At 69.6% G+C, this 54,929-nt stretch carries 60 protein-coding genes (1 of these 60 running past the window's edge); 36 read left to right on the top strand and 24 right to left on the bottom strand.

Translation table 11 applies throughout. The features are described 5' to 3' along the window. On the bottom strand, positions 1-47 hold the start of the coding sequence (locus HCX50_RS00295) for a FadR/GntR family transcriptional regulator (RefSeq protein WP_167632608.1). Its footprint begins 631 nt before the window's first position; the window shows 47 of its 678 coding nt (coding positions 1-47); its start codon is at positions 45-47; the stop codon falls past the left edge of the window. Positions 48-93: 46 nt separating this feature from the next. Between HCX50_RS00295 and HCX50_RS00290 the strand changes: the two genes are divergently transcribed. Beyond that, the gene (locus HCX50_RS00290; protein ID WP_029263906.1) at positions 94-1,068 is read left to right on the top strand and encodes an amidohydrolase family protein; all 975 of its coding nucleotides are present in this window, start codon (positions 94-96) and stop codon (positions 1,066-1,068) included. Positions 1,069-1,081: 13 nt separating this feature from the next. Here the strand turns inward: HCX50_RS00290 and HCX50_RS00285 are convergent, their stop codons facing one another. After that, on the bottom strand, positions 1,082-1,846 hold the full coding sequence (locus HCX50_RS00285; protein ID WP_091031491.1) for an SDR family NAD(P)-dependent oxidoreductase: 765 nt from the start codon (positions 1,844-1,846) through the stop codon (positions 1,082-1,084). Beyond that, entirely contained in the window at positions 1,828-2,688 is an 861-nt protein-coding gene (locus HCX50_RS00280; RefSeq protein ID WP_167632607.1) for a fumarylacetoacetate hydrolase family protein, read from the bottom strand. The genes HCX50_RS00285 and HCX50_RS00280 overlap by 19 nt, the downstream gene beginning before the upstream one ends. A 124-nt stretch (positions 2,689-2,812) precedes the next feature. Between HCX50_RS00280 and HCX50_RS00275 the strand changes: the two genes are divergently transcribed. Continuing rightward, entirely contained in the window at positions 2,813-4,108 is a 1,296-nt protein-coding gene (locus HCX50_RS00275; RefSeq protein WP_091031484.1) for an L-fuconate dehydratase, read from the top strand. Positions 4,109-4,117: 9 nt separating this feature from the next. On the opposite strand, the gene HCX50_RS00270 is transcribed toward HCX50_RS00275, so the two are convergent. Beyond that, positions 4,118-4,654, bottom strand: a complete 537-nt coding sequence (locus tag HCX50_RS00270; RefSeq protein WP_091031481.1) for a CGNR zinc finger domain-containing protein — start codon at positions 4,652-4,654, stop codon at positions 4,118-4,120. A 48-nt stretch (positions 4,655-4,702) separates the two neighbouring features. Between HCX50_RS00270 and HCX50_RS00265 the strand changes: the two genes are divergently transcribed. From HCX50_RS00265 to HCX50_RS00245, 5 genes are read left to right on the top strand one after another with little or no spacing between them, the layout of a single operon-like run. Continuing rightward, the gene (locus HCX50_RS00265) at positions 4,703-5,695 is read left to right on the top strand and encodes an EamA family transporter (RefSeq protein WP_432206337.1); all 993 of its coding nucleotides are present in this window, start codon (positions 4,703-4,705) and stop codon (positions 5,693-5,695) included. Between the two features lie 43 nt (positions 5,696-5,738). Beyond that, complete coding sequence (locus HCX50_RS00260; RefSeq protein WP_091031472.1) at positions 5,739-6,404, top strand: GntR family transcriptional regulator; 666 nt, start codon at positions 5,739-5,741, stop codon at positions 6,402-6,404. 3 nt (positions 6,405-6,407) lie between these two features. Beyond that, the gene (locus HCX50_RS00255) at positions 6,408-7,934 is read left to right on the top strand and encodes an MmgE/PrpD family protein (RefSeq protein ID WP_091031468.1); all 1,527 of its coding nucleotides are present in this window, start codon (positions 6,408-6,410) and stop codon (positions 7,932-7,934) included. Beyond that, on the top strand, positions 7,934-8,836 hold the full coding sequence (gene prpB, locus HCX50_RS00250) for a methylisocitrate lyase (RefSeq protein ID WP_091031465.1): 903 nt from the start codon (positions 7,934-7,936) through the stop codon (positions 8,834-8,836). Before HCX50_RS00255 ends, prpB begins: the two co-directional genes overlap by 1 nt. A 2-nt stretch (positions 8,837-8,838) precedes the next feature. Further along, positions 8,839-9,972: a bifunctional 2-methylcitrate synthase/citrate synthase gene (locus tag HCX50_RS00245; protein WP_167632606.1), complete on the top strand. Its 1,134-nt coding sequence runs from the start codon at positions 8,839-8,841 to the stop codon at positions 9,970-9,972. Positions 9,973-10,036: 64 nt separating this feature from the next. On the opposite strand, the gene HCX50_RS00240 is transcribed toward HCX50_RS00245, so the two are convergent. The 3 genes from HCX50_RS00240 to HCX50_RS00230 form a co-directional block, all read right to left on the bottom strand. Next, entirely contained in the window at positions 10,037-10,288 is a 252-nt protein-coding gene (locus HCX50_RS00240; RefSeq protein ID WP_091031458.1) for a hypothetical protein, read from the bottom strand. Positions 10,289-10,488: 200 nt separating this feature from the next. After that, positions 10,489-10,992, bottom strand: a complete 504-nt coding sequence (locus HCX50_RS00235) for a ClbS/DfsB family four-helix bundle protein (protein WP_167632605.1) — start codon at positions 10,990-10,992, stop codon at positions 10,489-10,491. Beyond that, complete coding sequence (locus HCX50_RS00230) at positions 10,992-11,576, bottom strand: antibiotic biosynthesis monooxygenase (RefSeq protein WP_167632604.1); 585 nt, start codon at positions 11,574-11,576, stop codon at positions 10,992-10,994. The genes HCX50_RS00235 and HCX50_RS00230 overlap by 1 nt, the downstream gene beginning before the upstream one ends. A 417-nt stretch (positions 11,577-11,993) precedes the next feature. On the opposite strand from HCX50_RS00230, the gene HCX50_RS00225 reads away from it, so the two are divergent. Genes HCX50_RS00225 through HCX50_RS00210 form a run of 4 tightly spaced genes read left to right on the top strand, consistent with a single transcriptional unit; the run spans position 11,994 to position 16,447 of the window. Beyond that, positions 11,994-13,496 carry a CoA-acylating methylmalonate-semialdehyde dehydrogenase gene (locus tag HCX50_RS00225; RefSeq protein WP_167632603.1) on the top strand — a complete coding sequence of 501 codons (1,503 nt, stop codon included), beginning with the start codon at positions 11,994-11,996 and terminating at the stop codon, positions 13,494-13,496. A gap of 38 nt (positions 13,497-13,534) precedes the next feature. Further along, a complete protein-coding gene (locus HCX50_RS00220) occupies positions 13,535-14,740 on the top strand; it encodes an acyl-CoA dehydrogenase family protein (RefSeq protein ID WP_167632602.1) in 1,206 nt (401 codons plus the stop codon). Beyond that, entirely contained in the window at positions 14,737-15,642 is a 906-nt protein-coding gene (mmsB, locus tag HCX50_RS00215) for a 3-hydroxyisobutyrate dehydrogenase (protein ID WP_167632601.1), read from the top strand. Before HCX50_RS00220 ends, mmsB begins: the two co-directional genes overlap by 4 nt. 28 nt (positions 15,643-15,670) lie before the next feature. Continuing rightward, positions 15,671-16,447 carry an enoyl-CoA hydratase-related protein gene (locus tag HCX50_RS00210; protein WP_167632600.1) on the top strand — a complete coding sequence of 259 codons (777 nt, stop codon included), beginning with the start codon at positions 15,671-15,673 and terminating at the stop codon, positions 16,445-16,447. A 36-nt stretch (positions 16,448-16,483) separates the two neighbouring features. Here HCX50_RS00210 and HCX50_RS00205 read toward each other — a convergent pair whose 3' ends face one another. From HCX50_RS00205 to HCX50_RS00195, 3 genes are read right to left on the bottom strand one after another with little or no spacing between them, the layout of a single operon-like run. Continuing rightward, complete coding sequence (locus HCX50_RS00205; RefSeq protein ID WP_091031436.1) at positions 16,484-16,927, bottom strand: YdeI/OmpD-associated family protein; 444 nt, start codon at positions 16,925-16,927, stop codon at positions 16,484-16,486. Further along, complete coding sequence (locus HCX50_RS00200; protein ID WP_036304261.1) at positions 16,924-17,394, bottom strand: SRPBCC family protein; 471 nt, start codon at positions 17,392-17,394, stop codon at positions 16,924-16,926. The genes HCX50_RS00205 and HCX50_RS00200 overlap by 4 nt, the downstream gene beginning before the upstream one ends. 1 nt (position 17,395) lies before the next feature. After that, a complete protein-coding gene (locus HCX50_RS00195; protein ID WP_091031433.1) occupies positions 17,396-17,932 on the bottom strand; it encodes a MarR family winged helix-turn-helix transcriptional regulator in 537 nt (178 codons plus the stop codon). 140 nt (positions 17,933-18,072) lie between these two features. Between HCX50_RS00195 and HCX50_RS00190 the strand changes: the two genes are divergently transcribed. Genes HCX50_RS00190 through HCX50_RS00175 form a run of 4 tightly spaced genes read left to right on the top strand, consistent with a single transcriptional unit; the run spans position 18,073 to position 22,021 of the window. Beyond that, a complete protein-coding gene (locus tag HCX50_RS00190; protein WP_167632599.1) occupies positions 18,073-18,849 on the top strand; it encodes an electron transfer flavoprotein subunit beta/FixA family protein in 777 nt (258 codons plus the stop codon). A 1-nt stretch (position 18,850) separates the two neighbouring features. Beyond that, a complete protein-coding gene (locus HCX50_RS00185; protein ID WP_167632598.1) occupies positions 18,851-19,822 on the top strand; it encodes an electron transfer flavoprotein subunit alpha/FixB family protein in 972 nt (323 codons plus the stop codon). Positions 19,823-19,824: 2 nt separating this feature from the next. Beyond that, positions 19,825-21,525, top strand: a complete 1,701-nt coding sequence (locus HCX50_RS00180; protein WP_167632597.1) for a cytochrome b/b6 domain-containing protein — start codon at positions 19,825-19,827, stop codon at positions 21,523-21,525. 1 nt (position 21,526) lies between these two features. After that, a complete protein-coding gene (locus tag HCX50_RS00175) occupies positions 21,527-22,021 on the top strand; it encodes an ASCH domain-containing protein (protein WP_167632596.1) in 495 nt (164 codons plus the stop codon). On the opposite strand, the gene HCX50_RS00170 is transcribed toward HCX50_RS00175, so the two are convergent. Continuing rightward, entirely contained in the window at positions 21,996-22,430 is a 435-nt protein-coding gene (locus HCX50_RS00170; protein ID WP_167632595.1) for a hypothetical protein, read from the bottom strand. The genes HCX50_RS00175 and HCX50_RS00170 overlap by 26 nt on opposite strands. A 130-nt stretch (positions 22,431-22,560) precedes the next feature. Between HCX50_RS00170 and HCX50_RS00165 the strand changes: the two genes are divergently transcribed. Then, the gene (locus HCX50_RS00165) at positions 22,561-23,712 is read left to right on the top strand and encodes an acetyl-CoA C-acetyltransferase (protein WP_167632594.1); all 1,152 of its coding nucleotides are present in this window, start codon (positions 22,561-22,563) and stop codon (positions 23,710-23,712) included. A 72-nt stretch (positions 23,713-23,784) separates the two neighbouring features. Here the strand turns inward: HCX50_RS00165 and HCX50_RS00160 are convergent, their stop codons facing one another. Further along, the gene (locus HCX50_RS00160) at positions 23,785-24,294 is read right to left on the bottom strand and encodes a GNAT family N-acetyltransferase (protein WP_091032251.1); all 510 of its coding nucleotides are present in this window, start codon (positions 24,292-24,294) and stop codon (positions 23,785-23,787) included. A gap of 131 nt (positions 24,295-24,425) precedes the next feature. Here HCX50_RS00160 and HCX50_RS00155 point away from each other — a divergent pair, with 131 nt between their 5' ends. Beyond that, positions 24,426-24,986 (top strand): acyl-CoA thioesterase, encoded by a 561-nt coding sequence (locus HCX50_RS00155; RefSeq protein WP_029262119.1) that lies wholly within the window; start codon positions 24,426-24,428, stop codon positions 24,984-24,986. Between the two features lie 43 nt (positions 24,987-25,029). Continuing rightward, on the top strand, positions 25,030-26,430 hold the full coding sequence (locus HCX50_RS00150) for a hypothetical protein (RefSeq protein ID WP_167632593.1): 1,401 nt from the start codon (positions 25,030-25,032) through the stop codon (positions 26,428-26,430). Here HCX50_RS00150 and HCX50_RS00145 read toward each other — a convergent pair. From HCX50_RS00145 to HCX50_RS00135, 3 genes are read right to left on the bottom strand one after another with little or no spacing between them, the layout of a single operon-like run. Continuing rightward, positions 26,385-26,984 carry a hypothetical protein gene (locus HCX50_RS00145; RefSeq protein WP_167632592.1) on the bottom strand — a complete coding sequence of 200 codons (600 nt, stop codon included), beginning with the start codon at positions 26,982-26,984 and terminating at the stop codon, positions 26,385-26,387. The two genes, HCX50_RS00150 and HCX50_RS00145, sit on opposite strands and share 46 nt — an antisense overlap. Beyond that, complete coding sequence (locus tag HCX50_RS00140; RefSeq protein ID WP_167632591.1) at positions 26,981-27,541, bottom strand: DUF4352 domain-containing protein; 561 nt, start codon at positions 27,539-27,541, stop codon at positions 26,981-26,983. The genes HCX50_RS00145 and HCX50_RS00140 overlap by 4 nt, the downstream gene beginning before the upstream one ends. After that, positions 27,538-28,242: a DUF4352 domain-containing protein gene (locus HCX50_RS00135; RefSeq protein ID WP_167632590.1), complete on the bottom strand. Its 705-nt coding sequence runs from the start codon at positions 28,240-28,242 to the stop codon at positions 27,538-27,540. The genes HCX50_RS00140 and HCX50_RS00135 overlap by 4 nt, the downstream gene beginning before the upstream one ends. 187 nt (positions 28,243-28,429) lie before the next feature. Here HCX50_RS00135 and HCX50_RS00130 point away from each other — a divergent pair, with 187 nt between their 5' ends. The 5 genes from HCX50_RS00130 to HCX50_RS00115 all read left to right on the top strand — a co-directional run bounded on the left by HCX50_RS00130 (position 28,430) and on the right by HCX50_RS00115 (position 35,527). After that, positions 28,430-29,983, top strand: a complete 1,554-nt coding sequence (locus HCX50_RS00130) for a Re/Si-specific NAD(P)(+) transhydrogenase subunit alpha (protein ID WP_167632589.1) — start codon at positions 28,430-28,432, stop codon at positions 29,981-29,983. After that, on the top strand, positions 29,980-31,377 hold the full coding sequence (gene pntB, locus HCX50_RS00125) for a Re/Si-specific NAD(P)(+) transhydrogenase subunit beta (RefSeq protein ID WP_167632588.1): 1,398 nt from the start codon (positions 29,980-29,982) through the stop codon (positions 31,375-31,377). The genes HCX50_RS00130 and pntB overlap by 4 nt, the downstream gene beginning before the upstream one ends. A gap of 59 nt (positions 31,378-31,436) precedes the next feature. Next, positions 31,437-34,697, top strand: a complete 3,261-nt coding sequence (locus HCX50_RS00120) for a proline dehydrogenase family protein (protein WP_237682258.1) — start codon at positions 31,437-31,439, stop codon at positions 34,695-34,697. Further along, complete coding sequence (locus HCX50_RS19770) at positions 34,637-35,095, top strand: hypothetical protein (protein ID WP_237682257.1); 459 nt, start codon at positions 34,637-34,639, stop codon at positions 35,093-35,095. Before HCX50_RS00120 ends, HCX50_RS19770 begins: the two co-directional genes overlap by 61 nt. A 177-nt stretch (positions 35,096-35,272) precedes the next feature. Beyond that, on the top strand, positions 35,273-35,527 hold the full coding sequence (locus HCX50_RS00115; protein ID WP_091031386.1) for a hypothetical protein: 255 nt from the start codon (positions 35,273-35,275) through the stop codon (positions 35,525-35,527). 38 nt (positions 35,528-35,565) lie between these two features. Here HCX50_RS00115 and HCX50_RS00110 read toward each other — a convergent pair whose 3' ends face one another. After that, positions 35,566-36,180, bottom strand: coding sequence for a hypothetical protein (locus tag HCX50_RS00110; RefSeq protein ID WP_140403312.1), 615 nt, complete (start codon positions 36,178-36,180; stop codon positions 35,566-35,568). A gap of 196 nt (positions 36,181-36,376) precedes the next feature. Next, positions 36,377-36,697, bottom strand: coding sequence for a hypothetical protein (locus tag HCX50_RS00105; protein WP_091031380.1), 321 nt, complete (start codon positions 36,695-36,697; stop codon positions 36,377-36,379). A gap of 120 nt (positions 36,698-36,817) precedes the next feature. On the opposite strand from HCX50_RS00105, the gene HCX50_RS00100 reads away from it, so the two are divergent. The 5 genes from HCX50_RS00100 to rocD all read left to right on the top strand — a co-directional run bounded on the left by HCX50_RS00100 (position 36,818) and on the right by rocD (position 40,756). Then, positions 36,818-37,252: a hypothetical protein gene (locus HCX50_RS00100; RefSeq protein WP_091031377.1), complete on the top strand. Its 435-nt coding sequence runs from the start codon at positions 36,818-36,820 to the stop codon at positions 37,250-37,252. Further along, a complete protein-coding gene (locus HCX50_RS00095) occupies positions 37,252-37,491 on the top strand; it encodes a helix-turn-helix transcriptional regulator (RefSeq protein WP_091031373.1) in 240 nt (79 codons plus the stop codon). The genes HCX50_RS00100 and HCX50_RS00095 overlap by 1 nt, the downstream gene beginning before the upstream one ends. After that, entirely contained in the window at positions 37,488-38,489 is a 1,002-nt protein-coding gene (locus tag HCX50_RS00090; RefSeq protein ID WP_167632587.1) for an NAD(P)-dependent alcohol dehydrogenase, read from the top strand. Before HCX50_RS00095 ends, HCX50_RS00090 begins: the two co-directional genes overlap by 4 nt. Before the next feature lie 171 nt (positions 38,490-38,660). Next, positions 38,661-39,539 carry a dimethylargininase gene (gene ddaH / locus HCX50_RS00085; RefSeq protein WP_167632586.1) on the top strand — a complete coding sequence of 293 codons (879 nt, stop codon included), beginning with the start codon at positions 38,661-38,663 and terminating at the stop codon, positions 39,537-39,539. Further along, positions 39,536-40,756 (top strand): ornithine--oxo-acid transaminase, encoded by a 1,221-nt coding sequence (rocD, locus tag HCX50_RS00080; protein WP_337748836.1) that lies wholly within the window; start codon positions 39,536-39,538, stop codon positions 40,754-40,756. The genes ddaH and rocD overlap by 4 nt, the downstream gene beginning before the upstream one ends. A 96-nt stretch (positions 40,757-40,852) precedes the next feature. On the opposite strand, the gene HCX50_RS00075 is transcribed toward rocD, so the two are convergent. From HCX50_RS00075 to HCX50_RS00065, 3 genes are all read right to left on the bottom strand, one after another. Beyond that, complete coding sequence (locus tag HCX50_RS00075) at positions 40,853-41,140, bottom strand: hypothetical protein (RefSeq protein WP_029262133.1); 288 nt, start codon at positions 41,138-41,140, stop codon at positions 40,853-40,855. A 63-nt stretch (positions 41,141-41,203) separates the two neighbouring features. Continuing rightward, the gene (locus HCX50_RS00070; RefSeq protein ID WP_167632772.1) at positions 41,204-42,541 is read right to left on the bottom strand and encodes an MFS transporter; all 1,338 of its coding nucleotides are present in this window, start codon (positions 42,539-42,541) and stop codon (positions 41,204-41,206) included. 5 nt (positions 42,542-42,546) lie between these two features. Then, positions 42,547-42,987 (bottom strand): MarR family winged helix-turn-helix transcriptional regulator, encoded by a 441-nt coding sequence (locus HCX50_RS00065; protein ID WP_167632585.1) that lies wholly within the window; start codon positions 42,985-42,987, stop codon positions 42,547-42,549. Positions 42,988-43,046: 59 nt separating this feature from the next. Here HCX50_RS00065 and HCX50_RS00060 point away from each other — a divergent pair, with 59 nt between their 5' ends. The 6 genes from HCX50_RS00060 to HCX50_RS00035 all read left to right on the top strand — a co-directional run bounded on the left by HCX50_RS00060 (position 43,047) and on the right by HCX50_RS00035 (position 49,240). Beyond that, the gene (locus tag HCX50_RS00060) at positions 43,047-43,784 is read left to right on the top strand and encodes a copper homeostasis protein CutC (RefSeq protein ID WP_167632584.1); all 738 of its coding nucleotides are present in this window, start codon (positions 43,047-43,049) and stop codon (positions 43,782-43,784) included. Between the two features lie 33 nt (positions 43,785-43,817). Beyond that, on the top strand, positions 43,818-44,675 hold the full coding sequence (locus HCX50_RS00055; RefSeq protein WP_167632583.1) for an alpha/beta fold hydrolase: 858 nt from the start codon (positions 43,818-43,820) through the stop codon (positions 44,673-44,675). Positions 44,676-44,851: 176 nt separating this feature from the next. Then, complete coding sequence (locus HCX50_RS00050) at positions 44,852-45,589, top strand: DUF1684 domain-containing protein (protein ID WP_091031350.1); 738 nt, start codon at positions 44,852-44,854, stop codon at positions 45,587-45,589. Positions 45,590-45,657: 68 nt separating this feature from the next. Beyond that, on the top strand, positions 45,658-46,707 hold the full coding sequence (locus tag HCX50_RS00045) for a lipoate--protein ligase family protein (RefSeq protein WP_091031347.1): 1,050 nt from the start codon (positions 45,658-45,660) through the stop codon (positions 46,705-46,707). Next, entirely contained in the window at positions 46,686-47,678 is a 993-nt protein-coding gene (locus tag HCX50_RS00040) for a DNA methyltransferase (protein WP_167632582.1), read from the top strand. Before HCX50_RS00045 ends, HCX50_RS00040 begins: the two co-directional genes overlap by 22 nt. Before the next feature lie 50 nt (positions 47,679-47,728). Beyond that, on the top strand, positions 47,729-49,240 hold the full coding sequence (locus HCX50_RS00035) for a carboxylesterase/lipase family protein (RefSeq protein ID WP_091031345.1): 1,512 nt from the start codon (positions 47,729-47,731) through the stop codon (positions 49,238-49,240). Positions 49,241-49,260: 20 nt separating this feature from the next. Here HCX50_RS00035 and HCX50_RS00030 read toward each other — a convergent pair whose 3' ends face one another. The 3 genes from HCX50_RS00030 to HCX50_RS00020 are packed head-to-tail and all read right to left on the bottom strand — an operon-like array spanning position 49,261 to position 51,504. After that, positions 49,261-49,608 (bottom strand): cupin domain-containing protein, encoded by a 348-nt coding sequence (locus tag HCX50_RS00030; protein WP_091031342.1) that lies wholly within the window; start codon positions 49,606-49,608, stop codon positions 49,261-49,263. After that, a complete protein-coding gene (locus HCX50_RS00025) occupies positions 49,605-51,008 on the bottom strand; it encodes an NAD(P)/FAD-dependent oxidoreductase (RefSeq protein WP_167632581.1) in 1,404 nt (467 codons plus the stop codon). Before HCX50_RS00025 ends, HCX50_RS00030 begins: the two co-directional genes overlap by 4 nt. A gap of 28 nt (positions 51,009-51,036) precedes the next feature. Then, positions 51,037-51,504, bottom strand: a complete 468-nt coding sequence (locus HCX50_RS00020; protein WP_029262144.1) for an Lrp/AsnC family transcriptional regulator — start codon at positions 51,502-51,504, stop codon at positions 51,037-51,039. A 100-nt stretch (positions 51,505-51,604) separates the two neighbouring features. Here HCX50_RS00020 and HCX50_RS00015 point away from each other — a divergent pair, with 100 nt between their 5' ends. Next, complete coding sequence (locus tag HCX50_RS00015) at positions 51,605-53,056, top strand: gamma-aminobutyraldehyde dehydrogenase (RefSeq protein WP_167632580.1); 1,452 nt, start codon at positions 51,605-51,607, stop codon at positions 53,054-53,056. Positions 53,057-53,087: 31 nt separating this feature from the next. Here HCX50_RS00015 and HCX50_RS00010 read toward each other — a convergent pair whose 3' ends face one another. After that, positions 53,088-53,780, bottom strand: a complete 693-nt coding sequence (locus HCX50_RS00010) for a M23 family metallopeptidase (protein ID WP_237682256.1) — start codon at positions 53,778-53,780, stop codon at positions 53,088-53,090. An 867-nt stretch (positions 53,781-54,647) separates the two neighbouring features. On the opposite strand from HCX50_RS00010, the gene HCX50_RS00005 reads away from it, so the two are divergent. Further along, positions 54,648-54,929: hypothetical protein (locus tag HCX50_RS00005; RefSeq protein ID WP_167632579.1), on the top strand; the 282-nt coding region annotated here is incomplete at its 3' end.

Here is a 54,929-nt window from a genome sequence, read left to right as displayed (position 1 = left end):
ACGATCATCGCCTTGATCTTCGCGATCGCGTCATCCGTCACAGCCATGGCGTCATCCTAGCGATTGCTCCGATGTCTGCGGCAGGATGAGGGGATGCGAGTTCTCGATGCACATCTGCACCTGTGGGATCCGGAGGCACTGACCTACACGTGGCTCGAAGGCCCGATGGCGTACCGGTTCGCCGACCTGGAACTCGAGCACGCCCGCCTGGAGCGCGCCGAGACCGAGAAGTGCGTGTTCGTGCAGGCCGGGACCGTCGACGACGACTTCCTCGATGAGGTGCTCTGGGTCGCAGGGCTCGCGCCCGCGCTCGGAGTGGTCGGCATCGTCGCCGGCATCCGCCTCGACCGGGGGACCGACACGGTCGCGCACCTCGAAGGTCTCGCGGCCGAGCCGCTCGTCGTCGGCGTGCGGCACAACCTGCAGGGCGAGCCCGACGGGCTGGCGGTGTCGGCGGCCTTCGTGACCGGCGCGCGCGAGGTCGCCGCGCGCGGTCTGACCTTCGACGCGTGCGTGCGCGCCGCGCAGCTGCCGGATGTCGCCCGCCTCGCCGGAGCCATCCCAGAGCTGCGGCTCGTGCTCGATCATCTGGGGAAGCCCGCCGTGGGCACGGCCGCGGCTCCGCTGGCGCCGACCCCGGAATGGGCCCGCGACCTGACCGAGCTGGCGCGGCATCCGAACACCTTCTGCAAGCTCTCGGGGCTGCCCGGTGAGGCCGGTGGCGACTGGGATGCCGCGCAGTTGATCCCGTTCCTCGATGTGGCGGCCGATGCGTTCGGGATCGAGCGGCTGATGTGGGGGAGCGACTGGCCCGTCTCGGTCATCGGACCGGCCGAGGACGACGACCCGCACGCACCGGAGGACGGCTCGCCGACCTACCAGCCCACGGCCCGCACGCGCTGGGCCGACACGGTGATCGCCTGGGCGGATGCGCGGGGCCATGACCTCGACGCGATCTTCTGGACCACCGCCGAACAGTTCTATCGCACGGATGCCCGGCCGCAGGCGCCGACCGCCGAGCCTCCGCGTCACGGCATCCGGGGCTGGTTCCGCGGCAACCGCGGCTGACGTCGCGCGGAACTCACTCCGCGCGAAGCCGCAACCGTGCCATGCCGCCGTCGACCTCGATGGACGTGCCGGTCGTCGAGCCGGCGGCGGGGCTCACGAGGTAGGCGACCGCGGCGGCCACCTCATCGGGGTCGACGAGCCGCCCGTGCGGCTGGCGGGCCTCGAGCGCGGCGCGTTCGGCCGCGGGGTCGACGGCCGAATCCAGCAGGCGCCCGACCCACGGGGTGTCGGCCGTGCCGGGGTTGACCGCATTCACCCGGATGCCCTCGCGCAGGTGGTCGGCCGCCATCGCGCGGGTCAGCGCCGAGACGGCTCCCTTCGACGCGCTGTACAGCGCCCGCTGCGGGAGTCCGGTGGTCGAGGCGATGGATGCGGTGTTGCAGACCGCCGCGGCAGGCGACTTCCGCAGCCAGGGCAGTGCGGCCGCGGTCACGCGGGCGATGCCGGTCACGTTGATCGAGAGCACCCGTGCCCACTCGTCGTCGTCGTTCGCGGCGACGTCACCTTGCGCGCCGATCCCGGCATTGTTCACGACGATGTCGACGCGCCCGAACCGCTCGGCCACCGCCGCGACCGCCATGTCGACGCTCGTGCGATCCGAGACGTCGGCGGTGAAGGCCGCGAAGGCGGGGTCGGCGCCGGCGGTGTCGCGGTCGAGCACCGCGATGGTCGCCCCGTCGGCGTGCAGACGCTGCGCGATCGCTGCGCCGATTCCGGATGCTCCGCCGGTGACGATCGCCACCAGCCCGTTCAGTGCGCTCACTTCGGTGCCTCCCATGCCACGAACTCCTGTCGCTGGCGGCCGAGGCCGTCGATCTCGATCTCGACCACATCGCCGGGTGCGAGGTAGGGGTACTTCCCCGAGAGCGCGACGCCCTGCGGGGTGCCGGTGAGGATCAGGTCTCCCGGCTCGAGCGTCACGTACTGCGACAGGTGGTGCACGATGTGCTCGACCGTGAAGATCATGTCGCTCGTGTTCGAGTCCTGCCGCGGCTCGCCGTTCACGAAGCTGCGCAGTCCGAGCGCGTGGTGGTCGACCTCGTCGGGTGTGACGAGCCACGGTCCCGTGGGGTTGAATCCCGGGGCGATCTTGCCCTTGGACCACTGCCCGCCCGACACCTCGATCTGGAACGCCCGCTCCGAGACGTCGTTGGCGGCGACGAAGCCGGCCACATGGGCGAGCGACTCCCCGGGGGAGTCGAGGTAGGCCGCGCGGGCGCCGATCACGATGCCGAGCTCGACCTCCCAGTCGGTCTTCTCGCTGCCGCGGGGGATCGTCACCGCGTCGTCGGGACCGACCACCGTGTTGGGTGTCTTCAGGAAGAGGATGGGGATGGTTGGCGGCTCCGAGCCCGACTCGGCCGCGTGGGCAGCGTAGTTCATGCCGATGCAGATCACGGCGCTCGGACGGGCGATCGGTGCGCCGATGCGCATCGCCGCGGCATCCGCGAGCTCCGGAAGCTCCCCGGCATCGCGGGCGGCCGCGACCCTGGCGACGAAGTCGCTCGCGAGGAAGTCGCCGTTCACATCGGATGTCAGGGGGCGGAGGTCGAGGTAGTGATTACCCTCCACGAGGACGGGGATCTCCGTGCCGGGGGTGCCGAGCCGCGCGAACTTCATGATTCTCCTGATCGGTGGGGAGGCCACGACGCTGCGGCCCATCTCGTTGACAGTATAGACATCGGATGTTTACACTCCAAGGTATCCGCACGGAAGAGATCCGCCGTGCACGGAGAGGACCCCCGTGACCCGTATCGTCGCCCTCGACACCACCGACATCCGCTTCCCCACGTCGTTGAGCCTGGATGGTTCGGACGCGATGAACCCCGACCCCGACTACTCCGCCGCGTACGTGATCGTGCGCACGGACGCCCACGACGGCATCGAGGGGCACGCGTTCGTCTTCACGATCGGCCGCGGCAACGACGTGCAGGTCGCCGGGATCGACGCGCTCGCGGACCACCTCGTCGGCCGCGAGCTCGAGCCGCTGCTCGACGACATGGGCGGCACCTTCCGCGAGATCATCGGCGACTCGCAGCTGCGCTGGCTCGGCCCCGAGAAGGGCGTCATGCACATGGCCATCGGCGCGGTCATCAACGCCCTGTGGGACATCAAGGCCAAGCGCGCGGGACTGCCCCTGTGGCAGCTGCTCGCCCGGATGACCCCGGAACAGCTCGTCGACCTCGTCGACTTCCGCTACCTCACGAACGCGCTCACCCGCGAGGACGCCCTCGAGATCCTGCGCGCCGCGGAACCGGGCCGCGCCGAGCGGGAGCAGCAGCTGCTCGCCACCGGGTATCCGGGCTACACCACGAGTCCCGGCTGGCTCGGATACTCCGACGAGAAGCTCGAACGGCTCGCCCGCGAGGCCATGGCCGACGGCTTCACGCAGATCAAGCTCAAGGTCGGCGCCGACCTGCAGGACGACATCCGCCGCTTCCGCAAAGCCCGCGAGGTGTGCGGACCGGACTTCCCGATCGCGATCGACGCGAATCAGCGCTGGGAGGTGTCGGAGGCGATCGAGTGGGTGAACGCGCTCGCCGAGTTCCACCCCGCGTGGATCGAGGAGCCGACCAGCCCCGACGACGTCCTTGGTCACGCCGAGATCGCTCGAGGTGTGGCACCGATCCGCGTCGCCACCGGCGAGCACGCCCAGAACCGTGTCATCTTCAAGCAACTGCTGCAGGCGGATGCCATCTCCGTCATGCAGATCGATGCCGTGCGCGTCGGCGGCGTCAACGAGAACATCGCCAACCTGCTGCTCGCCGCCAAGTTCGGCGTTCCGGTGTGCCCGCACGCGGGTGGGGTGGGTCTGTGCGAAGCGGTGCAGCACCTGTCGATGTTCGACTTCGTCGCGGTCACCGGCACCCGTGAGGGCCGCATGATCGAGTTCGTCGACCACCTGCACGAGCACTTCGTCGTGCCGACCGACATCCGGGGTGGCTCCTACATGGCGCCGACGGCACCGGGCAACGGCATGGAGATGAAGGCCGACACCATTGCGGCCTACACCTGGAGGGGCGCGCACGTCGGCGCCTGAGTCCGTGCGTCAGTCCACGGCCCGGCGCGCCCGATAGGCGGCGACGGCGTTGCGGTTCGCGCAGGTCGTCGAGCAGTAGCGCTTCGAGCGGTTGCGGGAGAGATCCAGGGCGATCGCCAGGCAGGTGTCGTCCGCGCACACGGAGAGGCGCGAGCCCTCCTCAGCGCGGATGACGTCGATCAGCGCCATCGCGGTCTCGATCAGCACGCGCTCCGCCAGCGGATGCTCGTCGGCCACGGCGTGGAGGTGCCAATCGACCCCGTCGTGTCGGAGCAGTCGCGGGGTGAGGCGGGACTCGGCGAGTGCGGCGTTGACGAGTTCGGCCATCTCGTCGCGCGGCGCCAGCAGCATGGATCGCAGACGCGGGCGCAGGCGGCGCAGGGAGACGAGCTCGTCTTCATCGCGGTCGAGTCGTCCGGTGTAGGGGAACTCGCGAAGGAAGGCGCGTTCGTCGTCGAGGTCGACCAGCGTGTCCGGATCCTCTGCCGAGTTCACGAGCCAGACGGCGGCGCGGAGACCCTCTTGGGTGTCATCGGTGAAGATCACGTTGACATCTTACAGCGCGCGCGAGTAGCGTCATCGATCATGGGCAGGGTGAGCAATGACAGCGTGGCGGTCGCGTCCGCACGCCGCGCGCGCCTGGGGTTGCCGCTCGCGATCGCGGCCGCGCTGTCGTTCGGCATGTCCGGCGCGTGGGCGCGCGGGCTCATCGACGCGGGGTGGACGCCGGGGGCCGCCGTCACCGCGCGCATCTGGGTGGCGGCCCTCGTGCTGCTCATCCCCACGATCCTGTCGCTGCGCGGACGGTGGGGTCTCCTTCGCCGCAACGCCGGCATGATCCTCGCCTACGGACTGCTCGCCGTCACCGCGACCCAGCTCTTCTACTTCCAGGCCGTCGCCGTCATGGATGTGGGGTTGGCGCTGCTCATCGAATACACCGCACCGGTCGCGGTGCTGCTGTGGTTGTGGGCCCGGCGGGGTGAGCGTCCGAGTCGCAAGAGCGCCATCGGCGCGGCCGTCGCTTTCGTCGGCCTGGTGCTCATGCTCGACATCCTCACGGGGGCCGACGTGAACGTGGCCGGCATCCTGTGGGCGCTCGGAGCCATGGTGGGGGCGGCGACGTACTTCGTGCTGTCGGCGAAGGTCGACACCGGCCTGCCGCCCCTCGCGCTCGCGGGAAGCGGGCTGCTGCTCGGTGCGCTCGGGCTCACCGTCGCCGGGGCGATCGGTGTCCTGCCGATCGCGTGGGCGACCGACGACATCGCCTACCGTTTCGGCAGCGTGCCCTGGTTCGTCCCCGTGCTGGCGATGGGGGTCGTCGCGACAGCGCTCGCGTACCTGCTCGGCATCGCGTCGACCCGGATGCTGGGGTCGCGACTCGCGTCGTTCGTCGCGCTCGCCGAGGTGGTCGCCGCGCTCCTGTTCGGCTGGCTGCTGCTCGGGCAGCTCCCCGATCTGCTGCAGGGGCTCGGTGGGGTGCTCGTGCTCGTGGGGGTCGTGGTGGTCAAGCTGGGCGAGCCCGTCGCGGCAGAGTTCGTGGAGCCGGTCCCCGCCTCCGGGAATGTATACGGGAAGCCCGCGCAGTAAGACTGAGGGGCCGGTGGCGGTCCTTTATGTATACACTGAGGGCATGACCCCTGTTGTCGAGCGTCTCTCCGCGAGTGATCGCGCGTACACGGCCCTGCTCGACGACATCCAGTCCGGTGCTCTTCCCGCCGGCTTCGTCCTCGGCGAGGTCGAGCAGGCCGAACGTCTCGGTGTGAGTCGCACCCCGATGCGCGAGGCGCTGCGCCGACTGGCCGGTGACGGGCTCGTCGTCCAGCAATCGCCGCGCGTCACCGTGGTCGCCGACCTGGATGCCGACGACATCCGCTCGCTCTTCGAGATCCGCCGCGCGCTGGAGGAGAGCTCCGCCCGTCTGGCCGCCGTGCGCGGGGATGCCGGCCTGTTCGCCGAACTCGCCGAGGAGTTCGCGCACGTCGATCTCACCGCGCCCGCCGGTCGCGACGCGTACTACGCCCTGATCGCCCGGTTCGACGCCGCCCTCGATGCGGCCGTCGCCAACGACTACATCGCCTCGGCCCTGCGCACCGTGCGCACGCACCTCGTGCGGGTGCGGCGGATGGCCCGCGACAAGCCCACCCGACTCGCGGCATCCGCCGCCGAGCACCGCACGATCGCCGAGGCGCTCGCCGCCCGCGACGGCGACCTCGCCGCCCATGCCACCCACGTGCACCTGCACAACGCCCTCACCGGCATCCTCGACTCCCTCGACTCCAGCAACCGTGAAGGATAAGAAATGACCGTCACCCACCACGTCCGTGTGCACCGCAGCGACGAGAACCTTGCCCGGGAAGACCAGCTCGCCTGGAAGATCGCCGAGGTCGCCGCCGACCAGGTCGAGGTCGAGCAGGACGTCGTCGACATGATCATCAACCGCATCATCGACAACGCCTCGGTGGCGGCGGCATCACTCACCCGGGCCCCGATCAACGCCGCCCGCGCACAGGCGTTCAGCCACCCCGTCTCCACCGGCGGCGTCGGCGCGAACCTGTTCGGTGCGGCGCTCGACCACCGCACCAGCCCCGAGTGGGCGGCCTGGGCGAACGGCGTGGCCGTGCGCGAACTCGACTACCACGACACCTTCCTCGCGGCGGAGTACTCGCACCCCGGCGACAACATCCCGCCGATCCTCGCGGTCGCCCAGCACACCGGCAAGGACGGCCGGGCACTCGTGCGCGGCATCGCGACCGGCTACGAGATCCAGATGGACCTGGTGCGCGCGATCTGCCTGCACAAGCACAAGATCGACCACGTCGCCCACCTCGGCCCGTCGGCGGCGGCCGGCATCGGCACCCTGCTCGGCCTCGACGTCGAGACGATCTACCAGGCCGTCGGACAGGGCCTGCACACCACGACCGCCACGCGTCAGAGCCGCAAGGGCGAGATCTCGACCTGGAAGGCGCACGCCCCGGCCTTCGCGGGCAAGATGGCCGTCGAGGCGGTCGACCGGGCGATGCGGGGGCAGACGAGCCCCGCGCCCATCTACGAAGGCGAAGACGGTGTGATCGCCTGGATGCTCGACGGCAAGGAAGCCGCGTACGACGTGCCGCTGCCGGCCGCGGGCGAGCCCAAGCGCGCGATCCTCGACTCGTACACGAAGGAGCACTCGGCCGAGTATCAGGCCCAGGCGCTCATCGACCTCGCCCGCAAGCTCGGCCTCGAGAACCCGGCGCTGCGTGATCCCGCGAACATCGACTCGATCGTCATCCACACCAGCCACCACACCCACAACGTGATCGGCTCGGGCGCGAACGACCCGCAGAAGTACGACCCGACCGCATCGCGCGAGACGCTCGACCACTCGGTGCCCTACATCTTCGCGGTCGCGCTGCAGGACGGCGGCTGGCACCACGTCGACTCCTATGCCCCCGAGCGTGCGGGCCGTGCCGACACGGTCGCGCTGTGGCACAAGATCACCACGGCAGAGGATGCCGAATGGACGCGCCGCTACCACTCCGAGGACCCGGCCGAGAAGGCGTTCGGCGGTCGCGTTGAGATCCGACTCACTGACGGTTCGACCGTGGTCGACGAGATCGCCGTGGCCGACGCGCATCCGCTGGGCGCCCGCCCGTTCGCGCGCGAGAACTACATCGCGAAGTTCCGTCTGCTGGCCGAGCCCGTGCTCGAGCCTGCCGAGATCGAGCGGTTCCTTGCGCTCGTGCAGCGTCTGCCCGAGCTCACAGCCGCCGAGGTCGGCGAGCTGTCGATCGTCGCGAAGCCCGGCCTGCTCGAGGCAGCGCCGGCGCCTGCGGGACTCTTCTGATGCTGTACTCCACCGTCACGCCCGCCGAGAAGCGACGGCTGTTCCGGGAGCGGCTCCGCTCCGGCGAACTGCTGCGCTTCCCGGGAGCCTTCAACCCGCTGAGCGCCCGCCTGATCGAGCAGAAGGGCTTCGACGGGGTCTACATCTCCGGCGCCGTGCTCGCAGCCGACCTGGGCCTGCCCGACATCGGCCTCACCACGCTGACCGAGGTCGCCGGCCGGGCGAAGCAGATCGCCCGCATGACCGACCTCCCCGCGATCGTCGACGCCGACACCGGCTTCGGCGAGCCGATGAACGTGGCCAGGACGATCCAGGAGCTTGAGGACGCGGGCCTCGCCGGCACGCACATCGAGGACCAGATCAACCCGAAGCGCTGCGGCCACCTCGACGGCAAGGCCGTGGTCGACGAGAACACCGCGATCAAGCGCATCCGCGCCGCCGCCGACGCCCGACGCGACCCGAACTTCCTCATCATGGCGCGCACCGACATCCGGGCGATCGAGGGGTTGGACGCGGCGATCGACCGTGCCAAGGCGCTGGTGGATGCCGGTGCCGACGCGATCTTCCCCGAGGCGATGCGCACGCTCGCCGAATTCGAGGCGATGGCCGAGGCGCTCGACGTGCCGATCCTGGCGAACATGACCGAGTTCGGCAAGAGCGAGCTGTTCTCCACCGACCAGCTGCGGGATGCCGGCGTCAACCTGGTCATCTGGCCGGTGTCGCTGCTGCGCATCTCGATGGGGGCCGCAGGCCGTGCTCTCGATACGCTGAACGACGAGGGGCACCTGACCTCGAAGCTCGGCGAGATGCAGCACCGCGCCGATCTCTACGACCTGATCGACTACGAGTCGTACAACCATTTCGACTCGGGCGTCTTCAACTTCACCATCACGAAGGAGTGACCATGACCGAGCCGGACATCAAGAAAGGCCTCGCGGGGGTCGTCGTCGACACGACCGCGATCTCGAAGGTCAACCCCGAGACGAACAGCCTGCTCTACCGCGGCTACCCCGTGCAGGAGTTGGCCGACACGCAGCCGTTCGAGGCCGTCGCCTACCTCCTCTGGAACGGCGAGCTGCCGACGCCGGAAGAGCTCGCGGCGTTCCGGCTCGAGGAGCGCAAGAACCGCGCACTCGCCGACAACGTCAAGGCCGCGATCGACCTGGTGCCGCTCGACGCCCACCCGATGGACGAGGTCCGCACCGCGGTCAGCCTGATCGGCGCCTCCGACCCCGGTGCGGGCGGTTCGGTGCTCGACGCCGGTGGCAGCCCCGAACAGAACCTCGAGCGCAGCATCCGTCTGTTCGCCGCCCTGCCGGCGATCGTCGCCTACGGTCAGCGTCGCCGTCGCGGGGAGGAGATCATCGCGCCGCGCGATGACCTCGACTACTCCGCGAACTTCCTCTGGATGACGTTCGGCGAAGAGGCGGACGACGTCGTGGTCGACGCGTTCAACCGCTCGATGATCCTGTACGCGGAGCACTCCTTCAACGCCTCGACGTTCACGGCGCGCGTGATCACCTCGACCCTGAGCGACATCTATTCGGCGGTTGTCGGGGCGATCGGCGCCCTCAAGGGGCCGCTCCACGGCGGGGCCAACGAGGCCGTGCTGCACATCTTCGACGATATCGGCACGGCCGAGAACGTCGTGCCCTGGCTCGACAAGGCCCTCGCCGAGAAGCGCAAGATCATGGGCTTCGGGCACCGCGTCTACAAGAAGGGCGACTCCCGCGTGCCGACCATGAAGGCGGCGCTCGACACGCTCGTGGAGCACTACGACCGCCCCGAGGTCGCCGCCCTCTACGACACTCTCGAGTCGGAGTTCGTCGCCCGCAAGGGCATCTATCCGAACCTCGACTACCCGTCGGGTCCGGCGTACAACCTGATCGGCTTCGACACCCTGACCTTCACGCCGCTCTTCGTGGCCGCGCGGGTCACCGGGTGGACGGCGCACGTGATCGAGCAGGCCGGATCGAACGCGCTGATCCGTCCGCTGTCGCACTACGACGGTCCCGACGAGCGGCACATCGAGAGCTGACTCCTGACAAGAGAGAACGCACCCCCGGGTGCTCCGGGGGTGCGTTCTCTCGTCTCGTCGACCGTCAGTAACGGATGGTCGTCGTGTACCAGGTGCCGCGGTTGAAGCTCTTGACGCACGGAGAATAGCTGGTGACCCGGTAACCGGCCTTCGCGATGGCTACCATCTGTGCTCCCGTCGCCGAGATGCAGGCCGTGCGGTTCTGCGAGGAGTATCCCCACATGTTCTCCGCGTACGCCGGAGCAGCCCCCAGCGTGGCCCCCGCCACGACGGCGAGCCCTGCGGCGAACGATGCCAACTTGGTCGATTTCTTCATGATTCCACCCTCCATCCGGTCAGCGCGCGGTGCGCTTCAGCAAGGAGCATAGCCAGCGCCGTCGCGCCCTTCGTGCTTGAGAACTTCTACGACACCCCGCCGGCCTCGGCATCGCAGTACTTCATCGTGTTCGCGGTCGGAAACCTGGCCGGCGCGCTCATCGAGGAGGTCTCGCCGGGAAAGGGGAGCTGAGCCCGCGCTCAGCGCGCCCGGAGCCAGCGGCGGATGCGGCCGCGGGCGTTCCGGTAGGGCGATGAGGTGTTGAGCGAGATCATGCGCCCCATCGTCCAGGTGCGGTACCACGGGGCACCGTAGAGCTCCTCGTCCGAACGACTCAGGACGAGGGCTTCGATCCGCTGCTCTGCGTTGTCGAGGCGTGCACGCAGCTCGGCCCAGGACCCGCCCTCATGGTCGCGGTAGAAGCGCTGCGCCAAGGCGCCGAGGTCATTCCAGCCGAAGTCGGCGGCTGGCAGCTCGTCGGGGAGCCCGGCGGCGCGACGCTCGTGCCAGGCGAGCACCTCCTCGTTCCAGCCGATCAGGTACGCGAGAAGGTCAGCCGGACTCATCATCGTGTCCTTGACGTGACCGGGCAGCACGAGTTCGCGGGCGGACTCCGTCGGTACCCGATCGAGGTCGGCGCACAGGCGGGCATACTCCGTCCGGATCGCGGTGAGCAGCTCGTCCTTCGTCGCGGGAACAGCCATCAGCGGGTGAGCCAGCTCCGCAGTGAACGGGTGACGAACGGGAGCACCCAGTACGCCATGATCGGCGTGAGCACGAGGGTCGTGACGAGCACGCGCAGCCAGATCGGCAGCTCGTTCCATCCGGGGATGGGGCTCATCGCGTAGGTGAATGCGAGGTTCACCGGGAAGAAGCCCAGCCAGATCGAGGTCGCCTGCTTCCATCGCGGCGGAGCGGGGGCGACGGTGACCGTCTCGGTGGTGCCGTCGGCTGCCGGGAGGGTGATGGTTCCGGTCGTCGGCTCATCGAACCAGCCCTCGATCCCGGTGCGCCGCTTGGAGCGCTCGCTGCGCACGAAGCCCTCGCCCATCGAGAGCCACCAGGCCCGCTCGGCCGACTGCTCCCACGCGGTGAGCGAGTCCTCGCTCGCGAAGCGGTACAGCATGTGCCACACCTGCGAATCCTCGCCGGCACGCACCCAGCCCGAGCCGAGGAAGCCCGGGTATTTCGTCGCGAGGTTCACGCCCGTCTGCACCCAGGCGGTCGCCTCGACGATGCGCTCGGGGTCGACTTCGCGGCGGATGGAGACGGTGAGAGGTTCGGACATTGTGCGGTCCTCGGGGGAACGGGCGTCCGGGGTCGGGACGCCGAAGCGGATGCGCCAAGGGTGGCAGCGCACCGTCGATTCTAATTCGGATGCGGAGGGCCGCAGGCCGCTTCCGGCCCGGACGAAGAGGACCCCCGCCGACCCGATTCGGCGGGGGTCTCGCGGCGTGGGCGCCGCGACGGGAGCGAGAGTGCTCACCGTGCGCGCGGTAGACGTGACACCCGATCCGGTCTGAGTCTCTGTCCGCGCACTTGCAGTTGTACCCGGGCGAGATGACGCGGCGGTGAACGGGGCGCGAACAACCACGATCCGGGGCATTCTCGGATCGGCGAAAAATACAAGGGTGTCCTAGTAAATGTCCGGCCCTCCGAGTAAACTCCCCAATGTGCCAACGACGGCACGAAGGGACGTCACACAATGACTCGTACTATCCCGCACTTCGTGGGCGGATCGCTTCTCACCCCCGACTCCGGTCGCTTCGCCGATGTGTTCGATCCGAGCACCGGGGCCGTGCAGGCCCGCGTGCCGCTCGCCTCGGCCGATGAGGTGCGCCGCGTGATCGCGAACGCCGAAGAGGCGCAGGTCGCCTGGGCCGCGACCAACCCCCAGAAGAGGGCCCGCGTGCTGCTGCGCTTCCTCGACCTGGTGCAGCGCGAGATGACCTCGCTGGCCGAACTGCTGGCGAGCGAGCACGGCAAGACCGTCGACGACGCGAAGGGCGACATCCAGCGCGGACTCGAGGTCATCGAGTTCTCCGCCGGAGCCCCGCATCTGCTCAAGGGCGAGTACTCGACGGGTGCCGGTACCGGCATCGACGTCTACTCGATGCGGCAGCCGCTCGGGGTCGTCGCTGCGATCACCCCGTTCAACTTCCCCGCGATGATCCCGCTCTGGAAGGCCGGGCCCGCGCTCGCCGCGGGCAACGCGGTCGTGCTCAAGCCGAGTGAGCGCGACCCCTCCGTTCCGGTGCGCATCGCCGAGCTGTTCCTCGAGGCGGGCCTCCCGGCAGGAGTGCTCAACGTCGTGCACGGCGACAAGGAGGCCGTCGACACACTGCTCAACGACGACCGCATCCGCGCCGTCGGGTTCGTTGGCTCCACGCCCATCGCCGAGTACATCTACGCGACCGCGACGGCGCACGGCAAGCGGGCTCAGTGCTTCGGCGGCGCGAAGAACCACATGATCGTGATGCCGGATGCCGATCTCGACCAGGCCGTCGACGCGCTGATCGGTTCCGGATACGGCTCAGCGGGCGAGCGGTGCATGGCGATCTCGGTCGCGGTCCCGGTCGGGCAGGAGACGGCTGACGCGCTCGCCGCCAAGCTCACCGAGCGCGTGGCGCAACTGCGTATCGGACCCTCTCTCGCGACCGATGTCGACTACGGACCTCTGGTCACGTTGGCGGCCGTCGAGCGGGTCGAGGGCTACATCCAGCAGGGCATCGACGAGGGTGCGACGCTGCTCGCCGACGGCCGCGGGTTCGTCGTCGAAGGGCACGAGGAGGGCTTCTACCTCGGACCGACCCTGTTCGACCACGTCACCACCGACATGGCGATCTACCGCGAGGAGATCTTCGGCCCGGTGCTGGTGATCGCCCGTGCCGCCGACTACGAGGAGGCGCTGCGGATGGCGTCCGAGCACGAGTACGGCAACGGTGTCGCGATCTTCACCCGCGACGGCGATGCCGCCCGCGACTTCGCCGCACGCGTCGAGGTCGGGATGGTCGGCGTGAACGTCCCGATCCCGGTGCCGATCGCGTACTACACGTTCGGCGGATGGAAGCGCAGCGGTTTCGGCGACCTCAACCAGCACGGCACCGACGCGTTCCGCTTCTATACGAAGACCAAGACGGTGACGAGCCGTTGGCCCGCGGCGGGCATCCGTGACGGAGCCAGCTTCGTCATCCCCACCATGCACTGATCCCCACGTCCCGGCACGAGATCCCACAAGGACACATGATGACCATGACCACCGTCACCACCACCGCTGAGGAGCGCGAGGCGATCCTCAGCGCCGTCCGCGAGTTCGCCGAGGCCGAGCTCGCCCCCTTCGCCGCCGAGCGCGACGAGAAGCACATCTTCCCGCGCGAGTCGCTGAACCGCGGCGGAGAGCTGGGGCTCGGCGGCATCTATGTGCGCGAGGACTTCGGCGGCGCCGGCCTCAGCCGCAGCGACACCGTCGCGATCTTCGAGGAACTCGCCAAGGGCGACCCGGCGGTCGCCGCGTACATCTCGATCCACAACATGGTCGTGTGGATGATCGACACCTACGGCGACGACACGCAGCGCGAGACGTGGCTGCCGCCGCTCACCGCGATGCAGGAGTTCGGCGGCTACTGCCTCACCGAGCCCGGCGTCGGTTCCGATGCCGCCAACGTCGCCACCAGTGCGGTCCGCGAGGGCGACGACTATGTGCTCACCGGGATGAAGCAGTTCATCTCCGGTGCCGGCGAGGCTGCCGTGTACGTCGTGATGGCCCGCACGGGGGAGCCCGGCGCCCGGGGCATCAGCGCATTCCTGGTTCCCGGCGACGCCGAGGGCCTAAGCTTCGGTCCGCTCGAGAAGAAGATGGGCTGGCACGCGCAGCCGACGCGTCAGGTGATCTTCGACGGCCTCCGCGTTCCGGCATCCGCGATGCTCGGCGACGAGGGGCGCGGCTTCGCGATCGCGATGTCGGCGCTCAACGGCGGACGCCTCAACATCGCCGCCTGCTCGCTCGGCGGCGCGGAGTGGGCCCTCGACAAAGCGGTGCGGTACGTGCACGAGCGAGTCGCGTTCGGCGAGCCGCTCGCCGAGAAGCAGTCGATCCTGTTCGCGATCGCCGACATGCGCACCGAACTGCACGCCGCCCGGCTGATGGTGCGCGACGGTGCCCAGGCCGTCGACGAGCACGCACCAGACGCCACCATGCGCTGCGCGATGGCCAAGCGCTTCGCCACAGACGCCGGCTTCGACGTCGCCAACCGGGCGCTGCAGCTGCACGGCGGATACGGATACCTGCAGGACTACGGGATCGAGCGAGTCGTCCGCGACCTGCGGGTGCACCAGATCCTGGAGGGGACGAACGAGATCATGCGACTGATCGTCGGACGCGAGATGCTGCGACCCGCGGGCTCGAGCTCCCTCCAGCGCAGCGGCGGAGACCAGATGCGGAGCGCATCATGACCGTGTCGTCTTCGAAAGCGGTCGTCGCTTTTCTCGGCCTGGGGCACATGGGCCTGCCGATGGCGAAGAACCTCGTCGCCGCCGGCCATGAGGTGCACGGCTTCGATCTCGTCCCCGCGGCCATCGAGGCGGCGCAGGCGGCCGGCATCCCCGTGGCGGCGAGCGGGGCGGATGCCGTGGCCGACGCCGATGTCGTCATCACGATGTTCCCCGCGGGGAAGCACGTGATCGAGGCGTATCGCACGGAGCTGCTCGCGGCGGCGCGACCGGACACGCTGTTCATCGAGTCGTCGACCATCGCGGTCGACGAGGCCCGCGCGGCTCACGCGCTCGCGCTCGCCGCGGGACACCGCAACGTCGACGCCCCGGTCTCGGGCGGAGTCGTCGGGGCCGAGAACGGCACACTCGCGTTCATGGTCGGCGGGGCGGAGGAGGACTATGCGGCAGCGCTCCCGCTGCTCGAGATCATGGGCAAACGCATCGTGCACTGCGGTGGTCCGGGCCTCGGCCAGGCGGCGAAGGTCTGCAACAACATGGTGCTCGCGGTCTCGCAGATCGCCGTCGCCGAGGCCTTCGTGCTGGGGGAGCGGCTCGGGCTCGAGCACCAGGCGCTGTTCGACGTCGTCTCGCAGGCATCCGGACAGTGCTGGTCGATCACGACCAACTGCCCTGTTCCCGGGCCTGTGCCGACGAGCCCGGCCAACCGCGACTATCAGCCGGGCTTCGCGGGAGCGCTGATGGCCAAGGACCTCGGCCTCGCGCTGCAGGCCATCGAGCAGACCTCGACGGATGCCCGCATGGGCCGGCTCGCGCAGGAGCTGTATGCCGCCTTCGCCGCGGGGGATGGCGCGGGGCGGGACTTCTCCGGCATCATCACCGACATCCGCGACGGCGTCGTGTGATGATCGGTACTTCGACGGAGAGGGCGATATGACCGAGTACGAGACGATCCTGGTCGAGCAGCGCGGACGAGTCGGGTGGATCACCCTGAACCGTCCCGAGGCGCTGAACGCATTGAACAGCCGGCTTGCGGAGGAGGTCACCGCCGCGGCCGTCGCCTTCGACGGTGACGACGGTGTCGGCGCCATCGTGTTGACGGGCTCCGAGAAGGCCTTCGCCGCCGGTGCTGACATCAAGGAGATGGAGGGCATGTCCGCCGCGGAGATGCTCGAGACCGACCACTTCGGCGTCTGGCATGAGTTCGCCGCCGTGCGCACCCCCGTGATCGCGGCTGTCTCCGGGTTCGCCCTCGGCGGCGGATGCGAGCTGGCGATGATGTGCGACATCATCTTGGCTGCGGACAACGCGAAGTTCGGCCAGCCCGAGATCAACCTCGGCGTCATCCCCGGCATGGGCGGTACGCAGCGCCTGATCCGCGCGGTCGGCTACTACAAGGCGGCCGAACTGGTGCTCTCTGGGCGCTTCATGGGCGCGGAAGAAGCAGAACGTGCCGGGCTCGTGTCCCGCGTCGTGCCGGCATCCGATCTCCTCGCCGAGGCGACGAAGCTGTCCGACACGATCGCCTCGAAGTCGCTGCCTTCGGTGTACGCCGCGAAGGCCGCGCTGGATGCCGCGATGGAGACGACCCTGGCCGAAGGCCTCGCACACGAGAAGCAGGCGTTCGCCACGCTTTTCGACACCGCTGATCAGAAGGAGGGCATGTCGGCCTTCCGGGAGAAGCGGTCGCCCGATTTCCAGAACCGCTGATCCGCTGACCTGATGAGCGCGGGACTCGAGGGGCGGTCAGTCGCGGAGGGTGTCGACGATCTTCGTGATGCGGCGCTCGCGCGTCGCGTCCTGCTTCGCTTCGGTGACGGAGCGCGCGTGCTCCTTGCGGACGGAGTAGGACAGGGCGTCGAAAGCGGCGCGCACCCCGGGGTCGGCATCCAGAGCAGTGGCGAGCTCGGGCGGAACGTCGACCGTGCGCTCGGCCGAATCCACGCGGATCACGGCATCGACCTCCTGCCCGATCTCGAGTCCGAGGTCGGCGCGCACGGCTTTGCTGAAGCCGATCATGTTCTCGCTGCCCATGCGGGCCACGCGAAGCCGCGCCGTGCGTCCGCCGATGGTGACGGCGACGGGGAAGGCCTTGCCGGCACCGAGCGACGCGACCTGCTCGTCCGTGAGCAGGATCGCCGCAGCGGGGCCGCGGCCGGTGAGGACGGTGTGCAGCCGCAGTTCGCTCATGCCGAAAGAGTACGCCCGGGAGCCTCGAATTCGGCGGCCAGGATCGCGTTGCGCTCCACGATCAGTCGGCGCATGTACGCGCGCAGGAACATCGCATCGACAACGCGGCCGAGCGGGCCGAACGGCGAGCGGAACGTGACGGTGTCGTGCATGAGCGTGCCGGCCGGATGCTCCTCGAACCGGTGCTCGTGCAGGAAATCCCGGAAGGGGCCGGCGATCTGGCGGTCCGAGAACCCGCGCGGGGGATCGACGTCGAACACGATCGACCGCAGGCGGAAGGGGATGCCGAAGTGGCGCGCCCGCCACGTCGCCGTCGAGCCCTCGGTGAAGACCCCGCTTGACGGTGCTTCGATCATCGTCTCGCCGTACCGGGCCATGCTCTTCACGTGGAGCCCGGGGTCGAGCGAGGCGGCGAACACCTCGGCCGGCGGGGCCGCGACGACCGTCTCGAGCGCGAACCGCGCCATGTCAGAGGGCGTCGGGCTGTGGACGCGGATCGGCGAAGTCTCCGGCGTCCTTGCGCAGGCGGGCGACGATCGCGACGAGCTCGGCCGCGTCGTCGCGGCTCATGCCGGGGTCGGCGAAGACCTCGGAGTTCAGCGCCTGGGTGGCCCGTTCGACCAGCTCTCGACCGGCATCCGTGAGTGCGAGGAGTGCGGCGCGTCCGTCGTGCGGATGCGGCTCCCTGGCGATGAGCCCGTCGCGGACCAGGCGTTCCGCCGTGCTGGTCACCGTGGTCGGATGCACCTGGAGGCGGGCGACCACGCTCGACAGGGGGAGGCGGCCGGCGCGGCTGAACGCCAGCAGGCGCAGCACCTCGAACCGGGCGAAGCTGAGCGCGAACGGCTTCAGCGCCGCATCGACCCGGGCGAGCAACAGCTGCTGAGCGCGCATGACCGACGTGACCAGCGCCATGCCGTCGGCGGCATCCGTCCATCCGTGGGCGACCCACTGCCGCTTGGCTTCGGCGAGCGGATCGATGGGGAGCGGACGGGGTCGGACCATTTCTCCACGGTACTGGCGGGAGGGCATCGGGCGGCGACGGCGCGCGATGCATCCGATGTCGCCAGCCGTGACTCCCAGTCGCAGGGGGTTTGGAACTCAGTATCGCCGTCTAGAATTGCAGCAGTCGTGAGGAGCATTCGATGAAGATCTTCGTCCTGGTCAAAGAGGTGCCGGACACCTATGGCGATCGCAAGCTGAATCTCGAGACCGGACTCGCCGATCGGGCGGCCGGTGATGTCGTCCTCGACGAGATCACCGAGCGGGCTCTCGAGGTCGCGCTCAGCTACGCCGACAAGAACGACGGCACGGAGGTCGTCGCGCTGTCGATGGCTCCCGGCGGCTCGACCGCCTCGGTGCGCCGCGCGCTCGCGATCGGCGCCGCGTCGGCCGTGCACATCGCCGACGAGCAGCTCGCCGGCGCCGACCTCGGTCTCACCGCCGAAGTGCTCGCCGCTGCCATCCGCCGCGGTGCGCCCGATCTCGTGATCACGGGAAACCTGTCGACCGACGGCTCCGGAGGCGTCATCCCGGCGATGCTCGCCGAGCACCTCGGATTCGCTCAGGCCACCGCGCTCAGCTCGCTGGAGATCACCGCCGAGGGCGTCTCCGGCACCCGCGCCGCCGACGCCGGTGGGCAGCCGGTCTCGGCCCCGCTGCCCGCGGTGATCTCGATCACCGAGGCGCTCCCCGATGCACGCTTCCCCAACTTCAAGGGCATCATGGCGGCGAAGAAGAAGCCCCTCGAGGTGCTCTCGCTCGCCGACCTCGACGTCTCGGCAGATCCGTCCGCCGCTCCGCGGACGATCATGACCGCCGTGTCCGAGAAGCCCCCGCGCGCCGCCGGCGTGAAGATCACCGATGAAGGCGACGCGGCCGACAAGCTCGTCGAGTACCTCGTGCAGAACAGGCTGGTGTGAGATGACTTCGTCCGAGAACCCGATCCTCGTCCTCATCGACGTCGACCCGTCCGGCTACGTCGCGAGCAGCACAGCGGCGCTCATCGGTGCGGCCTCGACGATCGGCTCGCCCGTGGCGCTCATCGTCGGTGGCAGCCCGGCCGCGGTGGATCAGGCCGCTGCAGCAGGAGCATCCGTCGTGCTGACCTCCGACGGCGACCCGTCCGTGCTCACCGTGCCGATCGTGGACGCCCTGCAGGCCGCGGCCGCACAGGTGCGCCCCGATGCCGTGCTGATCTCGAACTCGATCTCCGGCCGCGATGTCGCCGGACGCTTCGCGGCGCGCACGAAGAGCGCTCTGTCGGTGGATGCCGTGGGCGTCTCCCGGGACGAGGAGGGGGTCGTCGCCCACCATTCCGTCTACGGCGGCGCCTACCTGGTCGACTCGGCTGCCACCTTCGGCGCTCCGGTGATCACGGTGCGTCAGGGCGCGGTGGACGCGCGCGCCGAAGCCGTGCCGTCGCACTCGGTCGAGGTGCTCGACGTCACCCCGTCCGGTGCGGTCGCCGCGACGGCCGGTCCGGTCGAGGCGGTCGAGGTCGCCTCCTCCCGCCCCGAGCTGCGCGGAGCCACCCGAGTCGTCTCCGGTGGACGCGGTCTCGCGTCGAAGGAGAAGTTCGTGCTCGTCGAAGAGCTCGCCGATGCGCTCGGCGCTGCTGTCGGTGCCTCCCGGGCCGCCGTCGATGCGGGCTACATCCCGCAGTCGCACCAGGTCGGTCAGACCGGAGTCTCGGTGTCTCCGCAGCTGTATGTCGCGCTCGGCATATCCGGGGCGATCCAGCACCGCGCGGGCATGCAGACCTCCAAGAACATCGTCGCGATCAACAAGGATCCGGAGGCGCCGATCTTCGACGTCGCCGACTTCGGCATCGTCGGCGACGTGTTCGCGGTGGTCCCGAAGGTGATCGCCGCCCTCGAGGCGCGGAAGAAGTAGTCATGGTGACGCGGATGCTGCGACGCGGTCTGCCGCGCGTGCCGGGCGGGGAGCCGTGGCCGCCCGCCGCTGCGGTGGTGCCCGATTCGGTGGCGCCGGATGATGCATCGTCGGATGCGGCGGCGGACTCGTCGGTCGCACCGGTCGCGGATGCCGTCGTCGAACCGGTCGCCGCGACGGTGACGACCGATGCGGTCTCCGAGGCGGAGACGGCAGGTGCCCCTGTCGCAGCTGCTTCTCCGGTTGTCGACGCCGCGGGGAGCGGTGGATCGCATATCCGCCGCGGGCTGCCGCGCGTGCCCGGCGGCGAGCCGTGGCCTCCAACCGATGGGGCTCCCGCGACCGCAACGGGCACGGCTGCCCCGCAGGTGGCGCCCGTCGTCCCCGCGCCGGCCGCGACCAGCGCCGCGGCGACGACCACCGCGACTTCTGCTGCCGGCGCCGAACCTGCTGCTGCTGCTGCGCCCAGCCCGCAGGGGACTCCGGTTGCAGGCATGGAGGCGGTTTCCGCCAGCCACGTCCGTCGCGGTCTGCCGCGTGTCGTCGGCGGAGATCCGTGGCCGCCCGCAGACACCGTGCCAACCCTATCCGGCGTCGCGGCGGCTGCCGCCGCACCCGTTGTGGACGAAGGCGCGGATGCCGCCACGCTCGTCGAGCCTGTCGCCGCCCCGGAACCCGCCGCCCCGGCCGCCGGTTCCGCCCTGGTCGTCCCGGTCCTCGCCGACCTCGACACCCCGCTGCCGTGGACGCGTACGGTGTGGAACGGTCGCGCGCCGCGGCACGTCACCGAGGCACCGGCGACGGGTCGCCCGCGTCCGACCTGGCCGCAGGCGATCGCGGTCCTGTTCGGCGCCGCGGCACTCGGGGTGCTGGCGGGCGCCGCCATCGCCTTCGTGCGCGCGCTCCTGAGCTTCCCGTTCATGCAGGACTTCCTCGCGGCGTTCCCGGGCGAGTATGAGCCCGCGATCGCGGTCGAGCCCGGTTTCGCGCCGTGGGTCAACTGGGCGCACTTCTTCAACATGTTCCTGATCGTGCTGATCATCCGCTCGGGGCTGCAGGTGCGCACCGAGAAGCGGCCGACGGTGTTCTGGACGCCTCGCGGAAACGCGAAGGGCAAGATCAGCCTGAACCTCTGGTTCCATCAGTCGCTCGACATCCTGTGGCTTCTGAACGGCGTGATCTTCGTGGTGCTGCTGTTCGTCACCGGGCACTGGGTGCGCATCGTGCCGACGAGCTGGGAGGTCTTCCCGAACGCGCTGTCGGCGGCCCTGCAGTACGTCTCGTTCGACTGGCCGCACGAGAAGGGCTGGAACAACTACAACAGCCTGCAGCAGCTCGCGTACTTCGTGACCGTGTTCGTCGCCGCGCCGCTGGCCGCGATCACCGGGTTCCGCATGTCGGGGCTGTGGCCGAAGCGGGCAGAGAAGCTGTCGAAGGCGTACCCGGTGGAGTGGGCGCGCGCGCTGCACTTCCCGATCATGCTGTACTTCGTGGCGTTCATCATCGCCCACGTCGCGCTGGTGATGCTCACCGGATTCCTGCGCAACCTGAACCACATGTTCGCGTCGCAGGATGCGGTCACCTGGACCGGGTTCTGGGTCTTCATCCTCTCGCTCGTGGTGATCGCGCTCGCCTGGGTGGCCGCCCGCCCGCTGGTGCTCGCGCCGATCGCGAAGGTCTTCGGCAAGGTTTCGGGGCGCTGACATGGTGGACCAGACCACACGTATCCAGGACTACTGGCGCGACGCGCGAAGTGCGATGCCGGAGCTGCCGGAGAAACTGCCCGAGGCCTGGGCTTTCGGCGCCACTCCGGAGCACGCCGATGAGCTTCTGGCGCTGGTGCTCGCCGAGATCAAGGTGGGTACCGCCTCGTCGCTGTGGGACTACGACGAGAGCGGAGACCCGCTGCCGGTCGTCGGCGAACTGAGCATCATCCTCGACGGATCGGGCGCGCCGCGGGCCGTGATCGAGACCACCGCGATCGACATCGTGCCCTTCGACGAGGTCGACGAGGCGCACGCATACGCCGAGGGAGAAGACGATCGCACCCTCGCACAGTGGCGTGAGGTGCATGAGCGGTACTGGCGTCAGCACTCCGAGAACCCGCGCGGCTACGCGCCGGACATGCCGGTGATCTGCGAGCGCTTCCGCCTGCTGCTCCCGGCGGGCCCGACTACATCTCCCGGGCCCGGAAGCTGATCTCGTCAGTCTGCGAGCCGCCGTCATGGATCAGGGTCAGGAGCAGCTTCGTCTCCCAGGCGGCCGCCACGTAGTATCCGGTCACGCCGGCCGCCACGGTCGCGGAGCTCTGCGGCGGGATGGTGATGGTGCCGGTGAGCGGGCCGCTGAGCGAGTCGAGCGTCGGCGTCACCTCGATCGACCAGGTCAGCGTCAGCGGGGTCGTCCCGTTGTTCGCGATCAGCGCCCCCGGCCAGGTGAACGTCGCGCCGTCGACACTCGCCGGTGCCATCTCGACGGCGAACTCCGCCCGGCGCGATGCGGCGGCGAGCGGAGTGGCCACCGCCACCGCGACCACCGGTACGGACCATGCGGCGGCGCGTATCAGCGCCCGCCGGGTGACTTCGGTCGACGTGCTCGACTGCCCCATGAAACTCCCCATTCTCCATCTACGACTTTTGGCCATAGATCCCAAGACTTAAGGCTAGTCGATGACTTGTCCGTGCGATGATCGGCTCACGTATCGAGACGGCGGCGGCGCACCCCACGAAAGGAAGAACATGGCAGAGGCATTTATCGTCGACGCGGTGCGCTCGCCCGTCGGCAGACGCGGCGGCTCGCTTTCCGGCATCCATCCGGCCGACCTCGGAGCGCACAGTCTCACCGCACTCGTCGAGCGCACGGGCATCGATCCCGGCGCCGTCGACGACGTCGTCTTCGGGGCGATCGACGCGATCGGCGGGCAGGCGGGAAACGTGGCCCGCACCGCTCTGCTCGTCGCCGGCTTTCCCGAGCACGTGCCCGGAGTCACGATCGACCGACAGTGCGGGTCGAGCCAGCAGGCCGTGCACTTCGCCGCGCAGGCCGTGATGAGCGGCACGAGCGATCTGGTCATCGCGGGCGGACTGCAGAACATGTCGCAGATCCCGCTCACGGCGGCGGCGACGGTGGGGGAGGCGTACGGCTTCACGACCCCGTACGCGGAATCACCCGGTTGGCGTGCGCGCTACGGCGACCAGGAGATCTCGCAGTTCCGCGGTGCCGAGCTGATCGCCGAGAAGTGGGACATCACCCGCGAGGCAATGGAGCAGTTCGCCCTGGAGAGCCACCGGCGTGCGGCACACGCACAGGACGAGGGGCGCTTCACGAACGAGATCGCGCCGCTGAACGGTCTGGATCACGACGAGGGTGTGCGCCGCGACACGTCGCTCGAGCGGATGGCCGGGCTGCAGCCGCTCGCTCCGAACGGCAGGATCACGGCGGCGGTCGCCTCGCAGATCAGCGACGCGTCCAGTGCTGTGCTGATCGCGGGCGCACGTGCGGTGAAGGAGCACGGGCTCGCCCCGCGCGCCCGCATCCATCATCTCTCCGTGCGCGGCGACGACCCCGTGCTCATGCTCACCGCGCCCATCCCCGCGACGCGGCACGCTCTGGAGCGCACGGGCCTGCGCCCGGAGGACATCGACCTGTTCGAGGTGAACGAGGCCTTCGCCTCGGTCGTGCTCGCCTGGATGCAGGAGACCGGGGTGCCGCACGAGAAGGTCAACGTCAACGGCGGCGGGATCGCGCTCGGACACCCGATCGGTGCCACCGGCACACGCATCCTCTCGACGCTGCTCAATGAGCTGGAGCGTACGGGTGGGCGCTACGGCCTGCAGGCCATGTGCGAGGGCGGCGGCGTCGCGAACGTGACGATCATCGAGCGCCTCTGACCCGATCCGCCCGCCCCACGAGAACGGGCCGCCTCCCCGAAGGGAAGCGGCCCGTCTCCGGCGAAGACTGGATCAGGGACGGACGAAGCGGACCTCGGTCAGCGTCTCACCGAGGAACGGCTCGGTGTGCGTCGCGCCGTCGAGGGCGAAGCCGTTGCGCGTGTAGAAGCGGTGCGCGCGGGGGTTGTCCTCGGCGACCCACAGGTACAGGGGCTCGTCGGTCTCGACCGCGGCGTCGAACAGCTTCTGGCCGATGCCGGTGCCGTGCAGCGCATCGAGCAGGTAGATGAAGTACAGCTCGCGGAACGCCGGAGCATCCTTGTCGCGGGCGGGGCCGGAGCCGACGAAACCGACGATCTCACCGTCGACGAGCGCGGCGTTCATCTTGAACTCGGGACCCTGCGAGGCCCAGTGCGTCCACAGCTCGGCCATGCGCCGGGGCGAGACCTTCTCGAGCGCAGCCTTGCTGATCAGGTGGTCGTAGGTCTCGTGCCAGCACTGGGCATGCACGCGACCGAGGGCTTCCGCATCCACATCACGGACCGGACGGACGATGACTTCAGACTGGGCTTCGGCGCTCATGATCGTGACTCTACGCGCGGCGTCCGCGAAGGAGAAATCGAGTGGATGTTCGATGACGCGCGACGTGCCGGCCTGGAGGGTTCGTACAACGTTGTTCGCGAATCGTGCACTCCTGGCTACGATCAATCCTCGTGAACGTGATCTGGCGGACCCTCCTGGTGATCCTCGGCGCCCGACGCCGCGTGCGGCGGGGGAAGACCCTCGACCCGACGGCGGTGGGCAGCATCACCATCACCACTCTGCCGACCGACCTCGACATCCTGCGGCACATGAACAACGGTCGCTACCTGTCGCTGTTCGACCTCGGACGCTGGGACCAGCTCATCCGCACCGGGCTGTTCGATGCCATGAAGGCTCAGGGGTGGTACGCGGTCGTCTCCAGTGAGACGATCACGTTCCGCAAGTCGCTGCAGCTGTGGCAGCGGTTCGAGGTGCAGTCGCGATTCATCGGGCACGACGAGAAGGCGCTGTTCCTCGAGCACCGCGCCGTGGTCGACGGCGAGGTCTACGCCCGGGCGATCGTGCGCGCGCGCATGCTGCGTCGCACCGGCGGCACGGTCAGCAACGAAGAGCTGTTCGCCGCGGTCGGCAAGCCCGAGGGCGTGCCGGAGATCGACGCGTGGGTGCACGACTGGGCCGCGGCATCCGCCCTCCCGCCCGTGCGGGTGAAGGCGCCGAGCATCTGGGGCTGACCCGGTCGGCAGCGCTGGCCGGCGGCAACGATATATTGACCGTGTGCTGGCGATCCTGAAGACCACCGGGCGCGTGCTGTGGCGACACTGGCCCGCGCTCATGGCGTGGTATCTCGCGGGCGTCCTGGTGCACTACGTGATCACCGAGGTCGCCGGATTCATCGGCGCGTACTCCGCCACCCTCGGGTTCCTCGTCCTTCCGATCGGGATCCTCGCGCGGTTGATCAGCCTGGTCGCGATGTTCCTGGTGCTGCGTGACGGGCTGCGCAACCTGCAGGAGGTCGCGCCGCTGCCCGAAGCCGCTGCGGACCGCCGCCGCACCTTCCTCTCGGCGCTGCTCGCCGGCATCCTCCCCTTCTTCGCGGTCTACTGGGCGCAGGGGCTGCTGGGCGAAGACGTGCGGGCTTACTCGCTGCGCGCTCTCGAGGTGCGCAACGGCGTCATCTGGACGGCGGCTGCCAACGGCGAAGGTCCGGTGAGCTCGGTCGACACCGTGCTGAACCTGCCGATCAACGTGTGGACCATCTCGATCATCGTGCTCGCGTTCGCCGGCCGCTGGGCGTGGTCGAAGTGGTCGGCGAAGCTCGCGAAGTGGCTGTCGCCGGTCGCGGTCTACTTCGAGGTCGTCTGGGTCTTCTTCTCGGTGATGGTGCTCGGCGACATCTTCGACACGATCAAGGCGTGGGTCGACAGCCGCGCAGCCATGGCCTTCTTCGAGACGGTCAGAGAGCAGATCCTGGATGCCGTCGCCCCGCTGCGCTGGCTCTGGGAGGGGATCGGCTGGCTGCTCTCCGAGGCGGGCCCGGTGCTGCTCGCTCCGCTCGCGTGGCTGACCATCGCCGGTGTGGTGTTCGGCCAGGCGATCGTCGCCGAGAAGCTGCGTGTGGAGAGCGAGCTGATCGCCCGCGTGCGCGAACACGCGGCCGTGATCCCGAACCCGCTCGTGCGCCGGCTCAAGGATCTCGGCGAAGAGCTCGGTGCCCGCTTCCGCCCGATCGGACGAGCGCTGCTGCTCATGTGGCGCGCAGGTCCCCTCCTCGTCGGCTCCTACGCGCTGCTCTACGTGATCGTGAAGGCGCTCGAGTCGTACCTCGGCTTCGGGATCACCCGCCTGGTCGGCCCGCAGGAGTTCGTGTTCTGGGCGATCGCCGCGCCGCTCGTCTCGCTCGTGCCGCTGCTGCTCATGGAGCCGGTGCGCATCGCGGTGATCAGCGGGGCGTACGACGCCACCCTCGCGCGGCTGCGCAAGCGGCAGCAGGACCGCACCGACACGGTGGGCGTCTCGGAGGCGGAGGGAGAGATGCGCGCCGTCGCCGATGCCGCCGGACTCCTGCCCTCGTCGGTGGATGCCGTCGCCGCCGCGATGGTCACCGCGCCCACCAGGGACAGCGTCGAAGGTCAGGGCTCGAACTCGAACCTCACGAAGGACCCGCCGGCGTCGTAGGGGCGCACGTCGACCCAGAAGGGGCCCTCGACATCTTCCGGCACCACGAACGGCACGATCAGCTCGTACGAGCCGGTCTGCGAACCGAGGCAGAGCTCCGGTTCCTCCGCGCTCGAGTCCAGGCCGATCTCCGCACGCACCGGACTCCATTCGCGTCCCGTTGACTGCTCCACGAGCGTCGGCGTCTCGCACGCGACCCCCTCGGTGCCCGTGTCGACGGGCACCCCGACGGCGATCAGGCGCGTGTCGTCGGGGACGTCGAGGCCTGACAGATCCTCGATCTCCCCACCGCGCACCGGCCCCCAGGTTGCGCCGGCGAGATCGGTCGTCTCGTCCTCGGCGACCACCACAGGTGTGACCGCGCGGGCCCCGAATCCGAAGAACTGATACCACTCCTGCCATCCGACCGCGATGGCGGTCGCCGGCAGCAGCACGACGAGTGCGACCAGAGCCAGAGTGTTGCGACGCCACCAGGAGGGCGGCTTCGCCGGGGCAGCGGCGGCCTCCGCGTCTTCCCGAGGCGCGGGCGGTACCGGAGGGAGGGGGATGGTCATCGGGCCCAGCCGTTCTCGTCCAGGAGCACCTCGGCCTCGACGGGCAGCGCGGCGAGGTCGATCGACAGCTCGATCACGGTGTCGCGCAGCACCTCTCCGAGGCCGGACCCCGGCATGCCCAGTCGGAGCGTCGCGCGGTCGCCGGTCACGTCGTCGGGGAGCTCGAACGCGAGGCTCCCGGAGCGCGGGACGCCGGTGACCAGGCGCTGATCGACGAAGGAGGTGCCGCGATCCGTCGCGCTGAACGTGCGGTCGCCGATCGTGAGTTCCGCGAGCCGTGAGCCGCTCTGATCCTGCGTCATCCCGGTGGCGGCCTCGAGATCGACGACGAGCCAGGTGCCGTCGGCCGACCAGCCCTTCGCATCCGTGACCCGGTCCGCGAGGTGCACGTCGGTCACGGTCGCGACGAGGTTGCGCGTCGAGGCCTCTTCGCCGATCTGCGCGACCGTGGAGAACGAGGCGTTCGGGGCGTCGTCGGGAAGCGTCGCCTTCGAGACACCCCAGGCGCAGACGAGCAACGCGACGGTGGCGACCCAGATCAGGATGTGCTTCTTCACGGGAGCGGCACCTCGTCGATGGTCGTCGTCAGCGTCGCTCCGACGCGGACGTCCACCCAGTAGTCGCCGCGCATCACGCTCTGCCCGACGTAGTGGTCCGACTCGGGGAGGGTGAGAGTGATCTCGTCGCCGTCGAGGAAGTCGTCCGGCCCGACGGTCCAGGTGAGCAGCATGCGGGCGGGGACGTCAGGCTGCAACCGGGGCGCGCGCTCGCCGTCGTCGGTACGGAAGACGTCGCCCTTTTCGTCGAGACCCTCGATGCGGATGCCGTCGAGGACCGGGGATTGCGGGGGGTTCGCCGTCGACGGTCGCGGCTTGTCGAACGTGTTGGTGACGTCGACCGTGACGACCAGGATTCGCTCGCCCTTCTCCTCGTCCGGGAAGACCAGGGTCTGGCCACTCTCCGCGCTCAGCTCGTCGCGCAGCTCGACCCCGAGCACGGTCATCTCCAGATCGGAGCCCGCGAAGGTCTCGCCGACCTCGACGACCGGGGTGGGATCGACGGCCGCGGCCTCGAGTCCGCCGAAGACGGCGGTGGTCGCGAGCAGCACGGCGCCGGCGCCGGTGATGAGCCAGGACGTCGGGATCAGGTCGATGCTGCGCCGTGCCCAGCCGAGGACCTTCGCCCGCGCGCTCGCATTCGCCGCGGTGACGGCCGGATCCTGCCCCTGGGCGGGGCTCTCCGGCGGCGTCGTGGTCACGGCAACAGCTTAGGACCGCGCGCGCGGCTGATCGCTCCTCCGCTTTCCGCAAGAACGACACTTCTTTCCGTGTCATGCGGGCGAAGGAGGGGCGCATCCGGAGCCGCGCTCAGTACTCTGAGCGAAAGTCAGGGGCAGAGACGCCCCGGAGCGGCCCCGTCGATGCAGACGGGCGGAGGAGGATGCAGTGGCAGTCATCGGCATCGTGCGGGAGCCTGCGGGCGAAGCGCGGGTCTCGGCCACCCCGGCGACGATCGCGTCACTGAGGAAGCTGGGCCACACGGTCAGAGTGGAACGCGGAGCGGGCGCTGCAGCCTCATACCCCGACGCGGAGTATGAGGCGGCGGGGGCCGCACTCGTCGAGCGCGCCGAGGCGTGGGGCAGCGAGGTCGTCCTCGCCATCACCGCACCCGGCCCCGACGAGATCGCCCTGCTGGCCGACGGCGCGACCCTCATCGCGCTGCTCTCGCCCGCCCTGCGCCCCGACCTGGTGGAGTCTCTCGCGCAGCGGGGAATCACGGCCGTCGCGCTCGACGCCGTACCCCGCATCTCGCGCGCGCAGTCGATGGACGTGCTCAGCTCGATGGCGAACATCGCCGGATATCGGGCCGTCGTCGAGGCCGCCCACGAGTTCGGTCGCTTCTTCACGGGACAGGTGACCGCCGCAGGCAAGGTGCCGCCGGCGAAGGTGCTGGTCGCCGGGGCCGGCGTCGCCGGGCTCGCGGCCATCGGTGCCGCGTCGAGCCTCGGTGCGATCGTGCGCGCCACCGATCCGCGCCCCGAGGTCGCCGACCAGGTCACCTCGATCGGCGGCACGTATCTGCCGGTCGACGTCGCGGTCGCCGCCTCCACCGACGGGTACGCGAAGGCGACGAGTGCGGACTACGACCGGCGAGCAGCCGAGATCTACACCGAGCAGGCCGCCGACGTCGACATCATCATCACGACGGCGCTGATTCCCGGTCGCGCGGCGCCTCGCCTCATCACGGCATCCGACGTCGCGCAGATGAAGCCGGGCAGCGTGATCGTCGACATGGCTGCGGGTCAGGGTGGCAACGTCGAGGGCTCGGTCGCGGGCGAGCGGACCGTCACCGACAACGGGGTGATCATCCTGGGCTACACCGACCTGGCGTCGCGCCTGGCCGCCCAGGCCTCGCAGCTCTACGGTACGAACCTCGCCAACCTCGTCGCCCTGCTGACCCCCGCCAAAGACGGCCGGCTGGTGATCGACTTCGACGACGTGGTGCAGCGCTCGGTCACGGTCGTGCGCGACGGCGAGGTCACCTGGCCGCCGCCCGCCGTGCAGGTCGCGGCCGCCCCCGTGGCAAAGGCCGCCACGACGCCGGTCGAGGTCGCGCCGCCGAAGAAGATGTCCACCGCGCGCAAGGTCACGCTGATCGTGGTCGGCATCGCGGCGCTGTTCGCCGTGAACGCGTTCGCCCCCGCTCCGCTCCCGCAGCACTTCACGGTGCTGGTGCTGTCGGTCGTGATCGGCTTCTACGTGATCGGCAAGGTGCACCACGCGCTGCACACCCCGCTGATGTCGGTGACCAATGCGATCTCGGGCGTGATCGTGGTCGGGGCGATGCTGCAGATCACCTCGCCGCTGCCGGTCGTGCAGGTGCTCGCCGCGATCGCGGTGCTGCTGGCGTCGATCAACATCTTCGGAGGGTTCGCGGTCACCCGTCGGATGCTCGCGATGTTCACACTCGGGAACTCGGCGAAGGGCGGCCAGAAGTGACCGTCGACGCGCTCGCCGGGGCGGCCTACATCGTCGCCGCCCTGCTGTTCATCCTCAGCCTCGCCGGCCTCAGCCGTCACGAGTCCGCCCGCGCCGGCGTGGTCTACGGCATCGCCGGCATGACGATCGCGCTGGTCGCGACCGTCGCCCTCACCGTCGCTGACGCCTGGAGCACCGGGGCCTTCCTCGGCCTCGGGCTGCTCGTCGCCGCGGTACTCATCGGCGCGGCCATCGGCCTGTGGCGCGCACGGGTCGTGGAGATGACCGGGATGCCCGAGCTCATCGCGCTCCTGCACAGCTTCGTCGGACTCGCGGCCGTGCTCGTGGGCTGGAACGGCTACCTCGCGCATCCGGAGATCGCCCCCGAGCTGTTCGGCATCCACAACGCCGAGGTGTTCATCGGCGTCTTCATCGGCGGGGTGACCTTCACCGGATCGATCGTCGCCTACCTCAAGCTGTCGGCGAAGATGTCGTCGAAGCCGCTCATGCTCCCGGGCAAGAACGGGCTGAACATCGGGGCGCTCGTCGCGTTCGTCGCCCTCACCGTGTGGTTCGTGAACGACCAGCAGCTGTGGCTCCTGATCGCGGTCACCGTGCTCGCGTTCGCCCTGGGCTGGCACCTCGTCGCCTCGATCGGCGGCGGAGACATGCCGGTCGTCGTCTCGATGCTCAACAGCTACTCCGGATGGGCGGCGGCCGCGGCCGGCTTCCTGCTCAACAACGACCTGCTGATCGTCACGGGTGCGCTGGTCGGATCGTCGGGTGCCTACCTCTCCTATGTCATGTGCAAGGCCATGAACCGCTCGTTCCTCTCCGTGATCGCCGGCGGCTTCGGGATCGCGGCACCGACCGCCGACGACGCCGAGTACGGCGAGCACCGCGAGATCACCGCCGAGAGTGCGGCCGAGATGCTCGCCGCGGCGAGCAGTGTCGTGATCACGCCCGGCTACGGTATGGCGGTCGCGCAGGCGCAGTACCCGGTGGCCGACCTGGTCCGTCGGCTCCGCGAGCGGGGAGTCGCCGTGCGGTTCGGCATCCATCCGGTCGCGGGTCGCCTTCCCGGCCACATGAACGTGCTGCTGGCCGAGGCCAAGGTGCCGTACGACATCGTCCTCAGCATGGACGAGATCAACGACGACCTCGCCTCGACCTCGGTGGTGCTCGTGATCGGCGCGAACGACACCGTGAACCCCGCGGCCGCGGAAGACCCGTCGAGTCCCATTGCCGGGATGCCCGTGCTGAAGGTGTGGGAGGCCGAGAACGTCATCGTGTTCAAGCGCTCGATGGCCGCCGGTTACGCGGGCGTGCAGAACCCGCTGTTCTTCCGCGACAACGCGCAGATGCTGTTCGGCGACGCGAAGCAGCGGGTGGAGGACATCATCGCCGCGCTGTGAGCTGTCGAGAGGGGTGCGGGCTCCCGGCCTGCGAGGGTATGCAGACCTAGGGTGGACACATGGCAGAGTCGTCGTCTTCTCCGGCGGATGCCGTGGCATCCGCACCCCTCGCTGACCGTGCCGTCGAGCTTGCTCGGCGGTGGGCGATCGAGGCCGCCGCGATCGAACCCGACCCCGCTGCCGCCCGTCTCGCCGGAGTGCTGCAGGACGCGAACGGGCTGCCGTTCACTCTCGGCTTCGTCGACGGTGTCATGCGCCCCGAGAGCCTGAGCGCCGCGGCCTCGCAGCTGCACCGCATCGCGCCGATCGTGCCCGAGTTCCTGCCCTGGTACCTGCGCTCGGTGGTGCGTCTCGGCGGGGGAGTCGCGCCGATCCTGCCGTCGCCGGTCGTGCCGATCGCGCGGAAGGTGCTGCGCGACATGGTCGGGCATCTCATCGTCGATGCGCGGCCCGCCAAACTCGAAGCCGCCATCGAACGCATCACGGCCACGGGCTCGCGCCTGAACCTCAACCTGCTGGGCGAAGCCGTACTGGGCGAGGCCGAGGCGAAGCGCCGGCTCGACGGCATCCACGAGCTGATCCGACGGCCCGATGTCGACTACGTCTCGGTCAAGGTCTCGGCCATCGTCAGCCACCTGTCGATGTGGGCGTTCGACGAGATCGTCGACGAGGTGGTGGAGAGGTTGCTCCCGCTGTACCTCACGGCGGCGGCGGACGGCACCTTCATCAACCTCGATATGGAGGAGTACCGCGACCTCGACCTGACGATCGCGGTGTTCACGCGCATCCTCGAAGACCCTCGGCTCGCCGGGCTCGAAGCCGGGATCGTGCTGCAGGCGTACCTGCCCGACGCCCTGCCCGCCCTGCAGGAGCTGACCGCCTGGTCGCAGGACCGCGTCGCGCACGGCGGCGCCCGCATCAAGGTGCGCCTCGTCAAGGGAGCCAACCTCGCGATGGAGCAGGTCGAGGCGCGGATGCACGGCTGGACCCCCGCGACCTACGACACCAAGCTCGACACCGACGCGAACTACCTGCGCTGCCTGGACTGGGCCCTGCGCCCCGAGCACGCCGCCGCGGTGAAGGTCGGCGTCGCCGGGCACAACCTGTTCGGTATCGCCTACGCGTGGCTGCTCGCCGGCGAGCGGGATGTGCGCGAGGCCGTCGAGTTCGAGATGCTGCTCGGCATGGCGCAGGGGCAGGTGCAGGCCGTCTCGCGCGAGGTCGGGCCCGTGCTGCTGTACGTGCCCGTGGTGGCACCCGCCGAGTTCGACGTCGCGATCAGCTACCTGGTGCGCCGGCTCGAAGAGAACGCGTCGCCGGACAACTTCCTCTCCGCCGCATTCCGACTCGGCGAGGACGAGGCCCTGTTCGTGCGGGAGCAGGACAGGTTCCTCGACGCACTCGACCGGTCGGACGATCCCACTCTGTGGACCGGACCGCGTCGCACGCAGGATCGGAGCGCGCCCGTGCACGAAGCGCTGCGCCCCTCGCCCGTGTCACCGCTGCCGGAGACCGACCTCACCCAGGCCGTACTCGGCATCTCGCGCGGCTCCGAAGACGGCGGCGGTCGCGAGGCCTTCCTCGAGACCGCCGTGTACTCCGCTCGTGAGTTGGAGCAGGATGCCGGTGGTGCCCCGGGCTTCTCGAACACCGTCGACAGCGACCCCGCCCTGCCGGTGAACCGCGACTGGGCGCGCGAGGTGCGGGAGCGTATCGGCGCATCCGAGCTCGGTGACGCCACGATCGCGGCCGCTCGCATCGACGACGCGGAATCCCTGGAGCAGATCGTGCAGGGGGTCCGCGGTGCGGCTCCGGCGTGGGGTGGGCGTCCCGCCGCCGAGCGGGCCGAGGTGCTGCTGCGCGCCGCCGCCGCCCTGGAAGCCCGACGCGGTGACCTGATCGAGGTCGCCGCCTCCGAGACCGGCAAGATCTTCGCCGAGGCCGACATCGAAGTGAGCGAGGCCGTCGACTTCGCCCGGTACTACGCGGCCACCGCGCGCGAGCTCGACGCGATCGCCGGCGCCGTGTTCGTCCCGGCATCCGTCACCGTCGTCGCGCCGCCGTGGAACTTCCCGCTCGCGATCCCCGCCGGCGGAGTGCTCGCCGCGCTCGCCGCGGGTTCGGGTGTCGTCTTCAAACCGGCACCGCAGGCCCGCCGCTGCGCCGCAGTGATCGCGGAGACGCTGTGGCAGGCGGGCATCCCGCGCGATCTGCTCGCGCTCGTCGACATCGAAGAGGGAAAGCTCGGTCGCGAGCTCATCACCCACGACGCGGTCGACCGCGTGATCCTCACCGGCGCGTGGGACACCACCGCGCTGTTCCGCTCCTGGCGTCCCGACCTGGCGCTGCTCGCCGAGACCAGCGGCAAGAACGCGATGATCATCGCCCCCTCGGCCGACCTCGACCTGGCCGTCGCCGACCTGGTGAAGAGCGCCTTCGGGCACGCGGGGCAGAAGTGCTCGGCCGCCTCCCTCGCGATCCTCGTCGGCCCCGTCGGCCGTTCACCGCGGTTCAAGCGGCAGCTCGCGGATGCCGTGCGCTCGCTGCACGTGGGCCCGCCCACCGATCCGCTCGCCGAGGTCGGCCCCGTGATCGAGCCGCCGCAGGGCAAGCTCGCCTGGGCGCTGAGCGAGCTCGAGGGCGAGGAGCAGTGGCTGATCGAGCCCGCGCTCACGGCCGGCGACGACGGCAGCGGGCGGCTGTGGCGGCCCGGCATCCGCGTCGGCGTGCAGTCGGGGTCGCGCTTCCACACCGAGGAATTCTTCGGGCCGGTGCTCGGCATCATGCACGCACCGACCCTCGAGAAGGCCGTCGAGCTGCAGAACGCCGTCGCCTATGGGCTCACCGCCGGGCTGCACACGCAGGATCCGGGCGACCTCGCCTTCTGGCTCGACCGCGTGCAGGCGGGCAACCTCTACGTGAATCGCGGCATCACCGGGGCGATCGTGCAGCGGCAGCCGTTCGGCGGCTGGAAGCGGTCGGCCGTCGGACCCGGCGCCAAGGCGGGTGGCCCGAACTACCTGATCGGCCTCGGATCCTGGCGCTCGCAGCCGGGCGGACCGGCATCCAGCACCCTGCATCTGCGCGGGCTCGACTCCCGCATCACGGCGCTCATCGAGTCGGCGCAGTCGTCGCTGGAGTACGAGAAGTTCGAGTGGCTGCGGCGCTCTCGGATGCCCTGGCGTGGGACCGCGAGTTCGGGCAGGTGCGCGACGTGTCGCACCTCGGTGTGGAGCGGAACCTGTTCCGGTACCGACCGGTGCCGGTCGAGATCCGGGCGACGGAGGATGCGGCCCTGCAGGATCTGCTGCGCGTCGTGATCGCGGGCGTGCGCTCGGGTGCGGCCTTCGTGCTCTCGACGCCGGTCGGCCTGCCCGGCGATGTGCGCCGCGCGCTCGGTGACCTCGATGCCTCGGTCTTCCTCGAGACCGACGAGGAGTGGATGCAGCGGATGCTCCGCGAGGAGGATGTCGTGGAGGGCGTCGTCGCGCTGCCGGTGAGCGACCGGGTGCGTCTGGTCGGCGGTCGTGCCGCGGTCGCCGCGCTGCACACGGCCCTGGCGACGGCATCGGGGGGTGATCCCGACCTCGCGGTGTACGACGGCGAGGTCACAGCGGCCGCCCGGATCGAGCTGCTGCCGTTCGTGCACGAGCAGTCGATCTCGATCACCGCGCACCGCTACGGCAACCTCGACCCCTGGAGCAGCGACGTGATCTGAGGACTTCGCCGGCGTACGGGTGCCCGCCGAGCACCCGAGCACCGTCGTATGAAACCTTTGAGCATGGGCTGCCGGCGCGGTCACGTGCGGTGCCTTACCCTTGTCGTGCTCGAGCGTTGACGTGTGCGGCGTGAGCCACAAGAAAGCGCCGAGCACGGGTAGAGCCAGGGAGGCGAAATGGATCACGCTCCACGTGAGGTCGACGAACGCGATACACAGTGGGAGAAATCGGCGCTGGATCTCAGGGTTTTCATCCAGGACACCGAGGGGCGCCGAGAGACCTTTGACCTTGATGAAACGACTCTGGATGCTGCAGAGCAGTGGGCCGCGTCTCGTGCTGACCGCACGTCTGCCATCTCTATCGCGATGCGGGCGGTAGACGATCAGGGACGCTTGGGGCTGGTGTGGCTGATCGCGGATGCTGAGGATTGATCGCTGGGGCCAGCCGATCGAGCGGCTGGCCCCAGTCGTCAACCCGCGGTGGTGTCGAGGAAATAGACCGCGGAGGTGTCGTTCCCTGACTTGAATCCCACGGGGTCTGTGATGTCCACGATTGAGGTGCCCTGCCAGAATCCCTTGCCCTGTTTACCGCCAAGGCCCTCCCAGGGCACATAGAACGTCTCCGTGGCGCCGTTGACCACCATGCTCCGCCCCTCGGCGGACTCGAATCTCGACTGCCAGTTGACGTCATCGGTGTCGGTTGGGCTGTCCGCGGGGATGTGATAGAGCGCAGCTTTTACCTGGATGTAGACAGTTGACGGGTACGCGCCCTCGCCCGTGCAGTTCACGCGAGTCTTGTAGATGACTCCACCGGCGCCCACAGATATGTGAGGCGCGTTTGCTTTCACCGTGCATGCGACGAGATAAGAAGCTCCTCGTAGAGTGATCGACTCAGTGGCACCGCTTCCCGTCTCCGCTGGCTGACCGGTGATCTCAGGGGTATAGAACAGCTCCTCATCGGTGTAGTGACTGCGGAGCTCATCCGGTGTGAGCGAACCTGGACCTGGCTCTTCCGTGGCATATGCGCTCGACGCACCTCCGATAGACGCGCAAACTAGCAGCACAGTTGCAAGCAGCGGCTTCATTGAATTTCGCATTCTTCCTCCGGTCTGTATGGCATTTAGGGCGACCTTATCGACGGACTACTCGCTTGGGATGGCCCAATGAGATCGCATTCCGATGTATCGGACCATCGCCCTTTCGGGCGGCGCTCAGGGCGGCGTCAGCCCGATTCGCTCCGAGGCGGGATGCGACCGCGTGGCCGTGCGGTCGGAATGCGCCTCAGGTGGTGGCGAGGATCAGTAGTGCTGCTGTGACCAGCGCTCCGACGAGGGCCGTGCCGAACGTCGCCCAGCTCGTTACGCGTCGTTTCGTTCGGCTGGAGCGCGCGGACAGCGTTGCAATGGCGCCGCCGCAGAGCGAGACGAGGCAGAAGACGAGGGCTGTGACGTTGGCTGCGTCCTTGAGGCTCGGCGAATGGCCGGGCATATTGACAGTCGCAATCGTGACAGCCACGGAAGCGGCGAGTGTTCCGCTCGCCACGATGCCCGCGAGAAGCCACAGCAGTGCGATCGATTTCCTCACCCGATCATCATGCGTCATCGGATCGGCCTCGCGATGCGCGACCGGACGACGGGGCGAGATGAGTGTGTAAAGAATTCTTGACACGGCCGCATCGGCGGCGTAGCGTGAGTGTCAAGAATCTTTTACATCGGAGGCATCATGGTCTACGAGGAACGCAACGCCTGGGCGGGACTCATCGTCAGCCCGATCGCGCTGGTCGTCTACGTCGTGCTGGTGCTGCAGCAAGCCGGGGGAGGGCCACTCACCGCCGTCGACTGGTTCCCGCTCATGCTGTGGACGATCGGCGGAGGCATCGTCGCGACGATCGTGATCAGCATCGTCTGGGGCATCCTCGCCGGGATGAGGGACCCGGACGGCGCCGGCCGCTCCGACATCCGCGACCGTGACATCGGCCGCATGGGCGGCCGGGTCGAGCAGGCCTTCGTCGTGATCGCCGGGCTCGGGGTCATCGCACTGTGCGCGGTCGGCGCCGATGTGTTCTGGATCGCGAACACCATGTACCTCGGCTTCGCGGTGTCCGCGCTCGTCGGGGGCATCGCCCGCGTGATCGCCTACCGGCGGGGGCTCGTCTGATGGTGAAGCCGACCCTCGTCTCGAACAGCATCCGCGCGCATCGCGAGCAGGCCGGGCTCACCCAGGCCGAACTCGCCCGCACCGTCGGCGTGACGCGGCAGACGCTCATCGCCATCGAGCAGCAGAAGTACTCGCCCACGCTGGAGCTGGCGTTCCAGATCGCGCGGGCGTTCGGGGTCGGGATCGACGACCTGTTCGCCTACCCCGCCCCACCCGCATCCGGAGGAGCATCATCATGACCGAGACGATGAACGCCTGGCGACGCGAGACCTACGGCCCGTCATCCGGGGTGAACCTCGAGCAGATCCCGGTGCCGGCGCCGCACCGCGGCGAAGTGCTCCTGAAGGTCCGGGCCACTTCCCTGAACGCGGGTGACGTGCGGCTGCTGCTGGGCGATCCACTCCTCGTGCGCCCGGTCTTCGGCCTCACCCGTCCGAAGCATCCGGTGCGCGGGATGGAAGTCGCCGGCACCGTCGTTGCGGTCGGGCCCGACGTGGTGAGCGCCGAGATCGGCGAGGAGGTCGTGGGCGAGCTGGTCGGCGGCGGAGGACTCGCCGAGTACGTGCGCGTTCCCGCCTCCCGACTCGTGCCGATCCCGCCCGACATCACGCCCGAGGCCGCATCCTCCCTCCCCATCGCCGGAGGCACCGCGTGGCAGGCCCTGGACCTGGCGGGCGTCGGCTTGCGCGGGGGTGAGGCGCCTCGGGTGCTGATCATCGGCGCATCCGGTGGCGTCGGCACGTTCGCGGTGCAGCTCGCCGCCCTCCGTGGCGCCGAAGTCTGGGCCACGTGCAGCGCCCGCAATGCACCGCTGGTCGAGCGCCTCGGCGCCGTGCGCACATTCGACCATCGCGTGTCGCCGCTGAGCGAGATCCCGGCTGGCCGCTTCGACGCGATCGTCGACATCGCCGGAGGGATGCCGCTGCGCGAGCTGCAGCGCCTCGTCGGGCACGGCGGCCGGATCGTGCTGGTCACGGGCGATGGCGGCCACGTGCTGGGTCCCATCCCGCGGATGCTGCGCGCCGCGGTCCTGTCGATCGGCTCGCGGAGCATCCGTCCCCTCGCCGCGACGCCGCGACCCGAGGTCCTGGCCAAGCTCCTCGAACTCGTCGCCGACGGCCGCATCGTGCCCGTGATCGAGCGCGAGTATCCGTTCGCGGAAGCATCCGCCGCCCTCGCCCACCTCGAGGCCGGGCACACCGTGGGGAAGATCGTGGTCCGCGCCTCGGGGGTCTGAGCGCCTCGGATGGAGCGCGGCTCTGGCGGCGTACAGGGGGTGGGTGACACAATGGACTCCGGCGTGCCCGAGTCGCATCTTCCCCGTCGCCGGCTCTGAACGAGCAGCGGGTCGAAGGACCGTCGGGCCCCAGGACAGCGTCCGCCGCGCCCGTCCATTCGAGGAGCATCCATGTCGACGCCTGAAGCCGCCGTCACCACAGCACCCGCCCGCACCGCGCACCGCCGTCACTACCTGATGTGCAAGCCGGAGCACTTCACCGTGAACTACTCCATCAACCCGTGGATGGAGCCGTCGCGGCCCACCGACACCGCCAACGCCGTGGCGCAGTGGCAGAAGCTGCACGACCTGTACCTCGAGCTCGGCCACACCGTCGAGCTCATCGAGCCGCTCGCCGGCTACCCCGACATGGTCTACACGGCCAACGGCGGATTCCTGATCGACGGTCGCGCGTACGTGCCCGAGTTCCGTTTCGTCGAGCGCCAGGGCGAGTCGCCGGCCTTCGCCGACTGGTTCCGCGCCGCAGGCTACGACACCGTGATGCCGAAGGAGGTCAACGAGGGCGAGGGTGACTTCCTGCTCGTCGGAGACGTGATCCTGGCCGGCACCGGCTTCCGCTCCACCGGAGACAGCCACCGCGAGGTCGGCGAGGTCTTCGGCCGCGAGGTCGTCTCGCTGAACCTCGTCGACCCGCGTTTCTACCACCTCGACACCGCCATCGCCGTGCTCGACCCGGTGCAGGGCACAGACAACGGCGGCCCCGAGCGCGCGAACATCGCCTACCTCCCCGGCGCCTTCGACGACGCCAGCCGCGCCGAGCTGGAGAGGCGCTTCCCCGACGCGATCCTCGTGTCGGACGAAGACGGTTCGGTGTTCGGCCTCAACTCGGCGAGCGACGGCTACAACGTGATCATCTCGCCGCGCGCCAAGGGCTTCGAGAAGCAGCTGCGCGAGCGCGGCTACAACCCGATCACCGTCGACCTCTCCGAGCTGCTGCTCGGCGGCGGCGGCATCAAGTGCTGCACGCTCGAGCTGCGGGGCACGAAGTGACCGCGGTCGACATCGCGAACGAGGGCGAGGCCACCGAGGTCGTCGCCGAGCCGCACGTCGCGCACAACTACCACCCGCTGCCGGTGAACATCGCCCGCGGTGAGGGCGCCTGGGTGACGGATGTCGAGGGCAAGCGCTACCTCGACCTGCTCGCCGCGTACTCGGCCGTGAACTTCGGGCACCGGCATCCGGCGCTCGTGGCCGCGCTCACCGAGCAGCTCGGCCGGGTCACACTCGTCAGCCGCGCGTTCCAGAGCGACCGGCTCGAGCCGTTCGCCGCGGCGCTCGCAGAGCTCGCCGGCAAAGACCTGGTGCTGCCGATGAACACCGGCGCCGAGGCGGTCGAGACCGGCATCAAGGTCGCCCGCGCCTGGGGCTACCGGGTCAAGGGGATCGCTGCGGGCAAGGCGCGCATCATCGTCGCTGCCGGCAACTTCCACGGCCGCACGACCACGATCGTCAGCTTCAGCGACGACGAGCAGGCTCGTGATGACTTCGGTCCGTACACGCCCGGCTTCGACGTCGTGCCGTACGGCGACGCGGAGGCCATCGCCGCGGCCATCACCGACGACACGGCCGCCGTGCTCGTCGAGCCCATCCAGGGTGAGGCCGGCGTCGTGATCCCGCCGGAGGGATACCTGCGCCGCATCCGCGAGATCTGCGACGAGAAGAACGTTCTGTTCATCGCCGACGAGATCCAGGCGGGGCTCGGCCGCGTCGGCGAGACGTTCGCGTGCGATCGCGAGGGCGTCGTGCCGGACCTGTATCTGCTGGGCAAGGCTCTCGGCGGCGGCATCCTCCCCGTCTCAGCCGTGGTCGGGAACACCGATGTGCTCGGTGTCATCCGTCCGGGCGAGCACGGTTCGACCTTCGGTGGCAACCCGCTGGCCGCGGCCGTCGGTCTGCGCGTGGTCGAGATGCTGCAGACCGGTGAGTTCCAGGAGCGCGCGCGGGCACTCGGTGCGCACCTGGAGCAGGCGCTGCAGCCGCTGATCGGACACGGCGTGACCGCCGTGCGCATCGCGGGCCTGTGGGCGGGCGTCGACATCGATCCCGCCCGGGGAACGGGTCGCGAGATCGCCGAGAAGCTGCTCGATCGGGGTGTGCTCGTCAAGGACACGCACGGTCAGACGGTGCGCATCGCGCCGCCCCTCGTGATCCGCGCGACCGAGCTCGACTGGGCGGTGGAGCAGCTCAAGCTCGTCCTCGGCGCGTAGTACTCAGCGTCAGGCCGGTGTGACGGGCAGCGCCACCGCAGGGGGGAGGCCGTCTCTGGGGGAGACGGCTGCGGTGACGCTGCCCTCTCGGAGCGCTCAGGCCGGTGGGGAATCCGGGTCGAGCGTCTTCAACGTGTCTTCCTCGGCCGCGTTGTCGGCGTCGAGTTGGTCTTCGGTCCCCTCGTCGCCCCCGAGGGCAGAGCGGTGGCCCTGGCCGGCATCGCCCTGGATGGCGCCGCCGGTCGATTCGCCGCGCGAGCTGTCGCCCTGGATCGCGCCGCCGGTGCCGTCGCCCTGACCGGCATCCTCATCGGGGACGCCGACGCCGGGAGCGCCCTCGGCCGGGTCCTGCGGGTGGGGTGTGCGTTCCGTGTTGTCGTCCATGTACCGACGGTACGTACGCCAGGTGCACTCCGTAGAGGGCGTTGACAAACCGAGCAAAGAGGCTCAGCCCTCGAGGTCGTTCCTCTTCGCCGTGCGGATGGGCGTGGTGACGGCTGCTTCGTCGCTGAACTCGATCGGGTCGGGCCGCTCGACCACACTCAGCGGGCGGGTCTCGTCGAGGGTGAGCAGGAAGCGGCGGTTCTCGGCGCGGCGCAGGCGGCCCGAGGTCGCCACCCAGATCACCCCGATCGCGCAGGCGACGAATCCGGCCGTACCGCCGAGCATGATGGCCGCGCGCGGACCGAAGGAGTCGGCGACCCACCCGGCGATGGGAGCACCCACGGGGGTCGAGCCCATGATGACGGCCATGTACAGGGCGAGCACGCGTCCGCGTAGCGCCGGCTCGGTCGTGATCTGCACGTACCCGTTGGCGGTGGTGAGCAGCGTCACGATCATGAAGCCGGTGAAGGTCAGGGTGACGGCATACGAGGCATACGTCGGCATGGCGGATGACACGAACGCGGCGATGCCGAATCCGCCGGCGGCGAGGATCACCACGCGCACCCGCGCGCGGTCACGGCGAGCCGCGAGCAGCGCGCCGATCAGCGAGCCGATCGCGAGCACCGAGCTGAGCACGCCGTAGCCGTCGGCGCCCGCGCCGAACTCGAGCGCCATGGTCGAGGCGAAGATCGGGAAGTTCATGCCGAACGCGCCGATCAGGAACACCGTGACGAACACGACCCGCAGGTCGCTGCGCCCCCACACGTAGCGGAACCCGGCCGCGAGTCCGCCGCGGCTGCGGTTCTTCAGCCGTGGCGCGAGCAGGCCGGTGCGCAGCATCGACAGCGCGAGGATCATCGCGAGGAAGGTCGCGGCGTTCACGATGAAGACCCAGCCGGAGCCGATCGCCACGATCAGCAGACCGCCGACCGCCGGGCCGACCATGCGGGCGAGGTTGAAGGATGCCGAGTTCAGGGCGACCGCGTTCGAGGTGTCGCCCGTCGACACCATGTCGGAGACGAACGCCTGCCGGGCCGGAGCGTCGAACGCGTTCACGACGCCGAAACCGAGCGCGAAGGCGAACATCATCGGCAGGGTCATCACATCGTTGAGCAGCAGCACGCCGACCGCGATGGCCAACCCCAGCAGTGCCGACTGGGTGGCGAAAAGGATGTGCCGTCGATCGAAGCGGTCGGCCACCCATCCGGTGAGGCTCACCAGCACGAGCGGCGGACCGAACTGCAGCGCCATGGTGACGCCCATCGCGGTGGCGTCGTTGTCGGTCAGCTCGGTGAGCACGACCCAGTCCTGGGCGGTGGCCTGCATCCAGCCGCCGACGTTCGAGACGAGGGCGCCGGCGAACCAGATGCGGTAGTTGATGTTCGCGAAGGAACGGAACATGGCGCTCATCGCTCCACCACCCGTCGCATCAGCGCACTGGCTTCTCGGAGAGTGGTGAGCTCGGCCTCGGTGTACTCGACCTCGCGCAGCATGTCGGCCAGCAGCTCGTCGCGGCGGCGGATCGTCTCGACGACGAGCTCGACGCCGGCGTCGGTGATGTCGACCTGCACGCGGCGGCGATCTTCTTCATCGGGAGTGCGCACCACGAAGCCCTGCTCCTCGAGACCGTTGATGGTGCTGGTCATCGACGGTGCGGTCACGCGCTCGCGCACGGCGAGGGTCGAGATCGTGCGGCGGCCGTTCATGCGCAGGTCGGCGAGCACCGCCAGCTGGGCATCGCTCATCGAGTCGGCGGCCCGGGCGCAACGGAGGCGGCGGGCCAGGCGGAACGTGGCCATGCGCAGGTCTGTGGCGGTGAGGGCGAGGGATTCATCGGACGCAGGCATTACTTAGATAGCCTATCTAATTTTTCTGACACTGTCCCGGCGGCGGGCACAATGGAGGAGTGACCCGAACACTCGCCTTGGAAATCGCCGTGCAGGACCCCGCCGGAGTGCGCATCGCCGCTGAGATCGGCGCCGACCGCGTCGAGCTCGCCACGGCCCTCGCCCTCGGTGGACTGACCCCGTCTCCCGCCACGCTCGAGCTGGCGGTCGAGGCCGCCGGAGCGGACGGACCGGAGGTGCACGTGCTCGTCCGGCCGCGCGGCGGCGGGTTCCACTACACCGACGACGAGCTGGCGGTCACCGAGCGCGACGTGCGCCGAGCGATCGCTGCGGGTGCCACCGGCGTCGTCATCGGTGCGCTCGACGCGGAGGGTCGCCTCGACCTGTTCGCCATGGCGCGGCTGCGCGATGCCGCGGGCGGAGCACCCGTCACCCTGCACCGCGCCATCGACGTGACGGCCGACCCCGTGGCGACGCTGCGCAGCGCCCGCGAGCTCGGTCTGCGCCGCGTGCTGACCTCGGGTGGCGCGTCCGCCGCGATCGACGGCATCGACACCCTGCGCGCACTCGTCGCCGCGGCCGAGGGCGAGATCGAGATCATGGCCGGCAGTGGAGTCGACGTCGCCAGTGCGCCGGTGCTCGCCGCGGCGGGGGTGGACGCGATCCACTTCTCCGCGAAGCGCTCGGTGGTCGAAGACGGTGGCGTGCGGATGGGCTCCGCCGCCGACGGCGTCGGCGGCTACGAGGTCACCGACCGCGACATCGCCTTCGCGATCCGGGATGCCGTCGCACGGTAGGCGCTCTCGGCCCGCGGTCGCTAGGCTCGCAGCGTGACGGATACGCGTGAGTTCACCGACGCCCATGGCGTGGCCATCGTCTACGACGTGCATCCGGCTGCGGGTACTCCGCGCGGAGTCGTGCAGCTCCTGCACGGCGTCGGCGAGCATGCCGGACGATACGGCGCCCTGATCGGCGCCCTCACCGGCGCGGGTTTCCACGTCTACGCCGACGATCACCGGGGCCACGGCCGCACGGGCATCCGTCAGCACGGCGGACCCGAGAAGCTGGGGCGACTCGGCATCGGCGGACTCCGCGCGGCCGAGGATGCGATCTGGCAGCTGACCGGGATCATCCGCGACGAGAACCCTGACCTGCCGCTGGTGCTGCTGGGCCACTCGTGGGGTTCGTTCCTGGCGCAGATGCTCGTGAACCACCACCCGGAGGCGTGGGATGCGGTGATCCTCTCGGGCTCCGCGCTGCGCACGCCCGGGTTCCTCAACGCGGCACCCCTGAACGCGCGGTGGGCGAAAGACGAAGACGCCACCGGGCTCGAATGGCTCAGCCGCGATCCCGCCGTATGGGCCGCGTTCGCCGACGATCCGCTCACGACCGACGTCCCGCTGCTCAAGCTCTTCGGTCCGATCGAGGCCGCGCGGCTCTACGGGCGTCCGGCCAAGGACCTGGGTCGCGACATCCCGATGCTGCTCCTCGTCGGTCGCGACGACCCGGTGGGCGGACCCCGCAGCGTGCACAAGCTCGCCGACGAGTACCGCAGCCGTTCCGGGCTCACCGACATCACGACCCTGGTGTACCCGGATGCGCGGCACGAGATCTTCGCCGAGCTGCAGCAGGAAGAGGTGCGCGCCGACGTGCTCGCCTGGCTCGACGCGCACATCCCCGCGCGCTGAGAACCGTCCATCGCATTCCCGCTTCCGCGCGGTGTGACGCGGCGTTACGCCCGGTGAAGGCGTGTGACGGACCCGTTCTCCGGGCTCGGTGACGACCGTAGATTCGGGTCAGTATTCCGCGCAGGAGCGAGGAGTGCGCCGCTGTGCGGTGCCCTCGCACGGGAGGGACCGCACCGATGAGCTTCGTGAAGGACTGGCAGGACTGGCACGCGTCGCGCGAGCGCTACGCAGGGTCGGAGTACGGTCCGTCGGCTCTCGAGTCGACGAACTGGCTCATCACGGAGGCGGCGGCGGTCGACGGCATCCCCGGGCTCTGGGCGCTGACCGGCGACGGCGGCATCCGGGGGAGCGAGCTGGGTCAGACGGGATCGACCGTGGTGCTGCGCGGTTCGGAGAGCGTCCGCCTCGGCCGGCGTGAGCTACGGGTGTTCGATCGCCACGGTGCGCTGGCGCTGCGGGTGCTGAATCCGGCACGGCCGCAGCGCGAGTGGTTCACCGCGATCGACGCCTACGCGCCCGACGAGCGTTGGCGACTCCCCGCGGTGTTCGAGGCGACGCCCGACGAGCAGATCCTGATCACGTCGGTCGACGGTGAGGCCCGGGAGACGCCGGTCGCCGGGCGGTTGCGGTTCGAGCTGGCGGGGGCAGCCCAGACGCTGACCGTCACCAGGAACGGACAGGGGGCGTTGAGCGCGGTCTTCGCCGACGGCACCAACGGTCTGGAGACGTACCGCTTCCGGTTCCTGCCGGTCGACGAGCCCGCCGCCGACGGCACGGCCGTGATCGACTTCAACCGCGCCTACCTGCCGCCGTGCGCGTTCTCGGACCAGTACGTCTGCCCGCTGCCGCCCGCCGGCAACCGGTACTCGACGCCGATCCGCGCCGGGGAGCGCGTGGTGGTGCTCGGGGGCTGATCCATCCGGTGGTTGCTCCGCCACGGCTGAGCCGCCGGATCGGGGCTCTCGCGCCTTAAGCTGGAACCGTGCACGGTGAATACAAGGTCCCAGGTGGAAAGCTCGTCGTCGTCGACCTCGAGATCGAGGACGACCGGATCGCCCGCTTCCGCCTCGCCGGCGACTTCTTCCTCGAGCCGGACTCGGCGCTGGACGACATCAACGCCGCGGTCAACGGGCTGCCCGCCGAGACGGACTCGACGGCGATCGCCGCGGCCGTCCGCAGTGCCCTTCCGGATGGCGCTCAGCTGCTCGGCTTCTCGCCCGAAGCCGTCGGCACCGCCGTGCGCCGTGCGCTCGTGACGGCCCCGGGGTGGCGCGACTTCGACTGGGAGATCGTGCACGACCAGGCGGTCTCGCCGCGCATGAACCTCGCCCTCGACGAGGTGCTCACCGCCCGGGTGGGCGAGGGGCGCCGGCGTCCCACCCTGCGCATCTGGGAGTGGAACGAGTCGGCCGTCGTGATCGGGTCGTTCCAGTCGTACCGCAACGAGGTCGACCCCGAAGGCGCCGCACGGCACGGGTTCGACGTGGTCCGCCGCATCTCCGGCGGCGGGGCGATGCTCATGGCCGCGGGGCAGATCATCACGTACTCGCTGTATGTGCCGGCATCGCTCGTCGCAGGCATGACCTTCGCCGACTCCTACGCCTTCCTCGACGACTGGGTGCTGCAGGCGCTGCGGTCGCTCGGCATCGACGCGGTCTACCAGCCGCTCAACGATATCGCGAGCCCGACCGGCAAGATCGGCGGTGCCGCGCAGAAGCGCCTCGCGAACGGGGGAGTGCTGCACCACGCGACCCTGTCGTATGACATCGACGGCCAGGTCATGACCGAGGTGCTGCGCATCGGCCGCGAGAAGCTCAGCGACAAGGGCACCACGTCCGCCGCCAAGCGCGTCGACCCGCTGCGTAGCCAGACCGGACTCGAGCGCGCCGAGATCATCGAGCGTTTCAAGGACACCTTCCGCTCGCTGACCGACGCCGAGACGGGGTCGATCACGGCCGACGAGTATGCCGACGCGGAGGCTCTCGTCGAGTCGAAGTTCGCCACCGAGGCGTGGCTGCATCGGGTGCCGTGACCGCGGGCGCGGTCACCATCATCGAGGGCGACAACCTCGCCGTCGCGGCGACCCTGCCGTCGGGTTCCTTCACGCTCGTGTACCTCGACCCGCCGTTCAACACCGGCAGGACGCAGGGGCGACAGGTGGTCACCGCGCGCCGGACGTTCACAACTCCTCAAGAATCTGAGCCGGTCGCAGGTGCTGCCACGGAATCCGGCGACCAGGAGGGGGCGACAGTCGCAGATCTGAGGAGTTCTGAACCGCCGGAGCCCGCGCCCGCGACCGTGCCGGAGCCGGCGCTCGAGGTGCGGCACGGGTTCCACGGGCATGCCTACGAGCGGGTGCGCGGGATGCTGCGCGCCTACGACGACCGCTTCGACGACTACGGCTCCTTCCTGATGCCCCGGCTCGAGGAGGCCTGGCGGCTGCTCGCCGACGACGGCACCCTGTACCTGCACCTCGACTACCGCGAGGCGCACTACGCCAAGGTCATGCTCGACGCCGTGTTCGGTCGGGACTGCTTTCTCAACGAGCTCATCTGGGCGTACGACTACGGGGCGAAGTCGCGCAGCCGCTGGCCCACCAAGCACGACACGATCCTCGTCTACGTGAAGAATCCGCGGGAGTACGTCTTCAACTCCGAAGAGGTCGACCGCGAGCCGTATATGGCGCCGGGACTGGTCACCGCCGAGAAGGCCGCGCGCGGCAAGCTGCCGACCGACGTCTGGTGGCACACGATCGTCCCGACGACCGGACGCGAGAAGACCGGCTATCCCACGCAGAAGCCGGAGGGGATCCTCCGCCGCATCGTGACCGCCTCGAGTCGCCCCGGCGACCGGGTGCTCGACCTCTTCGCCGGTAGCGGCACGACCGGGGCCGTGGCCTCGGCGCTCGGTCGTGACGCCGTGCTGGTCGATGACAACCCCGAGGCGATCGGGGTCATGACGACGCGGATGCCGCACGCTGAGGTCACATCGATCCTCGGCTGAGGGCGTTCGCGGTGCCGCCGCTCGCCGCCTGCGACCAGGAGAATGCTGTGATGACCGATACCGACTTCGAGACGACCCCCGAGTTCGTCGAGGTGACGACCGCCGCAGGACGGGTGCGCGGCCGCTGGCGTCCGACCACCGGGGGGCGCGGTAATCCGCGGTCGGCGGCATTCCTGGGCATCCCCTTCGCGGAGGCTCCGATCGGCGAGCTGCGCTTCCAGGCGCCCGTGCCGAAGGCACCGTGGGAGGGTGTGCGCGACGCGCTCGAGTTCGCCGCCACCGCGCAGCGCGGCGATCCCGGCGTCACGCTCATCCCCGAGCCGAGCGTCGAGGGCGAGTCGACACTCAACGTCAACGTGTTCACGTCGAGTCCGACCCGCGCCGAGCAGGGAACCGGGATGCCGGTGCTCGTCTGGATCCACGGGGGCGGGTACTTCGCCGGCTCGCCCGCGAGCGTCTGGTACGACGGCCGCAACTTCAACCGCGACGGCGTCGTGACCGTGTCGATCTCGTACCGCCTCGGCTTCGACGGTTTCGGCTGGATCGAGGATGCTCCGTCGAACCGTGGCGTGCGCGACTGGCTGCTCGCGCTGGAATGGGTGCAGCAGAACATCGCCGCGTTCGGCGGAGACCCGTCGCGCGTGACGATCGCCGGTCAGTCCGCGGGTGGCGGTGCCGTGCTGACCCTGCTCGGCATGGAGCTGGCGCAGCACCTGTTCCACGGTGTCTACTCGATCTCGGGTGCGCTCGCCGATGTCTCCTCCGCCCGCGCCGAGACGTTCGGCCGCGGACTCGCTGCCGCCTGCGGGGTCGAGCCGACCGTCGCCGGGTTCTCGTCGCTGGACGAGGAGCGTGTGCTCGAGCTGCAGAAGAAGGCGACCGAGCTCGGGCCGTCGTCGGTCGGCAGCATGATCGAGGAGGGGCTGCCGCTCGGGCCGAGCATCGACGGCGATCTGCTGCCGCGGTCGACGCGCGAGGCGCTCGCCGCGGGCATCGGCGCCGACAAGCCGCTCGTGCTCGGCGCGACCGACGACGAGTTCACCATGGTGTTCTCGGATGCGGCGAAGAAGCTCCGTTGGGTGCCCCGGTCGCTCCTGCTGGGAAAGCTCGGGCTGCCGAAGGCCGCGCGCCGCGAGTACCTCGCCGCCAACGCCGACATCACGGGCCTCGGCAATGCCCGCATCGCCGGACGGCTGCTGACCGACCGGATGTTCCGCTCGGCGCTGCTGAAGGTCGTCGCCGATCGCGGGGCCGCGCCGACCTGGGTGTACCGGTTCTCGTGGCCGTCGGGGCGCTTCGGTTTTGCGGAGCACTGCCTCGACGTGCCGTTCTTCTTCGACTGCCTCGACGGGCCCGCGATCGAGCCGCTCGCCGGCCCGAACCCGCCGCAGCAGCTGGCCGATGAGGTGCACGGGGCGGCGGTCGCGTTCCTCGTCGACGGCGACCCCGGCTGGCCGCGTCATCAGGGGAGTGCGGGCATCGTCCGGGTCTACGACACTCCCACCCGCGACGTCCGCGATGCCTACGCCTCCGTGCGCCCGCTGCTGGGCGAGTCGTCCTGACGATCTGAGCCGACCTGCCGTCAGGCCACGTACACCTTGCGGAGCGTCTCGGTCACGGTCCAGGTCGTGCGCATGCCCTCAGCGAGGCGCACGACCGAGCCGGGGCCGATCTCGAGGTCGGGCAGCCCAGACGAGCCGAACGAGATCGTGGCGCGGCCGCTCAGCACGACGAACACCTCGTCGGCCTCGGTGTCGGTCGCAGTGCCAGGGGTCATCTCCCACACGCCGACCTCGACCCCGCCGAGACTCGCCAACTCGTGCACGGCGGTCGTCGGGGCGCCGGCGAGCACCTCGCCCGCGGGCAACGGCTCGTGCGCGAGTGCGAGACCACGGGCATCCACCCCGCTCCCCGCCGCGAGAGCATTCACGAGTCGAAGCCCATGCCGACGGCGTCGAGCGTCTTGAGGAACAGGTTGCGCTTGCCCTCGTTGTGGTCAGCCCGGTTCATGGCTGCGCGCACCAGGTTCACGCCGATCGAGGCGGCGGGCTCCGGCGGGAACGGAATCGGCTTCTCGCGCACCATCCGCAGCTCGGTGCGTTCGGTCGAATCCTCCGACAGCTTGTCGAGCATGACGTCGGCGGCGAAGCGGGCAGCCCCCACACCCAGTCCGGTGAAGCCGGTCGCATAGGTGACGCGGCCCTTGCGGGCGGTGCCGAAGAACGCGCAGAAGCGGCTCGACGAGTCGATCGCCCCGGCCCAGCGGTGGGTGAAGCGCACACTCTCCAGCTGCGGGAAGGTCGTGAAGAAGTGCGAGGCGAGCTTGCGGTGACTCTCGATGCGGTCCTCGTACTCGGGGCGCACCTTGCCGCCGTAGTGGTAGACCGCGTCGTAGCCGCCGAACAGGATGCGGTTGTCACCCGTGAGCCGGTAGTAGTGGAACTGGTTCGCGCTGTCGGCGAGGCCCTGCCGGTTCGACCAGCCGATCGACGCGAGCTGTTCGGCGGAGAGCGGCTCGGTCATCAGCACGTAGTCGTAGACCGGCACGGTCATCAGGCGGTTGCGTTTGAGGAGCGAGGGGAACACGTTGGTGCCGAGGGCCACGGCATCCGCGACCACCCGGCCGTTCGGCGTGACCAGCGCGATCGGGCCCGAGCCATCGCCCTCGATGGCGCGCACGATGCTGTGCTCGTACATCTCGACGCCGAGGTCTGCGGCGACGCGTGCCAGCTCGACGCCCAGCTTCGCCGGATGCACCATCGCCGAGCCCTCGCGGTCCCAGGCTCCCGCGAGGAACGTCTCGGAGTGCACCTCCGCCTGCACGGCTTCGCGGTCGAGGAAGCCCGGTTCGTCGCGGAGCCACTCGACCTGGTGCGGCTCGACCGCGACGGCCAGCTGACCGGTGCGCTCGAACTCCGCGTCCATGCCGTAGCGCGCGACGGTCTGCTCGATGCCGTCGAGGTTCTCGTGGCCCAGCTCCTCGAGCCGGTCGATCTCCTCGGGCCACCGGGTCACGCCGTTCTCATGACCGTGGGTGAGGCTCGACTCGCAGAAGCCGCCGTTGCGACCGGACGCCGCCCACGCGATGCGCGAGGCCTCCAGGAGGACGACGCGGCGCTCGGGGTCGCGCTCCTTGGCGCGCACGGCGGTCCACAGTCCGGCGTAGCCGCCGCCGACGATCGCGAGGTCGGCGCGGACCGTGCCGTTCAGGCGCGGATGCGTCGGCCGATCGACATCGTCGAGCCAGAAGACGCGCAGAGCGGTGTCGCGCAGGGAGTCGTCGACGACCCCCTGCGGCGGCTGCCGGCGTTCGAAGACGGTGGTTCCCATGATCACTCCGATGCGTCGGGGGTGCGCCTCAGCGCGTACCCCAGTTGTAGAGGTCTTTGTAGAGGCCCGCGTAGAGCAGGCTCTCGGTGTGGACGATGCCCGGGATGGTGCGGATGCGGGTGGCGATGAGGGTGATCAGGTGCTCGTCGTCCTCGCACACGGCCTCGACGAGGATGTCGAACGTCCCGAGAGTGACGACGACGTAGGCCAGCTCGGGGATCGTGGTGAGCTCTTCAGCGATCGCGCGGGGGTCGCCGGAGACGCGGATGCCGATCATCGACATGCGGTGGAAGCCGAGCTGCATCGGATCGGTGACCGCGACGATCTGGATGATGCCGGCCTCGGTCATCCGCTGCACACGCTGACGGGCGGCCGCCTCGCTGAGCCCCACCTCGCGTGCGATCTCGGCGTAGGGTCGGCGGCCGTCCTCCTGCAGGAGTTCGACGATGCGCTTCGAGATGTCGTCCAGTGCAGGCTGGGCAGGCTTGGGGCTCATCTGTCGATATTGACAGTCATGGCTCGATCCTGCAACTGATTCAGTCGCTGCGTGCGGCCGATATCTTCCGATTCCGCAGGTCGCGAGCTACCATGACGGCATGTCCCGCAGCCTTCTGAAGAACTCCGCGCCGTTGCAGAACTTCATCGGCGGTCGCTACGTGCCCGCGTCCGGGACGGAACGGATGCCGCTCCTCGATCCTGTCACCGAAGCCGCCTACGGTGAACTGCCGATCTCCGACGGTGCCGACGTCGACGACGCCTATGCCGCGGCATCCGCGGCCTTCCCGCTCTGGCGTGACACGACGCCCGCCGATCGACAACTGGCGCTGTTCCGCATCGCCGATGAGATGGAGTCGCGGGCCGAGGAGTTCGCCGACCTGGAATCGCAGGACACCGGCAAGCCGCGTGCGAGCCTCGTCGCCGACGAGATCATGCAGTCGGTCGATCAGCTGCGATTCTTCGCGGGCGCTGCCCGCAGCCTCGAAGGTCGGGCGGCGGGGGAGTACCTCGCCGGGCACACGTCGTTCGTGCGCCGGGAGCCGGTCGGCGTGATCGGTCAGGTGACGCCGTGGAACTATCCGCTGAACATGGCCGTCTGGAAGATCGCGCCTGCGCTCGCCGCCGGGAACACGGTCGTGCTCAAGCCCGCGGAGTCGACGCCGTTGACCACGCTTCTGCTCGCCGAGATCGTCGCGCTGCACACCCCTGCCGGCACTCTGAATGTCGTGCTCGGCGATCGCGACACGGGGGTCGCGCTCGTCGAGCATCCGACCCCGCAGATGGTGGCGATCACCGGTTCGGTACGGGCGGGCATGGCGGTGGCGCGCTCGGCGGCGAACGACGTGAAGCGCGTGCACCTGGAACTCGGTGGCAAGGCGCCCGCGATCGTGTTCGCGGATGCCGTGCTCGAGAAGGCGGTCGACGGGATCATCGCCGGGGCCTTCTTCAACGGCGGACAGGACTGCACGGCGGCCACACGCGTGCTCGTGCACGAGTCGCGGCACGATGAGCTCGTCGCCGCGCTGGTGGCGAGGGCGAAGACGCACGCGCGCACCGGAGGACCGCACGAGGAGGGGGTGCTGTACGGGCCGCTGAGCAGCGCGGCACAGCTCGCTCAGGTGCAGGGTTTCATCGACCGGCTTCCTGCACACGCGACCATCGAGACCGGCGGACGCCGCCAGGGAGACCGGGGCTACTTCTGGGAGGCCACGATCGTGTCGGGCGTGCGGCAGGACGACGAGGTCGTACAGGGTGAGATCTTCGGCCCGGTGCTCACCGTGCAGGCGTTCTCCGACGATGACGAGGCGCTCCAGTGGGCGAACGACGTGCCCTATGCGCTCGCGGCCTCGGTGTGGACGACCGATCACACGCGGGCGATGCGCTTCTCGCGCGACCTCGACTTCGGCTGCGTGTGGATCAACACGCACATCCCGTTCGTGTCGGACATGCCCCACGGCGGGTTCAAGCACTCCGGCTACGGCAAGGACCTCTCGCAGTACGGGTTCGAGGACTACACCCGCATCAAGCACGTGATGAGCGCGCTCGACTGAGCGGCAGCGGCCGGTGGCCGCGTGGACCGGGTCAGCTCACGTGCGTCTGGAGCCAGGGCATCGGGTCGACGGCGACCGTGTTGATGTGGACCTCGAAGTGCAGGCAGGAGCCGAACACGTAGCCGGTCGATCCGACGTCGCCGATGTACTGACCCTCGTCGACGCAGTCGCCGACCTCGACCGCACGGGTTCCGTAGTTCATGTGCGAGTAGACCGTGCTGACGGCCTGTCCGTCGACGATGCTCTCGATCTGGATCGTCACGCCGTAGCCCTGGTAGCTCTCGGTGGAGCGGGAGACGCAGCCCTTCATGGCGGCGTTGATTGGCGTGCCGACGCCGGCTGCGAAGTCCTGGCCGAGGTGAGACCGGCCCGGGCGGGAAGCGCCGAAGCCATCAGTGAACGAGTAGGTCCCGTCTGCCATCGGCATGACGATGCGATCGGCGATGGGGATGTCGACCGCGCTTCCGAGCGGCATGCCGGCAGCGAGTGCGGCCGCGACGGCACGCGAGCGCGTCTCTTCGATCTCTTCGGGCGTCGTCGCCGAGAAGGTCCCGCGCGGGGCGATCTCGGCACGGATCTCGTCTGAGGAGGAGGAAGATGCCGACGTCGGTGTGTAAGACTGCGCGGCGTCGGCAGCGGCCGCCGTGGTGAGGCTGGTGGTGGCGCCGGCGACGACCCCATCGCTGCCGGTGGCGAGCGCGGGCAGTGCGGCGCCGGTGACCATCACACCGATCGCGAACGTGGCGCCGAGCGCCTTGGCCTTCGCCCACGGACGCTTCGCGCGGCGGGGACGGACCGGAGATGCTGCGGGCTTTCGCGCGAGACGCCCTCGCGGGTTCCGGGCGCGGCGGGGCTTGCCGGTGGCCCTCGAGTGCGACGGGCGTGGGGTGTCCGTGGCGGCGGTGGTCGCGGCGACGGGAGACTGCGCGTCTGTGGGGGTGGTCGCGGCGACGGGAGACTGCGCGTCTGTGGGGGTGGTCGCGGCGACGGGAGACTGCGCGTCTGTGGGGGTGCTCGCGGCGACGGGAGACTGCGTCTCGGTGGATGCGTCGGCTGTGCGGGGAGGCTGTGCGTCCGAAGGTGCGTCCGCCGTACGGGGAGCTTCGGGAGTCGTGGGGGCGGAGTTCCGCCGATCGCGCCGCAGCAGCGGGCGGGGTGCGGCAGGCGCTTCTTCGGGGGTGTCCGGGGCGTCGTGAGCGCGCTCGGGTGGCAGGGAATTCGTGACGGAGTCCTTCCGGAGGGCAGATGTACGCGGCGGTCGATCCCCCCGGATGCCACCGTTACCGATCTGTAATTTAGTTGGCGAACCTGTGAGCGTCAAATCGAAGAGCGGATGCTCGGCTCCGTTTCGTCGACGGATGCGCGGTCTCCGTCGACATCGGTATGTGTGATGTCGACGTGGATACTCACACTCTGCCCTGGTGCGGGGTGTCCGTGAGCGTCGCGGCGCACCGTGCCGCCGCGAGTGTGGACAAGGGCCCTGACGTCGTTTCTGTGGAGGGATTGTCGGCGTTTCGCGTGTTTCGGAATATTGCTCTGAACTGGGGTTATCGGCGTTCGAATGTCGGTGGCCCCGGGTTGACTTAGGGGTATGAACAACCCCGTGGAACTGCTCGTCCAGGTCGTCGCTGACCTGGATGCGGTGCTGCGCGCGGACGTGATCGCGGGGCTTGCGGACGACGAGAAGATGCAGGTTTTGCGGGTCGCGGGTGAGGTGCAGCGGCGGGTGGAGGCGGTGGTCGTGGAGACGGTCGCGTCGGTCGATGAGCGTCCGGCGGGGTCGGGTGAGCCGGCGTTCTGTGGGCGATATGGCTGCCGCACGGTGAACGAGTTGTTGCAGCGGGTGTTGCGCACGGATGCGGCGGGTGCGGGG

The organism is Microbacterium sp. B19(2022) (genome assembly GCF_012030385.1).
Taxonomy (GTDB): Bacteria; Actinomycetota; Actinomycetes; order Actinomycetales; family Microbacteriaceae; genus Microbacterium; species Microbacterium oxydans_B.
Note: the sequence above shows the minus strand (reverse complement) of the source record. Positions and strands in the feature narration are given on the sequence as shown.

Coding starts and splice junctions, on each gene's coding strand:
- HCX50_RS00255 (WP_091031468.1), top strand. CDS start 6,408: ATGACCGTCACCCACCACGTCCGTGTGCACCGCAGCGACGAGAACCTT.
- prpB (WP_091031465.1), top strand. CDS start 7,934: ATGCTGTACTCCACCGTCACGCCCGCCGAGAAGCGACGGCTGTTCCGG.
- HCX50_RS00070 (WP_167632772.1), bottom strand. CDS start 42,541: ATGTTCCGTTCCTTCGCGAACATCAACTACCGCATCTGGTTCGCCGGC.
- mmsB (WP_167632601.1), top strand. CDS start 14,737: ATGACCGTGTCGTCTTCGAAAGCGGTCGTCGCTTTTCTCGGCCTGGGG.
- HCX50_RS00200 (WP_036304261.1), bottom strand. CDS start 17,394: ATGGCGCGGTTCGCGCTCGAGACGGTCGTCGCGGCCCCGCCGGCCGAG.
- HCX50_RS00090 (WP_167632587.1), top strand. CDS start 37,488: ATGACCGAGACGATGAACGCCTGGCGACGCGAGACCTACGGCCCGTCA.
- HCX50_RS00110 (WP_140403312.1), bottom strand. CDS start 36,180: ATGAAGCCGCTGCTTGCAACTGTGCTGCTAGTTTGCGCGTCTATCGGA.
- HCX50_RS00095 (WP_091031373.1), top strand. CDS start 37,252: ATGGTGAAGCCGACCCTCGTCTCGAACAGCATCCGCGCGCATCGCGAG.
- HCX50_RS00230 (WP_167632604.1), bottom strand. CDS start 11,576: ATGTCCGAACCTCTCACCGTCTCCATCCGCCGCGAAGTCGACCCCGAG.
- HCX50_RS00035 (WP_091031345.1), top strand. CDS start 47,729: ATGACCGATACCGACTTCGAGACGACCCCCGAGTTCGTCGAGGTGACG.
- HCX50_RS00175 (WP_167632596.1), top strand. CDS start 21,527: ATGGTGGACCAGACCACACGTATCCAGGACTACTGGCGCGACGCGCGA.
- HCX50_RS00015 (WP_167632580.1), top strand. CDS start 51,605: ATGTCCCGCAGCCTTCTGAAGAACTCCGCGCCGTTGCAGAACTTCATC.
- HCX50_RS00225 (WP_167632603.1), top strand. CDS start 11,994: ATGACTCGTACTATCCCGCACTTCGTGGGCGGATCGCTTCTCACCCCC.
- ddaH (WP_167632586.1), top strand. CDS start 38,661: ATGTCGACGCCTGAAGCCGCCGTCACCACAGCACCCGCCCGCACCGCG.
- HCX50_RS00100 (WP_091031377.1), top strand. CDS start 36,818: ATGGTCTACGAGGAACGCAACGCCTGGGCGGGACTCATCGTCAGCCCG.
- HCX50_RS00190 (WP_167632599.1), top strand. CDS start 18,073: ATGAAGATCTTCGTCCTGGTCAAAGAGGTGCCGGACACCTATGGCGAT.
- HCX50_RS00065 (WP_167632585.1), bottom strand. CDS start 42,987: ATGCCTGCGTCCGATGAATCCCTCGCCCTCACCGCCACAGACCTGCGC.
- HCX50_RS00195 (WP_091031433.1), bottom strand. CDS start 17,932: ATGGTCCGACCCCGTCCGCTCCCCATCGATCCGCTCGCCGAAGCCAAG.
- HCX50_RS00235 (WP_167632605.1), bottom strand. CDS start 10,992: ATGGCTGTTCCCGCGACGAAGGACGAGCTGCTCACCGCGATCCGGACG.
- HCX50_RS00245 (WP_167632606.1), top strand. CDS start 8,839: ATGACCGAGCCGGACATCAAGAAAGGCCTCGCGGGGGTCGTCGTCGAC.
- HCX50_RS00120 (WP_237682258.1), top strand. CDS start 31,437: ATGGCAGAGTCGTCGTCTTCTCCGGCGGATGCCGTGGCATCCGCACCC.
- HCX50_RS00025 (WP_167632581.1), bottom strand. CDS start 51,008: ATGGGAACCACCGTCTTCGAACGCCGGCAGCCGCCGCAGGGGGTCGTC.
- HCX50_RS00240 (WP_091031458.1), bottom strand. CDS start 10,288: ATGAAGAAATCGACCAAGTTGGCATCGTTCGCCGCAGGGCTCGCCGTC.
- HCX50_RS00010 (WP_237682256.1), bottom strand. CDS start 53,780: ATGGTCACCGGCGCCGCACTGCCCGCGCTCGCCACCGGCAGCGATGGG.
- HCX50_RS00115 (WP_091031386.1), top strand. CDS start 35,273: ATGGATCACGCTCCACGTGAGGTCGACGAACGCGATACACAGTGGGAG.
- HCX50_RS00020 (WP_029262144.1), bottom strand. CDS start 51,504: ATGAGCCCCAAGCCTGCCCAGCCTGCACTGGACGACATCTCGAAGCGC.
- HCX50_RS00285 (WP_091031491.1), bottom strand. CDS start 1,846: ATGGGAGGCACCGAAGTGAGCGCACTGAACGGGCTGGTGGCGATCGTC.
- HCX50_RS00185 (WP_167632598.1), top strand. CDS start 18,851: ATGACTTCGTCCGAGAACCCGATCCTCGTCCTCATCGACGTCGACCCG.
- HCX50_RS00160 (WP_091032251.1), bottom strand. CDS start 24,294: ATGAGCGCCGAAGCCCAGTCTGAAGTCATCGTCCGTCCGGTCCGTGAT.
- HCX50_RS00145 (WP_167632592.1), bottom strand. CDS start 26,984: ATGACCATCCCCCTCCCTCCGGTACCGCCCGCGCCTCGGGAAGACGCG.
- HCX50_RS00210 (WP_167632600.1), top strand. CDS start 15,671: ATGACCGAGTACGAGACGATCCTGGTCGAGCAGCGCGGACGAGTCGGG.
- HCX50_RS00105 (WP_091031380.1), bottom strand. CDS start 36,697: ATGACGCATGATGATCGGGTGAGGAAATCGATCGCACTGCTGTGGCTT.
- HCX50_RS00280 (WP_167632607.1), bottom strand. CDS start 2,688: ATGAAGTTCGCGCGGCTCGGCACCCCCGGCACGGAGATCCCCGTCCTC.
- HCX50_RS00260 (WP_091031472.1), top strand. CDS start 5,739: ATGACCCCTGTTGTCGAGCGTCTCTCCGCGAGTGATCGCGCGTACACG.
- HCX50_RS00220 (WP_167632602.1), top strand. CDS start 13,535: ATGACCATGACCACCGTCACCACCACCGCTGAGGAGCGCGAGGCGATC.
- HCX50_RS00290 (WP_029263906.1), top strand. CDS start 94: ATGCGAGTTCTCGATGCACATCTGCACCTGTGGGATCCGGAGGCACTG.
- HCX50_RS00205 (WP_091031436.1), bottom strand. CDS start 16,927: ATGAGCGAACTGCGGCTGCACACCGTCCTCACCGGCCGCGGCCCCGCT.
- HCX50_RS00165 (WP_167632594.1), top strand. CDS start 22,561: ATGGCAGAGGCATTTATCGTCGACGCGGTGCGCTCGCCCGTCGGCAGA.
- HCX50_RS00170 (WP_167632595.1), bottom strand. CDS start 22,430: ATGGGGCAGTCGAGCACGTCGACCGAAGTCACCCGGCGGGCGCTGATA.
- HCX50_RS00075 (WP_029262133.1), bottom strand. CDS start 41,140: ATGGACGACAACACGGAACGCACACCCCACCCGCAGGACCCGGCCGAG.
- HCX50_RS00180 (WP_167632597.1), top strand. CDS start 19,825: ATGGTGACGCGGATGCTGCGACGCGGTCTGCCGCGCGTGCCGGGCGGG.
- HCX50_RS00050 (WP_091031350.1), top strand. CDS start 44,852: ATGAGCTTCGTGAAGGACTGGCAGGACTGGCACGCGTCGCGCGAGCGC.